At 49.7% G+C, this 57,671-nt stretch carries 52 protein-coding genes; 6 read left to right on the plus strand and 46 right to left on the minus strand.

Features of this window, described 5'->3' with window-relative positions:
- Positions 1-182: 182 nt before the first annotated feature.
- From ACI1P2_RS26470 to ACI1P2_RS26480, 3 genes are all read right to left on the minus strand, one after another.
- Positions 183-944 carry an SDR family oxidoreductase gene (locus ACI1P2_RS26470; protein ID WP_355325267.1) on the minus strand — a complete coding sequence of 254 codons (762 nt, stop codon included), beginning with the start codon at positions 942-944 and terminating at the stop codon, positions 183-185.
- Positions 945-1,304: 360 nt separating this feature from the next.
- Positions 1,305-1,721, minus strand: coding sequence for a cupredoxin domain-containing protein (locus ACI1P2_RS26475; protein WP_355325270.1), 417 nt, complete (start codon positions 1,719-1,721; stop codon positions 1,305-1,307).
- A 153-nt stretch (positions 1,722-1,874) separates the two neighbouring features.
- Entirely contained in the window at positions 1,875-2,636 is a 762-nt protein-coding gene (locus ACI1P2_RS26480) for a YheC/YheD family protein (protein ID WP_355325273.1), read from the minus strand.
- 194 nt (positions 2,637-2,830) lie between these two features.
- Here ACI1P2_RS26480 and ACI1P2_RS26485 point away from each other — a divergent pair, with 194 nt between their 5' ends.
- The gene (locus ACI1P2_RS26485; protein WP_355325276.1) at positions 2,831-3,742 is read left to right on the plus strand and encodes a DUF6492 family protein; all 912 of its coding nucleotides are present in this window, start codon (positions 2,831-2,833) and stop codon (positions 3,740-3,742) included.
- Positions 3,743-3,828: 86 nt separating this feature from the next.
- On the opposite strand, the gene ACI1P2_RS26490 is transcribed toward ACI1P2_RS26485, so the two are convergent.
- The 5 genes from ACI1P2_RS26490 to ACI1P2_RS26510 form a co-directional block, all read right to left on the minus strand.
- Complete coding sequence (locus ACI1P2_RS26490) at positions 3,829-4,632, minus strand: ABC transporter ATP-binding protein (protein WP_355325279.1); 804 nt, start codon at positions 4,630-4,632, stop codon at positions 3,829-3,831.
- A complete protein-coding gene (locus tag ACI1P2_RS26495) occupies positions 4,619-5,629 on the minus strand; it encodes an ABC transporter ATP-binding protein (protein WP_355325282.1) in 1,011 nt (336 codons plus the stop codon). Before ACI1P2_RS26495 ends, ACI1P2_RS26490 begins: the two co-directional genes overlap by 14 nt.
- 5 nt (positions 5,630-5,634) lie before the next feature.
- Positions 5,635-6,471 carry an ABC transporter permease gene (locus ACI1P2_RS26500; RefSeq protein ID WP_355325285.1) on the minus strand — a complete coding sequence of 279 codons (837 nt, stop codon included), beginning with the start codon at positions 6,469-6,471 and terminating at the stop codon, positions 5,635-5,637.
- Position 6,472: 1 nt separating this feature from the next.
- Positions 6,473-7,483, minus strand: coding sequence for an ABC transporter permease (locus ACI1P2_RS26505; RefSeq protein ID WP_355325288.1), 1,011 nt, complete (start codon positions 7,481-7,483; stop codon positions 6,473-6,475).
- 107 nt (positions 7,484-7,590) lie between these two features.
- Complete coding sequence (locus ACI1P2_RS26510) at positions 7,591-9,405, minus strand: ABC transporter substrate-binding protein (RefSeq protein WP_355325291.1); 1,815 nt, start codon at positions 9,403-9,405, stop codon at positions 7,591-7,593.
- A 260-nt stretch (positions 9,406-9,665) separates the two neighbouring features.
- Here ACI1P2_RS26510 and ACI1P2_RS26515 point away from each other — a divergent pair, with 260 nt between their 5' ends.
- Positions 9,666-10,820 (plus strand): alpha-hydroxy-acid oxidizing protein, encoded by a 1,155-nt coding sequence (locus ACI1P2_RS26515; protein WP_355325294.1) that lies wholly within the window; start codon positions 9,666-9,668, stop codon positions 10,818-10,820.
- 100 nt (positions 10,821-10,920) lie between these two features.
- On the opposite strand, the gene ACI1P2_RS26520 is transcribed toward ACI1P2_RS26515, so the two are convergent.
- From ACI1P2_RS26520 to ACI1P2_RS26590, 15 genes are all read right to left on the minus strand, one after another.
- Complete coding sequence (locus tag ACI1P2_RS26520; RefSeq protein ID WP_355325297.1) at positions 10,921-11,265, minus strand: hypothetical protein; 345 nt, start codon at positions 11,263-11,265, stop codon at positions 10,921-10,923.
- A 201-nt stretch (positions 11,266-11,466) separates the two neighbouring features.
- Positions 11,467-12,615, minus strand: a complete 1,149-nt coding sequence (locus ACI1P2_RS26525; protein ID WP_355325300.1) for an NAD(P)/FAD-dependent oxidoreductase — start codon at positions 12,613-12,615, stop codon at positions 11,467-11,469.
- 29 nt (positions 12,616-12,644) lie between these two features.
- Complete coding sequence (locus tag ACI1P2_RS26530; RefSeq protein ID WP_355325302.1) at positions 12,645-13,382, minus strand: methyltransferase domain-containing protein; 738 nt, start codon at positions 13,380-13,382, stop codon at positions 12,645-12,647.
- Positions 13,369-14,526 (minus strand): type III polyketide synthase, encoded by a 1,158-nt coding sequence (locus ACI1P2_RS26535; RefSeq protein ID WP_355325305.1) that lies wholly within the window; start codon positions 14,524-14,526, stop codon positions 13,369-13,371. Before ACI1P2_RS26535 ends, ACI1P2_RS26530 begins: the two co-directional genes overlap by 14 nt.
- A 291-nt stretch (positions 14,527-14,817) precedes the next feature.
- Positions 14,818-14,925 (minus strand): YjcZ family sporulation protein, encoded by a 108-nt coding sequence (locus ACI1P2_RS26540; RefSeq protein WP_355325308.1) that lies wholly within the window; start codon positions 14,923-14,925, stop codon positions 14,818-14,820.
- A gap of 254 nt (positions 14,926-15,179) precedes the next feature.
- Positions 15,180-16,433: a glycosyltransferase family 8 protein gene (locus tag ACI1P2_RS26545; RefSeq protein WP_355325432.1), complete on the minus strand. Its 1,254-nt coding sequence runs from the start codon at positions 16,431-16,433 to the stop codon at positions 15,180-15,182.
- A gap of 119 nt (positions 16,434-16,552) precedes the next feature.
- Entirely contained in the window at positions 16,553-17,593 is a 1,041-nt protein-coding gene (locus ACI1P2_RS26550) for a sugar phosphate nucleotidyltransferase (protein ID WP_355325311.1), read from the minus strand.
- Between the two features lie 204 nt (positions 17,594-17,797).
- The gene (locus ACI1P2_RS26555) at positions 17,798-18,742 is read right to left on the minus strand and encodes a phosphotransferase family protein (protein WP_355325314.1); all 945 of its coding nucleotides are present in this window, start codon (positions 18,740-18,742) and stop codon (positions 17,798-17,800) included.
- A 64-nt stretch (positions 18,743-18,806) separates the two neighbouring features.
- On the minus strand, positions 18,807-18,923 hold the full coding sequence (locus tag ACI1P2_RS26560; RefSeq protein WP_355325316.1) for a PLP-dependent transferase: 117 nt from the start codon (positions 18,921-18,923) through the stop codon (positions 18,807-18,809).
- A 15-nt stretch (positions 18,924-18,938) separates the two neighbouring features.
- The gene (locus tag ACI1P2_RS26565; protein ID WP_355325320.1) at positions 18,939-19,742 is read right to left on the minus strand and encodes a polysaccharide deacetylase family protein; all 804 of its coding nucleotides are present in this window, start codon (positions 19,740-19,742) and stop codon (positions 18,939-18,941) included.
- Positions 19,726-23,127, minus strand: coding sequence for a hypothetical protein (locus ACI1P2_RS26570; RefSeq protein ID WP_355325323.1), 3,402 nt, complete (start codon positions 23,125-23,127; stop codon positions 19,726-19,728). The genes ACI1P2_RS26565 and ACI1P2_RS26570 overlap by 17 nt, the downstream gene beginning before the upstream one ends.
- A 15-nt stretch (positions 23,128-23,142) precedes the next feature.
- On the minus strand, positions 23,143-24,648 hold the full coding sequence (locus ACI1P2_RS26575) for an extracellular solute-binding protein (RefSeq protein WP_355325326.1): 1,506 nt from the start codon (positions 24,646-24,648) through the stop codon (positions 23,143-23,145).
- 35 nt (positions 24,649-24,683) lie between these two features.
- A complete protein-coding gene (locus ACI1P2_RS26580; protein WP_355325329.1) occupies positions 24,684-25,568 on the minus strand; it encodes a carbohydrate ABC transporter permease in 885 nt (294 codons plus the stop codon).
- Positions 25,569-25,587: 19 nt separating this feature from the next.
- Entirely contained in the window at positions 25,588-26,520 is a 933-nt protein-coding gene (locus ACI1P2_RS26585) for an ABC transporter permease (RefSeq protein ID WP_355325435.1), read from the minus strand.
- Between the two features lie 299 nt (positions 26,521-26,819).
- Positions 26,820-29,177, minus strand: coding sequence for an AraC family transcriptional regulator (locus ACI1P2_RS26590; RefSeq protein WP_408976358.1), 2,358 nt, complete (start codon positions 29,175-29,177; stop codon positions 26,820-26,822).
- A 266-nt stretch (positions 29,178-29,443) separates the two neighbouring features.
- Between ACI1P2_RS26590 and ACI1P2_RS26595 the strand changes: the two genes are divergently transcribed.
- Positions 29,444-30,316: a GNAT family N-acetyltransferase gene (locus ACI1P2_RS26595; protein ID WP_355325335.1), complete on the plus strand. Its 873-nt coding sequence runs from the start codon at positions 29,444-29,446 to the stop codon at positions 30,314-30,316.
- Positions 30,317-30,453: 137 nt separating this feature from the next.
- Here ACI1P2_RS26595 and ACI1P2_RS26600 read toward each other — a convergent pair whose 3' ends face one another.
- The 3 genes from ACI1P2_RS26600 to ACI1P2_RS26610 form a co-directional block, all read right to left on the minus strand.
- Positions 30,454-31,626, minus strand: coding sequence for an aminotransferase-like domain-containing protein (locus ACI1P2_RS26600; protein WP_355325338.1), 1,173 nt, complete (start codon positions 31,624-31,626; stop codon positions 30,454-30,456).
- A gap of 220 nt (positions 31,627-31,846) precedes the next feature.
- On the minus strand, positions 31,847-32,896 hold the full coding sequence (locus ACI1P2_RS26605) for an NAD(P)/FAD-dependent oxidoreductase (protein ID WP_355325341.1): 1,050 nt from the start codon (positions 32,894-32,896) through the stop codon (positions 31,847-31,849).
- 217 nt (positions 32,897-33,113) lie between these two features.
- A complete protein-coding gene (locus ACI1P2_RS26610; RefSeq protein WP_408976359.1) occupies positions 33,114-33,896 on the minus strand; it encodes a ThuA domain-containing protein in 783 nt (260 codons plus the stop codon).
- Positions 33,897-34,022: 126 nt separating this feature from the next.
- Here ACI1P2_RS26610 and ACI1P2_RS26615 point away from each other — a divergent pair, with 126 nt between their 5' ends.
- Positions 34,023-35,681 (plus strand): GMC oxidoreductase, encoded by a 1,659-nt coding sequence (locus ACI1P2_RS26615; RefSeq protein ID WP_355325347.1) that lies wholly within the window; start codon positions 34,023-34,025, stop codon positions 35,679-35,681.
- Positions 35,682-35,707: 26 nt separating this feature from the next.
- Here the strand turns inward: ACI1P2_RS26615 and ACI1P2_RS26620 are convergent, their stop codons facing one another.
- The 14 genes from ACI1P2_RS26620 to ACI1P2_RS26685 all read right to left on the minus strand — a co-directional run bounded on the left by ACI1P2_RS26620 (position 35,708) and on the right by ACI1P2_RS26685 (position 50,862).
- A complete protein-coding gene (locus ACI1P2_RS26620) occupies positions 35,708-36,799 on the minus strand; it encodes a GerAB/ArcD/ProY family transporter (protein WP_355325350.1) in 1,092 nt (363 codons plus the stop codon).
- A 32-nt stretch (positions 36,800-36,831) separates the two neighbouring features.
- Complete coding sequence (locus tag ACI1P2_RS26625; RefSeq protein WP_355325353.1) at positions 36,832-37,080, minus strand: hypothetical protein; 249 nt, start codon at positions 37,078-37,080, stop codon at positions 36,832-36,834.
- Positions 37,081-37,097: 17 nt separating this feature from the next.
- Positions 37,098-38,234 (minus strand): Ger(x)C family spore germination protein, encoded by a 1,137-nt coding sequence (locus ACI1P2_RS26630; RefSeq protein WP_355325356.1) that lies wholly within the window; start codon positions 38,232-38,234, stop codon positions 37,098-37,100.
- 34 nt (positions 38,235-38,268) lie between these two features.
- Positions 38,269-39,780 (minus strand): spore germination protein, encoded by a 1,512-nt coding sequence (locus tag ACI1P2_RS26635; RefSeq protein WP_355325359.1) that lies wholly within the window; start codon positions 39,778-39,780, stop codon positions 38,269-38,271.
- 182 nt (positions 39,781-39,962) lie between these two features.
- Positions 39,963-40,763 (minus strand): hypothetical protein, encoded by an 801-nt coding sequence (locus ACI1P2_RS26640; protein WP_355325362.1) that lies wholly within the window; start codon positions 40,761-40,763, stop codon positions 39,963-39,965.
- Between the two features lie 43 nt (positions 40,764-40,806).
- Complete coding sequence (locus ACI1P2_RS26645; RefSeq protein WP_355325365.1) at positions 40,807-40,983, minus strand: hypothetical protein; 177 nt, start codon at positions 40,981-40,983, stop codon at positions 40,807-40,809.
- 421 nt (positions 40,984-41,404) lie between these two features.
- On the minus strand, positions 41,405-41,782 hold the full coding sequence (locus ACI1P2_RS26650; protein WP_355325368.1) for a hypothetical protein: 378 nt from the start codon (positions 41,780-41,782) through the stop codon (positions 41,405-41,407).
- A 38-nt stretch (positions 41,783-41,820) separates the two neighbouring features.
- Positions 41,821-44,019 carry a DEAD/DEAH box helicase gene (locus ACI1P2_RS26655; protein ID WP_355325371.1) on the minus strand — a complete coding sequence of 733 codons (2,199 nt, stop codon included), beginning with the start codon at positions 44,017-44,019 and terminating at the stop codon, positions 41,821-41,823.
- Entirely contained in the window at positions 44,016-45,338 is a 1,323-nt protein-coding gene (locus tag ACI1P2_RS26660; RefSeq protein WP_355325374.1) for an ATP-binding protein, read from the minus strand. Before ACI1P2_RS26660 ends, ACI1P2_RS26655 begins: the two co-directional genes overlap by 4 nt.
- Positions 45,325-46,929: a TerB N-terminal domain-containing protein gene (locus ACI1P2_RS26665; RefSeq protein ID WP_355325377.1), complete on the minus strand. Its 1,605-nt coding sequence runs from the start codon at positions 46,927-46,929 to the stop codon at positions 45,325-45,327. Before ACI1P2_RS26665 ends, ACI1P2_RS26660 begins: the two co-directional genes overlap by 14 nt.
- A 263-nt stretch (positions 46,930-47,192) precedes the next feature.
- Complete coding sequence (locus tag ACI1P2_RS26670; RefSeq protein WP_355325380.1) at positions 47,193-47,972, minus strand: ABC transporter ATP-binding protein; 780 nt, start codon at positions 47,970-47,972, stop codon at positions 47,193-47,195.
- Positions 47,973-48,034: 62 nt separating this feature from the next.
- Positions 48,035-48,739, minus strand: a complete 705-nt coding sequence (locus ACI1P2_RS26675) for a FadR/GntR family transcriptional regulator (protein WP_355325383.1) — start codon at positions 48,737-48,739, stop codon at positions 48,035-48,037.
- A 111-nt stretch (positions 48,740-48,850) separates the two neighbouring features.
- A complete protein-coding gene (locus tag ACI1P2_RS26680) occupies positions 48,851-50,179 on the minus strand; it encodes a sensor histidine kinase (RefSeq protein WP_355325386.1) in 1,329 nt (442 codons plus the stop codon).
- Positions 50,176-50,862, minus strand: a complete 687-nt coding sequence (locus tag ACI1P2_RS26685) for a response regulator transcription factor (protein WP_355325388.1) — start codon at positions 50,860-50,862, stop codon at positions 50,176-50,178. Before ACI1P2_RS26685 ends, ACI1P2_RS26680 begins: the two co-directional genes overlap by 4 nt.
- Before the next feature lie 183 nt (positions 50,863-51,045).
- Here ACI1P2_RS26685 and ACI1P2_RS26690 point away from each other — a divergent pair, with 183 nt between their 5' ends.
- Complete coding sequence (locus ACI1P2_RS26690) at positions 51,046-51,591, plus strand: DUF2269 family protein (RefSeq protein ID WP_355325391.1); 546 nt, start codon at positions 51,046-51,048, stop codon at positions 51,589-51,591.
- A gap of 58 nt (positions 51,592-51,649) precedes the next feature.
- Here ACI1P2_RS26690 and ACI1P2_RS26695 read toward each other — a convergent pair whose 3' ends face one another.
- Positions 51,650-52,186, minus strand: coding sequence for a methylated-DNA--[protein]-cysteine S-methyltransferase (locus ACI1P2_RS26695; RefSeq protein WP_355325394.1), 537 nt, complete (start codon positions 52,184-52,186; stop codon positions 51,650-51,652).
- Positions 52,186-52,779: a bifunctional transcriptional activator/DNA repair enzyme AdaA gene (locus ACI1P2_RS26700; RefSeq protein WP_355325397.1), complete on the minus strand. Its 594-nt coding sequence runs from the start codon at positions 52,777-52,779 to the stop codon at positions 52,186-52,188. The genes ACI1P2_RS26695 and ACI1P2_RS26700 overlap by 1 nt, the downstream gene beginning before the upstream one ends.
- Positions 52,780-52,943: 164 nt before the next feature.
- Between ACI1P2_RS26700 and ACI1P2_RS26705 the strand changes: the two genes are divergently transcribed.
- Positions 52,944-53,708: an SDR family oxidoreductase gene (locus ACI1P2_RS26705; RefSeq protein WP_355325400.1), complete on the plus strand. Its 765-nt coding sequence runs from the start codon at positions 52,944-52,946 to the stop codon at positions 53,706-53,708.
- 250 nt (positions 53,709-53,958) lie between these two features.
- Here ACI1P2_RS26705 and ACI1P2_RS26710 read toward each other — a convergent pair whose 3' ends face one another.
- The 4 genes from ACI1P2_RS26710 to ACI1P2_RS26725 form a co-directional block, all read right to left on the minus strand.
- Entirely contained in the window at positions 53,959-54,831 is an 873-nt protein-coding gene (locus ACI1P2_RS26710) for a YheC/YheD family protein (protein ID WP_355325403.1), read from the minus strand.
- A 7-nt stretch (positions 54,832-54,838) separates the two neighbouring features.
- On the minus strand, positions 54,839-55,564 hold the full coding sequence (locus ACI1P2_RS26715; RefSeq protein WP_355325406.1) for a succinylglutamate desuccinylase/aspartoacylase domain-containing protein: 726 nt from the start codon (positions 55,562-55,564) through the stop codon (positions 54,839-54,841).
- Positions 55,565-55,777: 213 nt separating this feature from the next.
- Entirely contained in the window at positions 55,778-56,719 is a 942-nt protein-coding gene (locus ACI1P2_RS26720) for a hypothetical protein (RefSeq protein ID WP_355325409.1), read from the minus strand.
- Positions 56,720-56,731: 12 nt separating this feature from the next.
- Positions 56,732-57,580 (minus strand): AraC family transcriptional regulator, encoded by an 849-nt coding sequence (locus ACI1P2_RS26725; protein WP_355325412.1) that lies wholly within the window; start codon positions 57,578-57,580, stop codon positions 56,732-56,734.
- Positions 57,581-57,671: the final 91 nt, after the last annotated feature.

Consider the following 57,671-nt stretch of genomic DNA (forward strand, 5'->3'; position numbering starts at 1 on the left):
CTATTGGTGGCTTGGCTTTAGCCTTTCCAAGCAGGATTTCCACCTGCTAAACTTCACAACCTAAGCTTGGTCGCACCGAAAGTTGAGTTCTATAACCATAAAAAAAGGCTGTGAGCAGCGAGCTGCTTACAGCCTTTGGATTTTAATCCACTATTGGTTATATGAACCGACGAAGCAGCAGATTAGAAGCCTGCCGTCCAACCGGCGTCAGCGGCGATCACTGCGCCGTTGACAAAGCTCGATTCGTCTGAGGCCAGAAACAGAGCCACTTGTGCGATTTCCTCCGCTTGTCCTATGCGAGGAATAACACCTTGGGTAACTTTCGTCCGGGAAGCGCCAAACTCATTCCAGTTACTCATCGTTGAAGAAATGTTCGTAGCCGTCGCCCCTGGTGCGATGGCATTGCAGCGAATGCCTTTTTGCGCGTACATGAAAGCCGTATTTTTCGTAATGCCGACCACTGCATGCTTGGAAGCGGTGTAAGCAACCCCCGCATGCGCACCGCTGAATCCGCCTGTCGATGCCGTATTCACGATAACACCTGTTCCTTTTTCCAGGAAGATGGGAATCGCTTTGCGAATCGCGCGCATAACCCCTTTTGTATTGACATCAAAAATAAAATCCCATTTCTCGTCATCCACATCTCCTGCAGGTGCCATATTATCCATGACACCGGCATTGTTAACCAAAATATCGAGAGTACCGAATTCATGAACGGCCGTATCAATCATGGTATGAATATCGTTCAAATCGGCAACATTGGTTTTTACCGCGATAGCCGTACCGCCATTTGCTTTAATTCCTGCTGCAACGGCTTCCGCGCCTTCGATATTCAGGTCTGAAACGACGACACTTGCTCCTTCTTGTGCAAATAACTCCGCAATCGCTTTACCCATACCGGATGCTGCCCCTGTAACCACCGCTGCTTTGCCTTCCAATCTCATGGCTAATTCCTCCCGATATTTAATGAACAACTGTTCATTATGAGTATACCTCTTCTTTCAATCCCATGTCAATTTTCGCTCGGTATGAAGCACAAAAGACCGATGAACAGAGCATTTCACCCTAGTTCTCGGTCTTTTTACTTAAATCGTCATCGCAGTGAATTGGCGACTTCCGATTTTTTTGTTTATGTTGGCATATACACAATGCAGCGGAAAGGACGAAGCAATTCCGGAAAAGCGATAGCGCTCGCCTTTGCCCCCGAATTTCATCCGCTTAAAACTACGATTAAGAAATTCGGGGGCAACAGCGATTGTAGGAATGCTTCGTTCTTGGAGCGTCTCAGAACAGCACAAGAGGCGTCATTTTACCGTGATCGTGCCATAGGTCATATACATACCGCAGTTAAAATTGTAGGTTCCCGGCTTTAAGTTGGTATCCACTGTATAATAATTATCGTCATTTTCCAAATAAACGATCATATCCAGGTCCTGCGAGACTATACTTCTGATGTGCGTCAAGTTTGTCATTTTCTTAAAGTCGATCTTCGTGGGCACGCCTTGTTTTACTTCAATATGAGCAGGGGTGAAGCTGTCATTCTCTACTTTAACGGTCACAATATCATAATTGGCCAAGTCTTCTTGCTGTGAAACCTGCTGCTTGGCCAGTGCAGGAGGCATGCTGCTGATGTTTAAATAAATAAGCAAGCCTGCTGCAACGATCAATACAGCCAGTCCAAGAACCAGAAGCGGCCACCATTTCGCAATGTATTTGGTCATTATTCAACATCCTATCCAACTCAAATTTTCTGAAGCTTTCTTCATTACCTTACATGAAATAGGCTCCCAACAAAATAGCTCTTTGGAGCTACAATAAAAAACATTCTCACAAGAACAACCGTCCTGGAGATCATCCGGGGCGGTTGCTGCTTGTTATTTCGGATTTCCAACAGCATGACGGTAATAGCGGATGACCTTGCGGTACATGGTCTTATCCTTGAGTTGGTTGAAAATATACGGGTCCGGCTTGACATTAACCTCAATGATCCACGGTTTCAGACTGCGGTCCACTCCGATATCGACACCGATGTGCTTCAGATAAGGAGTTTTCTGCTTCATGTGACGGGCGATACGTAGACCAAGCTCATTCATTTCGCGAATCAGTTCATCTCTGCGGCTTGCGGAAGCATGGGATTCCAGCAGCGTGTGCACATTCATCGGTTTGCCGCCATTGTGGTAATTGGTCACAATCCTTTTGGGATGGCCCAGCCGTCCGATAATCCCTGTAGCCTCCCAGGTTTGGCTCGGACTTAACTGCACCATGACACGGATATCAAAGCGTCTGTTGTTATGCTTGAGCAGATGGATGCCTTTCTGAATCAGATAGCTTCTTTTCCCGACAAGACGCGCCAGAGCCGTATAAAATGCCTCAAAACTGCTGAATGTCACACGTTTTTCGTTCATCTGATAAGCATACTTCTGCTGCTCCTCCAGCTCTGCCCGGATCACGCCCATTCCATATGTGCCGCGCTCCGGTTTAATGTACACCATCCTGTAGCTGCTGATCATGCTCCTCAGATTGTCTTTGTTAAATTTCTGCGTATCCGGAATAAACGGTTTAATAGAACTGTGGTCAAGCAGCATCTTTGTTTTGAACCATTTGCTCCGCAATGGCTGAGGCTTATCCTTTCCCACGGTGCACCTCTCCCGTCTGCATAGAGTTCACCCCGTTTTATCGAGGCAATGCATCATATGCATTCACGGTATCCTAAACCTGAGCAATGGCCCTACTAAAGGGGAAAATGAAATATTTGCACCAGCCCTGACCAAACCTCTCCTGTATACATATCATGAACAAGATGTCATCCTTTGTGCAAGGAGTTGAGCATATGCCGGCATTACGCGGAATATGGTTAAAAAGCACGCCCATGATTGATGTTCTTATACCTGCTATCGAAAAAGATTTAGGGACCCTTCCCTATGTTATCGATAACGTTCGCCGTTTTGTACAGCATCCGATCGGGCGCATTTATATTGTTTCACCGTCCAGCAGCAAAATCAAGCAGCTCTGTTCAAGAAAAAACTGTGTTTTTATTGACGAAACAACCGTGCTTCCGATCACCAAAAAAGATATAAACTACCAGTCATCCCGCTGGAACCGGTCAGGCTGGCTGTATCAGCAGCTTCTTAAGATGAACGCGGATCATTACGTTAAAGCATCGCACTTTTTGGTGCTGGATGCGGACACGGTCCTGATTAAGCCCCATTCTTTTTTTGAAGATGGGAAAACGGTATTTTATTGCCGCGACTGGAGCCAGCCGGAATATTTCAACACATACCGCAAGCTGCTGGGCATGAAAGCCCCGCGCCCTCGCTCCTTTGTCACCCATTACATGATGTTCGAGAAATCGAAGCTCACTGCCCTTAAAAAGAAGATCGAGGCGATCCACCATATTCCTTGGTACAAGGCGATTATCCGCAGCATCGATAAGAAGAAGCAGTTCGGCTTTTCGGAATATGAGACCTACGCCAACCATTTGTATACGTTGAATTCCGGCAGTATGCTGCTCAGGAGCGCCAAGAATAAAAGCCTGAATATGAACGCCGCTGATTTAACGGAAGAAGAAATGCTGAAGCTGGCACGGGAGTACCGTTCTATCTCCTTTCACAAGCGGAAAATCTACAGCAAACCTCCGGGTGAGGGAGAAGCTGCAATGAATGCCAAAGCTGTGCTCCGTCGCCGGAGAATGCGTTCCAAAGCTCCAAAACAGCTTCTATCTCGACATCATTATACACCATAGAGACTATGGGGTGAGCTAGCTTAACTTCAGCACAAAAAAGCGGACGCAAGCATCCGCTTTTTTGCATGGTATTGCCCTTTACTCCATTATGAGCTCAAATTCCACTCTGAATGAATTTTAGGCACATCGGATATAAGCTGCTGCGTATACTTGTGCTGCGGGTTTAAAATGATATCCTCCGCATGGCCTCTTTCCACAATCTTTCCTTTTTCCATAATATAGATCGTATCGCTGACGTAATAAGCAAGCCCGACATCATGGGTAATGAAAATAATCGTCATATTGTTCTCGTCTCGCAGCTTGAGCAGCATATCCAAAATGGTGGATCTGGAGCAGGCATCCACCATGGAGGTCGGCTCATCCGCGATCAGCAGCTTGGGATGAAGCATGAAAATGCGGGCGATCATCAGGCGCTGCATCTGTCCGCCGGACAGCTCAAACGGATATTTGTTATACAGCTCCTCGAACTTCAAATTGACGAAAGAGCAGGCTTCCTTCATTTTTTGAAACTGCTCTTCCTTTGACAGCTTCAGCCCTCTTAGTTTGATGCAGTCCAGCAGCAGCCTCTCCACTCTGTAGAACAGGTTGAAGGACGAAAAAGGGTCCTGAAAAATCGCCTGTATATCCTTCCAATAACTCTTCCGGTCAGCATGCCGTGTGAGCTGTCTCGGTTTGCCCCGATATTCGATACTCCCCCCTGTTTCCTTCAGCAGGCCCATAATCATTTTGGCCAGAGTCGTTTTGCCGCTGCCGCTTTCGCCGACAATGGAAATGATCTCTCCCTCATGAAAGGTAAAATCCACCTCGTCCACAGCCGTTGTTTTTTGCTTGCCGTATCCAAAGACCTTCGTAATATGCGATCCGCTGATTAATACGTCATTCCGGCTCATTGGCGTACCACTCCTTTAACGTACCGGGCTCGAAAATGCAGCGGTAGATTCGATCACCCTCCAGCCTGCTCTCAACCTTGCCTTGCCTGCATTCATCATGTACATACGGACAGCGCTCGGCAAACCTGCAGCCTGCGGGCACATTTTTCAAATTGGGCGGTGTGCCCGGAATTGCTGCCAGCTTATGCTCTTTCATGCCTTCCTCGGGGACAATGATAGAGCCCATCAGCCTCTTCGTGTACGGATGAATCGGATCGAAGATCATTTGCTGAGCCGTCCCCCGCTCGACAATTTCCCCCGCATACATCACCATGATGTCATCCGTCACATGATAGAGCAGCGGCAGCTCGTGGGTGATGAACACCAGCGATTGAATAAAGCCTTTCTCCAGCAGATCCTTCATTAATTTGATGACCGCTTTCTGGCTCGTCACATCCAACGCGGAAGTCGGCTCATCCGCTATGAGCACCTTCGGATTTAAAATGGTGGAGATCGCAATCACCGTGCGCTGCTTCATGCCTCCGGACAGTTCATTCGGATAGGAGTTCAGCACCTTCGTTGACAGATTGAGTGTCTCAAAGCGTTCGGCGGCCAGCTCCCATACCTGCTGTTTGCTCAGCTCAGGGCGATGCTCTTTCATGATATCTTCAATGAAGCGGATGATGCGCAAAGTCGGATTGAGCGCATTCATTGCCGCCTGCGGAATATAGGCAATTTCTCTGCCGGACACCTGCTTGCGCAGCTGCTCCTTGTTCAGCTTCATGATGTCTGTACCGTTGATCACGATGGAGCCGCCGCCGAAATGCAGGGGCGGAAAGTAAAAGCCCATCAGGCTTAACGCCAGCGTCGATTTGCCGCAGCCGGATTCCCCGGCAATGCCGAGCGTTTTGCCCGCCTCCAGCGTAAAGCTTACGCCATCCACCGCGTAGACATGCTCTTTGAGCCGCGTCCGGTAATAGGTTTTTAGGTCCTTGACTTCCAGGATGGTCGTTGTCATGCGGGTCAGCTCCTTATTTTCGGGTTGAAAATTTCATCCATACCGGTATTCATCAAATAGAGGGAGAACGTAATGAATGCAATTGCGATCGCGGCCGGAATGAATGCCCACCATGCTCCCGCAACCGGCGCTTCAAATACCAGCGCCCAGTTCATGATGATGCCGAGCGAAATCGTATTATAGGGTCCGAGTCCCAGCATGGAGATGGATGCCTCCGAAAGGATGCCTGAAGCCGTTTGCAGCACAAAGGCCATGACCACATACGAAGCTATATATGGAAGAATCTCGAAGATAATGATGCGCGGTGTGCTGTGCCCGGATATTTTGGCGATATTGACGTGATCCCGGTTCCTCAGTGATGTCGTCTGGGCGCGCACAGCCCTGGCCGTCCACGGCCAGCTTGTGATGCCGATAATTATGGCCGTGACAAGCGAGCTGCGTGAATCGATACTCACGGAGATCAGAATTAGAATGATGAACGAAGGAATAACGATAAAAATGTTGGTCAATGCGGTCAGCAGATTGTCGACCATACCGCCGATATACCCGGAAGTCAGCCCGATGACCAGCCCGATGGCCGTAGCGAATACACCGGCGATCAATCCGACCTGGATGGATGTCCGGATCCCATAGATTAACTCCAAAAACAGATCCCTGCCGAAATTGTCCGATCCCAGCAGCAGCTCGGAATCCGGCGGCTGAAAGGCCATCGCAATCATCTCCAGCGGATCGTTCCGGTTGATGAGCGGATAGATGGTCACCACACCGATCATCACCAGGAACATGATGGCCCCGAGCATGAACTTCGGCGATTTCACCAGTATGCGAAAGGATTGGTTCATGTCAGTGATCCTCCATCTGCGCAGACTTGATTCTCGGGTCGATGAAGCCATAGATAATGTCGATGGTGAAATTGGCCAACAGCACGGATAGCGCAATCAGCAGTGTACAGCCGGAGATCAACGGATAATCGAGCTGCCGGATGGCCGTAAACAGCCAGGTGCCGATACCCGGATAGCTGAATACGATTTCACAAATAAGCGAGCCTCCCACCATCGTTCCGATCGACAGGGCAAGACCTGTAATCTGCGGCAGCATGGCATTGCGAAATACGTATTTGGCAATTTTGGAATCCCGGATCCCGAGCAGCTTGCTGTACAGGACATAGTCGGAATTCAGCTCGTAAATGGACATCTCTCTCATGCCGATGGCCTGCCCGCCGATCGTCACCAGCACAATGGACAGGAAAGGCAGGGTGTGGTGCCGGATCACTGAGCCGATAAATTCCAGGCTGAGCTGTGGCACCATCTGGTAATCATAACCGCCGTGCAGCGGAAACCAGCCCAGCGTAAGCGCGAACACGTAGAGCATAATGATCGCCAAGGTAAAAAACGGAATGGAGTTCACGAACAGCGCCACAGGGAAAATCACCTTGTCAAAAACGCCCTTCTTGTAAGCGGCAACGGCCCCCAGAATGTTGCCCAGCAGCCAGCCGGTCAAAATGGCGGGCAGCTGCAGCCCGATAGTCCATGGTACGGCTGAAGCAAGAATGTCCGTTACCTGCTTCGGATACAATCCGAATGACGTACCGAGATTGCCGGTAAACAGATTTTTGATATAGATAAAAAACTGGATATAGAGAGGCTGATCAACGCCGAATTCAGCCATAAACGTCTCGTACACCCGCTTGATCGTATCGCTGTCGGTCATGCCCTGCGTCATCTCCGATACAATCATGCTGACCGGGTTGCCCTCAATCATTCTTGGCAGAAAAAAGTTCAGGCTGACGGCAATGATCAATGTCAGCAGATACCACAGCGCTTTGCGGAAAATATATTTGCCATAAGCGTTCATTCGGTTCACCTCCGTGATGACGTATAAGACCAGTTAGCGGTGTTCCGGTCCATGAGGCCTTTCAGACAGGCTGCCCGTTCGCCGCTTCTGAAAGGCCTCTCATCCGGTTAATTGTGAATTTCGTACAATGCTCGCACTCCCGCTCCATCCATGGCAATCTGTGGCGGAATATTGCTGCCGTCCCCTTCCGCCGGGAACCCTTTCCATACCGATTCATTGACTGTATGGAACACCCAAGGACGGTACATCAGCGGAATGGACGGAATATCCTTCAGCCAAATGGTTGTCAGTTCAGTGTAAAGCGCTTTCAATTCTGCTTCATCCGAAACGGTCGGAATTTTCTCAATAATCTCGTCTGCCCGCTCGTTTTTGTATCTGCCCCAATTCCAGAACGCCATTTCGCCCATTGGAGCCACACCTTTCGAGTACATGATCGTCATCGCCCGGTTCCAGGGCTGGCTTGGGCTGACACTGCCGGCAGGCGTGTTCATGATAATATCGAATTTGCCTGTCTGCAGATCATTCGTCCACACGGGGGATTCAGGGAACTTGGTACGGATTTCAATGCCCACAGCCTTGGCGTTCTGTGCGACGATCTCCAGGGCAGCGTTCCAGTCGGACCATCCGTAAGGGCACTCAATCTCGTATGGCCCAAGTCTGGTTCCGTTCAATACGCGAATGCCGTCATTTCCCTTCTTCGCCCCGATCTGATCCAGCAGCGCGTTCGCCCCTGCGACATCTGTCTGCCATTGCAGCGCTTTAATGGCCGCTTGATCCACATACTTGGCTTCCGCCTCCGTATTCAGCGTCAAGGAAGGCTGCATCGGCTCCGAGTATCCGCTCATGGCCAGCTCTGCTATCTTCTTATAATCGATGCTCATCGCAATCGCTCTTCTTACGTCCGGATTGTCCAGCCCTTTCTTCGTCGTATTGAAGAAGATCGACGGCATGGAGCCAGGCACATAATACGGCGCGTCCTTCAAATAGGTCTTGACCGGGGCTCCGCCCTTCCACATGTTCTGCACCTGAGGGATAAACTGCTGGGATACGTCCACCTGGCCGCTTTTGAACGCAAGATCGCCAGCCGCATTATCCTTGTAGATCACATGGGTAATGTATTTCGGAGCCGGCAGTTTGCCAAATAAAGACTTACCCCAGTAGTTGTCATCGCGGGCAACTGTGATTTTCTGGTCATTATAAAAGTGCATTTTATACGGCCCGGTGCCAACCGGATCGGCATTAACCTCCTGCCGTATAGCCGACAAGTTGTTGCCCGTCTTCTTCTCAACTTCTTCCCAGATATGCTTCGGCAGCATCGGAATCAGCTCGATACTGTCCAGTACTGTGAGCTTGTTCGGGTTCTCCGGGTTTAATTTGATTTCCACCGCGTTCGGACCATCGGCAGTGACCGAAGCAATATAGGCCCAGAAAGAGCTCCAGTTGATGTCGTATTTCTTGCCCAACTCGTACGTATACACGACATCGTCCGAAGTGAATGGCTTCCCGTCATTCCATTTGGCATCCTTGTTCAGCTCGATACGCAGGGTGGTGTCGTCCTTCCACTCGTATTTCGTCCCGAGCAGCGGCTCCAGTTCCCCGTTCAGTTGATTGATCATGAACAGCGTTTCGTAAATAAGCTCCCTGGAGTTGCCGTAGTTTACCGGAAAAGCAGGATTTCCGCTAAGCAAATTGAAATTCGTGGGCGGGCCCCACTGGATTCCATTCACATATAACGTCTCATTGCGCGGAGTTTCCTTAACATCACTTGAACCCTCTCCACCACTGCCAGGCTGTGCGGCTTCCGGTTTGTTGCCGGTATTGGATGCAGCCGGCGGCTGTACGCTCTCACAGCCTGTAATGACAACCGTTAAAGCCACCAGCACTGTGAACATCAGCCTGAAATTCAGTTTTTTACGCTTCATCAGATCCCCTCCATTTGTGACCATTCCTGCTGAAAGCAAGCCTGCTTGTATAAGAAAAGCACCACTATTTGCAAGCGCTTTCTTTATCGGCATTCTATGTGAGCTAAGCTATATTGATCACTAAAATAACCCGGAAAACGGAAAATTTTTTAACAAATCATGCCCATACGTCTATTATTGGAACGGCTTGCGAATAAATCGGGTGGCATCACGGGATAATCAATCATATACATATCCACTGCAAATAAAGGAGTTAAGCCGTGAAGAGCGATCAAATTCAAATGCGGTTCTATGAAAATACAGAGGATGTATCCATGCAGCTTCCCGTTTCCTTTCATGAGTGGGAGGAAAGAGCCCGTCAGCTGCTTGCCCCCGGACCCTTCGGTTATGTATTCGGAGGTGCCGGAGCAGGGGATACCATGCTTGCCAATCATGAAGCATTCCGTTCCTACCGGATTCGTCCGCGCATTTGCACCGACATTACCACACGCGATACGACAGTGGAGCTGTTTGGCAAAAAATTCGACGTTCCATTCCTGCTTGCCCCCATCGGCGTGAATTCGATTCTCCATAAGGAAGGCGAGCTGATTCCGGCACGGGTGTGTGCGGAGCTGGGGGTCCCCTATGTTCTCAGCAATGTTTCGAGCCAGCCCATGGAAAAGGTGGCGGAGGTCATGGGAAATGCAGAGCGCTGGTTCCAGCTGTACCCGCCCAAGGAGCCGCGGCTTATGGAGAGTTTTCTGGATCGTGCTGAAAAGGCTGGCTTTAGCGCCATCGTCGTGACGGTGGATTCCACGATGCTGGGCTGGCGGGAATACGACCTGCGGAACGCATATTTGCCGTTCCTTGAGGGCCATGGTATGGGCAATTATTTTACAGACCCCGTCTTCCTGGACATGCTGGATAAACCGCCTGCTGACGATCTTCAGTCTGCCGTGTATAAAGCACTTGAGGAAGGCAACAATACCGCATTTACATGGGACAAGTTTTCGGAGGTACGCAAGAGAACGAAGCTGAAGCTGCTGTTAAAAGGGGTTACACATCCGGAGGATGCCAAGCATGCGATCAAGCTGGGGGCTGACGGCATCATCGTGTCGAATCATGGAGGACGTCAGCTGGATGGAGCTATCGGTACGCTTGAGGCTTTGCCGGATGTCGTGCAGGCCGTACGCGGACAAGTGCCGGTTTTGCTGGATAGCGGCATCCGGCGCGGAGCAGATATTCTGAAAGCCATAGCACTGGGTGCATCCGCCGTGCTGGTGGGCCGGCCTTACGCCTATGCCCTCGCCGTCGCCGGCGATAAAGGCATAAAATCCGTAATCGAGAACCTGCTGGCGGAAACGGATATCCAGCTTGCAATCTCGGGCCGCTGCGGGATCCGCGATGTTGATGCCAGTCTGATTATAAAGATGTAACCATGGATTGAAGCACAATAATGCTCTCCTTTCAGGCAGCAGGATTTACTTGCAACTGTTCGCTTCAAGGAGAGCTTCCTTTTACGGTCAAGCCTTTGTACTATTTTCTTTTGCTGTTGGAGGCGGTTACGAGTTCCTCGGATTCTGATAGAGCCCCTAACAAATCCATAAGCATGGTGAGGGATTGCTCTCCAACGTGCTTGATTAGCCTTATTTCTTTCTCGCTTGCACTTGCTATATCCCCAACGGTATAATAACCGTTCCTGCGCAAAATGCTGATTAACCGATTGATCATCATTTCATTGCCGATATCCATGTCGGATAATTCCATTAGACAGCCAATATCTCTGGCAAGGACTCTCGTACTGAGGGAAAATTTATCTTTCAGCACATCTGAATGGAGTTTATTCATCCGCAGCGGGTGATCATCATCGTTAACTATCATCGTCAGATTTTCCTCCTGGTTTTTGGATAATCCCGGGACGCATGGATTCCCGTTAAAGGAATTCCAGAACTTGTAAGCCATTTATATGTTATTTCGTCATATTTCTGCTTTTTCTGCATGGTTCTTATGGTACATTTGTTTACAATTGGAAAATGCGTAAAATACCGCGGCTTCGCGGTTTTTTTGCATGCAAACATGGGATTAACGCAACATACCCTTCTCGGATAACCTTGTTGCTTTCACCAAATAGGATGATAGTCCTGGAACTAAGCGGGTTAGGACAGGATAGAATCGGTTCGTTTTGGCAAAGGCTAGACGCTGAATTGTATTCGCTCTTCCGAGCAGCTGTGAGAACTCATGATTGGCTTCATTGGTGTACTGATCCTGCCAGTCCCTGCAGCTTATTTGTCCCTTTAAATATCGATCCGTCCAGCAGGAACACAGCAATGAAGACCTTAATGCAATCGACATTCCGTCTCCGCTTAGCGGTGGAATCACGAGCATGGCGTCGCCAATATGCGGAAATTGAGACCACGGCTCAGGGACGTCCGATAAACGGACGGGCGCAATCGAGACTTGCGTTCCCGGAACGGGAGCTCCTGGCGCAAGCCTTGCGGCCAGTTTGGCATTGGTCATGGCTGCGGCCTGCAAAATATCCGGTACAGACCTGCCTCCCCCTTTTACTCTATCCAGGGCCAGCAGCGCGGCAACATTGGCAGTGCCGTTCTCCACCGGGGAAATTCCGACATAACCTCCATCGCAAAAATAAAGCTCAACCCGTGTGGACAGAGGAATCCCGTTGTAATGTGACTTTACGCCAACGTATACGGTCCCATCCCGGAGTTTGTCAGAGGGTGTCATGCCTCGCAGCTTTTTGGTGCCGTATGCACCGATCACCGCTTTCGCCTGATAAACTGCCCGTTTATTTCCCTGCCTCGTTTCAACTTCATATCCATGACCGTTCTGCGGGTGGATGGCGGTCACCGTTGCTTTGGTGACAATTTCAGCTCCTGCCGTCAATGCTTTCTCATGCAGGAGACTGTCCAGCTTATAGCGGCTGATCCCATAAGCCTGCCCCGGCAGCGGGGCTTCAATCTCACCGCCGTGAGGCATGATGATGACGGCCTTGTCCATAACGCTGGGGCGTACCTCTTGCTCAAGCAGCTGAACTCCCAGGTATTCCAGCATCTCCCTCGTTTCAGGAGACATAAATTCGCCGCAGGTTTTATGCCTCGGGAAGTTCTGCCGATCAAGCAGAAGCGTCCGATGCCCTTGCCCGGCAAGCAGCAGCGCACAGCTGCTGCCTGCGATTCCCGCCCCTATGACAATAGCATCCACCTGCTTCTTCATGTAAAAGCACCTGCCTAATCCTGTTATATTTACAGCGTTGCGCTTGGCTGCTCTACCTGAGCTGGAATGACAACCGAATAGCGGAATAAAGGCTTCCACTCATAAGTCATCGTTTCATGGCTCAGCTGCCGCTGTAATTCCTCCCAATCCCTGACCGTGAATCCCTTGGCCACCGACAAAGGCCCGTCATGCCGGATATATCGGTTGCGGGAAATGATGCGGGTCGTCATCCACACTGCCGTATAGGCTATAGGATGCCGGTGAATGTCGTTTATAACGACACCGTATTTGGACGCACGCAGCATACGGGATACGATATCCACGAGCTGCTGTCCGTCAAAATGGTGAATGAACTGGCAGCCTGTCACGATGTCCGCCGAGCGCTCCGGCAGCCCCAGGACATCTGCACGCTGCACCCTAACCCGCGGCTCATTCCGAAATAAACGCCTTGCCTCCTGGCACGCTTCCTCGGTCATGTCGACAAGCGTGATTTCAAGTTGTATCCCCTTCCGGTCGGCCCATTCCAGCAGCTTGCGGTTGACGTCGCCCGATCCTGCGCCTGCATCCAGAATGCGCAGGAAAGCGGGAGTACCGGCCGCTTTCCACAGCCGTTCCACCCCCGCCAGCGTTGGTCCTGGTGCCGCGAATATTTTGTTCAGCCGCCTAAGATGCTGCAAAGCTTCGCTCAACTCTTCTCCTCCCTTGGAGAAGTCATCCATCAGCTCATCTTCCCGTGCCCTCGCCGACAAAGATCTAAAGAAGGACATGATGCCGCTCTTTGGCCGATAGCGAATACGACGGCACATAAGTAAAGCGCATAAGCTCGGCTGTCAATCCCGGCCCGAACGCCATGGCCACTCCCGCAGCGGATTCCCGCCCGTGGGCTTTCATATCCGTACACATTGCGTTCAGTACGAACATAATGGTGGCTGAGGAGAGATTGCCGGCCGTTCTTAATATCTCCCTGCTGTAATGGGTCTGTTCCTCCCTTAGATTCATGATATCCTGCACGGCGTCTACAATGCCCCTTCCGCCCGGGTGGATGGCCCACAGCTCGGGAAGCTTGTTCCCCTGCAGCAGCACTTGCAGCTCTTCCCCCAGATGGGCTGCGAGCAGCTTCGGAATACGGGGCGACAAGTAAAGGTCAAAGCCTGTATTGCCAAGCTCCCATATCATCTCCTCCGTTGAATCCGGGAGCAGCACGGAATAGCCTGAGCCCAATGTGAGATAATGCTTCTGACGTGGACCCGGATGGCCGATCACGCAGGAGGAAGCCCCGTCCCCGAAAAATGAGGCAGCAAACAGTGCTTCCCGCTCCTTAACCGGCTGTAAATGAAGAGTGCATAACTCCACACATACGACCAGCACTTTGGCTTCCGGAGCCCCTTGAACGACATCCCGTGCCATCTGAATCGCTTTTAAGCCCGCGGCGCATCCCTGGAAAATAAGCGGCAGCCTGTTGACACGTGGAGATAATCCCATACTGCGGATCAGCATCACATCCAAACCGGGCTGATATTGGCCTGTACAGCTGACGGTAATGAGATGCGTGATGTCCTCCGGCGCAATACCGGCTTCCTGAAGGGCCTCCCCCGCAGCCTTTTTTCCCAGAGCAAGCGCCTCCCGCTTGTATGTATTCATTCGTTCCGCGGTAGAAGGAATATCCAATGCTTCGCTGGAAGATAGATAACGGCATTCTTCAATAGATGCCAGATAATTGGGTTCACAGGTGTAGCGTGCCTCCACACCGCAGGATTTGAATATTCTTCTTGCAAAACGCGCCAAATCCGAGCGTTCGCGCAGGGATGAGGCGATAACTTCCGCAATCTGGGACTGGACCAGGGAGTGATCCGGCAGTGCCGTCCCCATTCCCAGGATCGCTATATCGGATTTGCTGACCGTTGGACTCATATCCCAACCTCCTGTGTACATTCGGAATCGATCATGATTACCCGCAGCAGGGCAACTGGAGTCCTGAATGCTGAACTTTACTGAGATTAGGATAACCCACATATGGAAGCTGTATCCAAATCAAAACTCTGCCGTATAAACAAGTTTGGATATGTAAAACTAGTGCTGTATTTCACATGAAAGCCAGGAAAACTGCGTCTGGGTATACCCGCCCATCACGTGATCGGGGACATACCCAGACGCAATAATCCTAATCCTTCTAAGACCTTAAAAAGAGCAGTCTTTCTCCTTTTAGATCAGGAAGGATCTGGTGATAATCACCAGAAGAATGAACAAAACCAAAATAGCGCCTGTGGAAGTCCACAGTCCTCCTCCGCAAGATCCAGCAAAAGCACTCATCTTATTTCCTCCTTTGTGTAATGGTATATTTCAGTGTATGTTTGAACGTATTTTTAGAGAGGGCGTTTCGGCAATAAAAACTGCTTTAGGCGGCATAATCAGGCCTCTACACGTAAACTGGCGTCAATGTAATTGCCTTCGATGGGACAGAAATCAATGCCGTTCAGAAAGGCACTGGTCAGCATGTTTCGGGAATGTCCATAAACAGTGATCCGCCCGGCCTGAACGAGCTGGACGGATCGATGAAGGGGGCATTATGAGCTGCGCTTTAGATAGCGTGTGCTTTTTTTCAGAGGGGCCTTTCTAATCACATAAACGATCTTTTTCCGAACAACCGGCACTTTCCGCACAGCATATTGCAGCGTTTTTCTTCTCGACAACGGCTGACGATTCGACAACGACTGGCGAGTGACCCGTCTTGCTCTTCTTAAGGAGCGATATCTAACTCGGGTTCCCCTTTTCTTCCGCAGTCTTGGTCTTAACCGCAGCCTTAACGATCTGCGGCGTTTCCGCTTGACAGGGGTCGCGGGAGTTTGCGGCAGGATCGTGGTCGGAACTGCAGGAAGCGGATCCGTATTCTTAGGTGCCGGAGTTTCCGGATGCCGAGCTTCCGCGTGTTGGGATTCCACATGCTGTACTTCCGGAGCTGGCGGCACAGGCGTGTCAACCGGAGGCTGCGAAGCTGCGGCTTCTACTTGCGGTTCAGCCGCGGGCGCTGGCGCTGGTGTAAATGCTCCAGCCCAAGGCGTCATGGCAAGGAATGAATTATAGAGCGGTGCAGCGGGTGATTGGTCATTCCACCACTTGTTGTCTTCTCCGGCGAAATGCACGATTTTGTTTTCCGGATCAAGGCCTTCGTGAGCGAATGTATTAAAGCGCTGATCCAATTGCAAATAGTTGGAGGCATACAAGGAGTTCAATACGTCTTGGTCAGGCATAGTCGTCGTTGGATAATTGCGCAGGAAATTGAGCATTTCCTCATACCATCCCGGTTTATTGCGGATATTATCCAAATGAAACAGAATGACGCCTGAGTTAAAATATACCGCCCCGTTTAGCCCCATGGAAGCAAAATATTCATCCAGGTTTTGCCCCTGATCCAATATTGCGCCCAGATAATGTCCCCCAAGGTCAGTACTCCACAACTCGTTAATATCCGTATTGACCCAAATGTCGCAGTCCAAATAAATGACTTTTTCGGCCGGAATAATGTTTGGCAGCAATAAACGGTACATACTGGCCACGGTCCAGTGGTCAATCTTATGAACCTGGGCCGAGGCCTGAACCATATCCTCTGGAACGGACACAAAATAAAAATAGATGTTGTGATTAAACCCCTCAGTGAGTTGAGTAAGCTTAAATTTGTTTTCTTCAGTTAAGGTTTCATCATACAAAATGTGTACATTGACCGTTTGCTGGGTGTTGGAAAAAATGGATGCAAGGACAACACCAGCATGCTGCGCATATTTCCCGCTCCGGTCATTAAGCGTTAATACCAGTTCAACCATTCTCAAGGATCACCTACCCCTTAAAGTATCATTTGGCATAGTTGCCTGTTGTATTGACTACTTTAAGTGTATGTTTGCCCTTGTGACCGGATTGGACTAATTCCCTAGTGGATCTCGATTTATTTTAAATCCTTCTGCGACGAGGGATTGATTCTGGTCACCGATGCTCGGTCACCCAGAATGTGACGAGCTGGCAAATCCTGAATTTCTTGTTCGGCAAGCTGAACATTTGAGCCAAAGACACTTCCTTCTGCGTGGATATTAAACAAGTGAACCTGATCCGTTAAAATACTATTGCTAAGAATACACTCTTCGACGACGCTGTTCGGGCCAATATATACATGAGGGCCGATGACGCTATTTGCTACACGTGCGGTCGGATCCACCTGAACCGGGGGAATCCATTTTACGGAGGTACTCATGCCTGTCGGGTTCTCGAAGTTCATGGGATCATGGTCCATTTTGTAACGATTGGCCTCAAGCCACCGCTCATGCGTTCCGATATCAAAAAAGGGTGCTGACGTGATGCTGTATGCGACATGCCCGCCTTCTGAAATTAACGCCTGGATGGCATCCGTGATTTCGTATTCTCCACGCGCAGAAGGAGTAAGACTCTCAATGGCAGGCCATATGGCAGCAGTAAAAGCATATACCCCGACAATTGCCAAATCGGACTTGGGGTGCTGGGGTTTCTCCTCCAGCATAACGATTTGTCCATTTTCAATGACGGCAACCCCGAATTGCCGGGGGTCCTTGACATGCTGCAGCAAAATTGAAGCAACTGCGCCGGCTCCATCCAGAGATTGAATGAGCGGTTCGACTTCTCCCTCATATAAATTATCGCCAAGCATCAACAAAAATGGGGAATCCGCCATAAAAGCCTGCGCGCTTCTGACAGCATCCGCGAGCCCCCTCGCCTCATCCTGCAGCAGATAAGTTAATGAAGCGTTCCAGCGTGCTCCATCTCCAATCGTTTCCCGGATCTCGTTTTGCGAAGGACTTACTACGATGCCGATCTCTGTAATTCCGGCCGCCACAAGCTTTTTAATAATGGAGACAAGAATATATTCACCGTTAACAGGAAGCATACACTTCGGTTTGGTATATGTCGAAGGCTGAAGTCTTGTCCCTTTCCCGGCACACAGGATTAATCCTTTCATACGTAGCATCCCCCTATTCTTAAAATCTTCCTTTCTAGTTACATATTATGCAAAAGATATGATTAGGGTTGGGTATATACTAAGCAGCAAAGACCCTATTAATCTATGATGTTAGGTATTCCCCTTCCTTCATTAAATAAAACGTATTAAAAAAAGGTCAGCCAGATCATTCTGGCTAACCTTTTAAATACGCGCTCTTAAGCCTCAGGACTGATGCTGGAACTGGCTGTACCATTTCGGGACCAGCAGCCCGAAGCCTTCGTGATCCTCCATGACCTTGTGAATCTTGGCCATCATGAGCTCCAGCTCCTCCGGTTTCACTTTTAGAATCCAGACAACCGATGAGATCAGCGTCATGGCGAGATACAGTGAATACAGCCGCCAGAATTGCTGGTCTGGTTCTCTGCCTTCATGATAGCCGTACAGTTCCCCAACAGAAAATGGAACGCTGGCTTCAGCGCTGAACATCCCAACCTTCACAAACTCATGGACAGGGTCTCCCCAGTCGTAACTGTTGAAATCGATGACGCCCGAGAACCTGCCATTCTTAACGAGAAGATTGCCAACATGAAAATCGTCATGCTGGAACAGACTTGGTCTATCCTGCATGATGTGCAGATTTTCATCAATAAAGGAAAGCAGCCTTTCCTCATCCCTGATCGAGATTCCACACTTGTTATACTCTGTCCGGTAACGGTGATGCTTCGCAGCCATTCTTTCATGCCAGGGTGTGAGTTTGTCAGGGCAGCGAATCTGATTGATTTTTCGCAGCTCGAGACCCGCCTCCATACCGATATGAAATTGTTGTTCTGGAGTCAGAAGCGGCAGTTCCTCTGATGCGTCGTTCCCTTCAATAAACGAGATGATCATATAACCCATGCCATGATCAGACAGAACACCCATTTCAACTGGTCTGGAGCATCTTACCCCCAGTTCCTCCATCCATGTGAGGCTTCTGAATTCCAGCCGCTTGTTATTTTCCCGCTCGATGCCGAAGGTTCTTAATATGTAGCAAGGGCATCCGCTGCCGTCATACACCACATATTTATCGTCGCTGGAGTATCCCTTATGGATTTTTTCAAGTCTTGAGCTGCTGTGAAGAATTGGAATCCGGCTCCGAAACAGTTCTAAACGGCTAACATCATTCATACCATCTCCCCCCAATAACTTAATGTTACTCAAATTTAACTGCGTAAATGCATCATTGACTCATTTAACGTTCAATCGTTTCCAACGCTTGCCTCAAGTCATGGATAATATCATCACAATCCTCTAACCCAACCGAAATTCGAACATTAGATAAGGATAGAAAGCTTTTAACTCGCTCCATCGTCCATCGCGCACATTACAAAAATGTAGTTTCCCCCGCCCTGATCTGAACCGGCTCCCCGTCTGCCGAGAACCATAGCGTAAAGGCGGTCGGATTATACACAAAGCTGCAATCACCGGCAAAAACAAGCTGCCGCAGCGCTTTTAAGTAAGACACGACCTCCATATTGGTAGCATACCAGATGTCGGAACGCCCTCCAAGCAGCCCGCAGAATCGCTCCATCATCCCCCAATTGCCGTCATTATCGAACTCATAGCTGTGCCCCCAGACATACAGAAGAAACATCGCGTTTGTCTTGGACAGCTGGATAAACCGTTCTCCCTTATCCAGCAAATCCCCGTTGTGATGGCATGTCGGATGCCACTGCAAAAAGTTGTCAGGCAGGCTGAATTGGCCATGGGATGCAATGGTGCGGGCATACTCAATCCCGAATACCGGCAACTTCGCGCTGAGCGTGCTGTTATAATAACCGTTGGGGTAGGCCATTCCGCGTACCGGAGAGCCAGTCAGCGCTTCCAGCGCGATCCGGTCTCCCAAAATTTCCGGCGCCAGCTCCTCGTCCGGTACGAAAGTCAGCGAGGGATGTGTCACCGTATGTACGGCAATTTCATGGCCTTTGTACAGCCCGGCAGCTTCCTCTGCAGAAATCCTGTCTTCCCTGCCCATCAAGCCCGAATTCAGATTAAAGGTTCCCTTGATGCCATGTTCGTTAAATATCCGTACCACTCTCCGGTCGGCACTCTTGCCATCGTCATAGCTCATCGTGAGCGCTTTTCGCAAACCTCCAGGATAAAGATCCAGCTTAATTTGTCTCTTCATGATCCTGCTCCTTTCCTTCTTTTCGTGCTGTCTGCAGCTCATCAACGGGACAGACTCGATGCAGCGTCTTGTCAAAGCGGTTGCCTTCGAGAACGCCAATCAGCGTATTCGTAATGTACACCTCGACTTCGTTGCCCTGCCGGGACAATATCTCACTCGAACCATGCCAGCGGTAAGGAGACCACGGACGCACGCCGAGTGAAGAACCGTTTACACGTATTTCTGCCGTATCTTCAATATTCCAATGATCAAACTCCATCGAAAAGCCGGATTCCGTACGGGATACACCGGAATGTCCCCTAGTCTGGTTCCCTGCCCCTTGCAGCACAGCCTCTTCGGACTTCCGCAGCTTGCGACGAAAACGGAATGTGCCGGCATAATGCGGATAACCGGGGTATGGCCCTGCCTGCAGGACGGGTACTTCAGAAGACGGGGCCATAAGCACGGGCACGCCATCCGTCCCCCAATGGACACCAAAGTTCCCCCGAATATACAGCGGATCAAGCAGCCCATCCCAGTCCCTAGTCACAGCCACCTTCAAATTCAGCACATTTCGTCCCAGGCGCAGCAGATGACCGATTTCGCAGGCGATATTGTCGTGATCGGTAATTTCGTTCCTGTGAAAATGTCCGGGAAGCAGCTCTTGCCCATTCATGGTGATGCTCCACTCTCCCGCTATTGCAGTACGGTCCATAAACAGCAGCGCATCCGGCAGCTCATACTGAAGATCAAATGATGTCTCATATACACAATGAAACGGATAGGCCAGCCCCGCTTTTTTCGGGACACCGAACTCCTGCCGGAAAACAAAGGGAAGACCTCCATCCTGGGCCAATGGCGCTACCTGTTCAATAAAGGTTTTGCAGGCTACCTTATAGGCATCAACTACAGTTGTACCGTCATCACGCAGCACCTTCAGTAAAAAATCTCCCAGCCGCAGATTGTTGGGCTGGAGCGCTTCTATTGTCCAAGGGCCTTCCGCCGACATTTGCAAGGCAATGCTCTCAGCTTCATTCATCTTATTCGTTCCCGAACTGCTAGAGAAATCCAGAACGGAGAAATCAGCGGCTGACCCGGGTGCAAAAAGAAATGCCTGCGACTCATATCCATCAAAATGCAGCCTCAGCACGGCCGGTAAACTGCCAGTATCAGGCAAAGAATGCACTTCCCCCGTTTCCAGGTCAAGGCGCGCGCATCGCAAAGTCTTGCCGCTTGGTTCCGTACCCCCGTCTGACTCCGCAGCTCCGCTAGTGAATAAACGCTCCGGCCATAGCCTCAGTTCTCCTTCCGCCGCCTGCCCTTCCTGATTGCTGATAAATACAGCGACCATTTGATCGATAAGACGTGTATGCACCAAAAAAGATCTGCAGGGCTGATCCGGAATCCAGCGGACTGCCGCCGGATAAATCTGTTCCAAAAGCGCGGTTACAGTGCCGGGCATATCTGCTGAGCTGTATGGCACAAAATAAACGCTGTCCCTGCCCTTCAGCCAGGGTGTGTCTCCGGCATACGGCTTTTCTTCCCAGTAATAAGCCTCCGGCCGCTCATGCAGACCGAACAGTTCCATACATTCTTCAGCAGCGGGAGAGTGCTCCTGAATCGGGACATGCGGCAGCAGACCGGCGGCAATGACCGTGCCTCCCTGCTCCGCAAAGCGTTTCACCTGCTTCCAGGCTGCACCCTCGATATTCAGCTGTGGCGGCATGAGCAGGACATCGTATTGGGCTGTCCCCAGCTCGATCCGCCCGTCAGTAATGCGGGCTTTCTGCAGCATTTCAGGGTCCAGATGATCGTAATCCATTCCTTCCAGCAGCAGACAGGTGCTCAGCGCCGTCCAATCGTTTTTTAACCGCTCCAGCCTGCTTGCTTCTTCTTGATCCCTCCCTCCATAACCGAACCTGTGCAGCGGATTGCCCATCAGCGACCACAGCGAGGTGACAGGATCGAGAATCGCAATCCGGATATGAGCTTCGCCCATGCCCATCAGATAAGCCAGCCTGCCCGCATAATCACCAAGCTGGCGAAAATACGGCCAGTACGGATTTTGCAGAAACTGCGATGGGGGTGCATCATGCTTCCTCAAGCCGCCGATCGTGTAGAAGAACGCGTGAAAATTGAAAAAGTTGGTGCCCAAAGCCGCAAGCCGGTCCAGCATCCATTTGGCGTCCTGCAGGGTCATTGACCAGCCTACACTGTGAAAGCATTCGATCAGGCTGCGTTCGCGGGACATCTGCCTGGCCAAGGAGCTGACCATTTTTGGATTGGTGCGGAAGGATACTGCGTCTTTCTCCAGTATCTGTCGCAGCGGCACACCCGTCTTCTCATGCGCTGAATCCCCGCCCGGAACGTGGCTGAACAACTGCCCGGCCATGCGGAAAGACGGCACCTCTGCGGCGTACTGCAGTCCTGCATCATGACACCATCTGCCAATCGTGCGATGATACGATTCACGCAGCATCAGGTGCAGAGTCTGAAAATATTGATAACGGATAGCCGCAGCATCCGGAAAATCCCCGTACAGCAGTGCGGGCAGCAGCGGCGGCAGCTCACGCCCGCATTCCTTGCGGTAGCGTTCCGGCAAACGGGCTGACCAGGGCAGCGAACCCAGCGGGGCGATTTCATCCGTGAACATGCCCTTCACCGTCGCCCCAAATTCCTCCCCAAGTGTAGCTGCATAACGTTCATGCGTAAGGGTAATAAACGTGGCAACCGCCTCCTCATGGCACGGATCGGACAGGTTGCCGTAATATTTGAAGTTATGGAGCTCCTCCTCCAGGAACACGATGATTTCCCACAAGCCGGGCGGGGCTTGCCAATCCAGCCGAAATGCGGTGTCATAGGTAAAAAAACGCTTGCGGTTATAGGAGGTCAGCCCCGTCTCCTGATACAGCTGGTGGGGCTGTACACTGCCGATCCGCTCACGCAGATCGGCAGCAGCCGTCCAATCCCTGCTTCCATCTGTCCGGATGGGCACCGCACTTGCGTACAGAACGCGCGCCCATGGCAGTTCCATACGTATCCTCTCGCCGCCGTGAACACGGGCGGTACGGTGAACCAGCAGCCGCTGCACCGCTTCCGGCAGCTCCAGCGTCACCTCCCCGCCGGCCATGCCGCTCGGATACGGAAATTCATCATAGAGCCATACCTGCAGTCCGGCGGACTTGGCAGCCTCCACTGCTGTCTTCACTTTGGCGAACCAGTCCTCCGACAAATACGGAATGTCCAGCCCCTGCCGGGCGCAAATCATAAAGCCGCCTATGCCCTTATCCGCCATCTCCTGAATCTGGCGGATGATTTCGCTGTCCTCCATCCTGCCGTTCCAGAACCAGAACGGATGAATTCTCCATTCCGGTCCCGGGTTATGGAATTCCGTGCCGCTCCACATCGCTTTTCCCTCCTCTTATTTGCCAAGTTCCGCGTACAGCTTGTTAATTTCCGCGATATATTCGTCCCCGCCGCTGCTGCGCCACAGCTTGATGGCTTCCTCGAATCCTTTGTCATCGATCTGTCCGACAATATATTTGGTACGGGCATCATTGATGATATTGTCCATCTGCGCTCCTTTGCGGGCATACACGTCGGAGACGAGCGGCTCTGCCGGGTTCGGCACTACGATATCCAGATTCGCCTTCTGCACCTCTGCCGTTTTGGCCCGCACCGGTGTCGGCTTGACAACCTTGAAGCGGTCCTCGGGCAGGAACATGAGCATCTGATTCAGTCCCTGCACATCCTTGAGTTTCACTTTATCCGTTGTCGGAATGACATAGTCCCCTTCAAGGGTATACTGCTCGCCCTCGATGCCGTTGCTCAGCAGCACCTGCATCTCTGCATCATTCAGCTTATCCAGGAAAGTGAGTACCTCCTTCAGCTTCTCTTCCGTTGGCACCGTGCTCTTGGAGATTGCGATCATACCGTTATAACCCGATGTAGGCATAACTCCGAGCCCTTGGGGTCCTTCAACGGTTCCCATCACATCAATCACTTCCAGGCCGGGCGCCTTGGCCTGAATTTTCTCATCAATCCGTTGACCCGCATCGGCCACATCCACCATGACTCCACCTTTATTGTTAATCATTTCGTCGGGCATTTTCAATGCATCCATGACAGCAAAATCCTTGTTGACCAGCCCTTCACTGTACAGCTTGCGGAAAAACTTAAGCGCTTCCATATATTCTGGCGTCAGATGCGCAGGCTGCAGCTTGCCGCTGCCATCTTCGCCCCATTTATTCGGAGCTCCGAACCAGATCGACATGTTATCCCATACCCCGTTGTATTTACTGGCGACCAATCCATAGGTATCGTCCTTGCCATTCCCGTCCGGGTCATTCTTCGTAAAGGCTACCAGCATCTTGTAGAAATCATCAATTGTTTTGGGCTCCTTCAATCCTGCCTTGGCGAGCCAGTCTTTCCTGTACACAATGCCATTGCGCCCAAGCGGCCTTGCGCGGTAAATGCCGTATACCTTCCCGTCAATGGAAGTGTTGTTCATCACGATTTCGTTCATTTGGCTCAAATTCGGGTAATCCTTCAGGTAGGGCGTCAGCTCCCAGAAGGCGCCGTTGCGGGCAGCGTTGATGAAGCTTGGGGATTTGCTCAGCACCACCATCAGTTCAGGCATTTTACCCGAAGCAAGCGTAATATTGAACTTATCCTCATACGAGCTGCTTGGAACCCACTCTACATGAACCTTTTTGCCTGTGTACTCGTTCAATTTCTGTATGACAGGACCGTTGTCATCCGGCACATCCGTTTCAAAGGCCGGCAGCATCACCGTAATATCGTTAACATCTGCGCCTTCCTCCACCGGTGCTCCAGTTCCGCCGCATGCCGCCAGCATACCTGCCAATAGCGCGGAAGCTAGCACTGCCGGGAAAGTCTTTTTCCAAGAAAACATAATATTCGCCATTGCCTAAACCCCTTTCAACTCATTTAAGAAAAACGTTAACCTTTAACCGAGCCGAGCAGAACACCCTTTGCAAAATATTTCTGCAGGAACGGATACACGATCAGAATCGGCACCGTGCCGACGACGATAACCGCCATCTTGATGGACTGCTCAGGCGGCTGCACGAAATTCGGATCAAGTGCCCCGATGTCTCCCACCGTTCCCTGGGACAGCAGTACAATTTGGCGCAGCAGCACCTGAAGCGGCCATTTCGTGCTGTCTGAAATATAAAGCAATGCCTGAAAAAAGTTGTTCCAGTGCCCCACCGCGTAAAAAAGCGCAAACGTCGCAATGACCGGTTTGGACAAAGGAAGCACAATGCGCCACAGTACGCCAATATCGTTGCAGCCGTCAATGCGGGCGGCTTCTTCCAGCCCAGGCGGCAGCTCCTGGAAAAAGTTTTTGATGACAATCAGATTGAACGCGCTGATCGCTCCGGGCAAAATGAGAGACCAATACGTATCCAGCAAGCCGAGCTCTTTGATCACCAGATAGGTCGGAATCATGCCTCCGCTGAACAGCATAGAGAAGATGACCAGATTCATGATCAAATTTCTTCCGCCAAGATCGGTACGTGACAGCGGATAAGCCATCGTCATGGTGAACAGCAAATTGACAAGCGTTCCCACCACAGTTACATATACCGTGACGCCAATGCTCCGGAAAATGGATGATGACGAGAAAATGTACTCATAAGCTCCTAATGAAAAATCATGCGGGATGAGAAAGAAACCGCGCGCCGTCAGCTCCGCTTCTGTCGCAAAGGAGCTGCCGATGATATAAATGAACGGCAGCACAGTGGCGATGCCGAGCAAGCCCAGCAGCAAATAGTTAAACACATCGAACACACGCCCCGCGGGCGTATTAAAGCGTTCATGCATGCTTCAAGACCTCCTTCCATCAGTAGATTCCGGAATGACCGAATTTTTTTGCAATTTTGTTGCTGGCAAGCACGAGGATGATGCCAACCACGGATTTGAACAGCCCGACCGCTGTACTGTAGCTGAACGAGCCTTGGGTGATGCCCAGCTGGTACACATAAGTATCAAACACATCCGCGACTTCACGGTTCAGCGAGTTCGTCATCAGGAAGATTTGCTCAAAGCCTGTATCGAGAAACGAGCCGAGCCGCAAAATGAGCAAAATAATGATCGTGCTGCGGATGGCGGGCAGCGTAATATGCCAGATGCGCCGGAAGCGGCCGGCGCCGTCCACGATGGCTGCTTCATACTGCTCCATATCCACGCCAGCCAGCGCGGCCAGAAAGATAATTGTGCCCCAGCCCATCTCCTTCCAGATCATCTGTACGATAATGAGGGGCCTGAACCAGTCCGGGTCTGACAGCACATCGATTTGCCGGCCTGTAAAAGCGGAAATCAGCTCATACAAGATACCGCCTTGAGGGGTAAGAAAAATATAAGTGATGCTTGCAATAATGACCATCGAAATAAAATGAGGCACATAGATGAGGGTCTGCACCGTTCTTTTGAAGATGGCCCATCTCAGCTCATTCAACAGCACGGCGACAATAATGGGTGCCGGGAAAAAAAACACCAGATTATACACGGCGAGCAAAAACGTATTGCGCATCAGCCGCACAAAATCGGGACTTGAGAAAAAAGTGGTGAAGTTGTCCAGCCCGACCCATTCGCTTCTGGCCATACCGAGAAACGGCTGATAGTTTTGAAAAGAAATCAGCACACCCCACATCGGAAGATATTTAAAGATAAGAAAATACAGCAATCCCGGAAGCAGCAGCACATACAGCCATTTATTCCTTTTCCATTGCCTCACCATGCGCGACATTACTCCGTCGACAGCCGTATGCCGCATACCGGGGCCATTCATGTCCTTCTGCAGACCTGCTTCTGCTTTTGTACGCATCCCTGAGCTCCTTTCCACCGTAGACTAATGTAAACGTTTGCAAAATTATGGTTTAAGCTTATTCACAACATCTGTTTTCGGCAACGTCACTTTTTTGCATGGAGTCCATGTCAGGAGGAAAAGGCTGATACAAGGGCTTATTCCAGAATTGTTTCGTACAAAATTGCGCGGGAATTTCACTTTTTTGCCAGTCAGCTTAAACCAGTCTGCAAAAAAGGAACAAGAAAAGGAGCCTTACGGCCCCCGCATCAATCTGTAAAAGAGTCACGATATTGCCCGGGAGTAACCCCCTCCACCTTTTTGAAAATCCGGTTGAAATAGCTGTGCTGATATCCGACCTGGTCTGCGATCTGCTGCACCTTCTGATCCGTGTCGCGCAGCAGCCGTTTGGCTGCTTCCATTCTGACCGAGGTCAGATAGTCGATAAAATTAACACCCATCGTCTGTTTAAAGGCTTTGCTTAGCGTATAAGGACTGACCCCCGCAAGCTCGGCGCAGCTCTCCAGCGAAACCTCCGTCATATAATGCTGGTCGATATAGGTCATCGTCCGTTCAACGATCTTCTGCAAGGATGATTCATCATGCTCCTGCATAACCCGGATCAATGGCTCTAGTACTTCATCAAGCATCCAATTCCGCATTTGTCCAGGCTCTCTGATCGCGGATAATATTTCAAACATATTTCGTGAGCCATAGAGCTTATACGGCGGGTTGCCAGACTGCAGCAGCATGTGCTGAATGCTGGCGAGCAGCTGCAGCATGGCCTGCTTGACCGAATATTCCGTACGTTTGCCCTGCATAATTTCATGCATGAATTTGTCCAGTAAGACTACAGCCGCTTCACGTCTGCCCATCCGCGCGGATTGAAGCAGCTCTCTTTCTACAACGAACGGATAAATGAACGGCTCATGCTGTCCTCGCCCGGTGTGCTCCATATCAAGAAATTGGTTCCGGTCCTCCAGACTGCGCAGCAGTGCCGCCTGCTCCATCTCCATGAAGACATTCGGCAGTTCATCAATACGCTGTACCGGTTTGCTTGCAATCAGAATTACATTCATTTTTATAATCCGGTCAATGATATCGGCCAGCTCATCCGCCCATATAAGCAAAGAGCCTTTCACGTCTTCTCCCTGCGGCCCAAGCACAAGCAGCGCTGTGGACAGATTATGAAAGTTCAATACATGAAATTGTTCAAATCGTGCCTCTGCATGCTCCTCGATAATATTTGCGGCAGCAAAGGTAACCAGCCCTTCGTCATCGCTCTGAAATCGTTCCGCCATTCGGCCATGCCCGCTCAGATGCACGGTCAGCAGCAGAAGCTGCCTGCTATCCACCTCCCAGCCAAGCCGGTTCATACGCTCCCGTAAATCCTGCTCAGAGTAGAAATATAACTGTCCCTGAAGCAGCTGATGCAGAAAGCTTCCCCTGATCTGCGGCAGCTGTTCCCTCAGTCTCTCACTGACCATGCTGCTTTCGGAGGACAGGCTATGCCATTCCGCCTCCAGCAGCTCGAATTCATCCGCTCCTTCACAAGAGAGGCCTGCCTTTCTGCTGCTCAGCAGCTTGATCATTCGCTCCACAGGCGAATAAATCCGTCTGGACGCGAACCATGATGATATCAGCGCCAATACTAGCCCGCCAGCGCTGATGCCGAGCAAAATCTGCGAGACCAGGCGGACAGGAGCCGTAATCTCAGTCATGGGTGATGCCGAAATATACGTCCATTCGCTTTGCATCCGGCTCAGCTTGCCGTAAGAGACGGAGTATGTCGTATCTTCGTGCTTGAAAATGAAGGAGCCTGCACCCGCATTCCTCCCGGCCACCTCCGCTTTGATGGCCCTGCTCAGCGCGTCATGCCCATCCATATCTTCTGCTGAAGCCGCTTCTGCCAACGTGCCGCCTGCTGCGTCCGTCAACAAGGTGATACCTGCATCGTAAGGAGTTAGCGTCTTTAGAAGATTAACCATGCGTTCCCCGTTAAGAGCAACAATCAAGGCCCCAAACGGTTCGGTGCTGTCACCGGGGATCTTGTGCAGCACAGCCAGCCCCTTCTCCCCCGGTTCCCAAGGAATTCTGTCAGTCCAATACATGTCGTTGCCATCTGATATGTATTTGTGATACGAGGCAATCAATGCGGAATCCTGCAGCTCAGAGTAATTGATATCAAATAATATGGGCCTTGGCTGATCCAAGTACAGCCTGACACTATCGATCAGGGGATGCGAGCCCTGGAGCATGAGCAAGGTGGTGACTAGTTCACGCGTTTGTTGAAATTCATACACAAAATCAAGAGACCGAAGCGGCTCGCCAAAACGTGGTTCAAACGCCCAATGCGACAGGCTAAGTTCAAGATAGGACAGCTGATCGTCGATATTTTTAGCTCTTGCCTCAATCTGCCTGGCATGCAGCCGGCTCATTTCATTTTCCATATGGCCCACAACGAGAAAATACATAATACCGCCCGTAAGCAGCCCCGGAATGCTTGCTATGGCAATGAGGGTCATCAGGCTTTTGCGGTAAAACCTTCCCCTTTGGCTGCTCTTTAACAAACGTTTACCTGACAGCCAAGTTAAGTAACCGTTTTCAATTAATGATATGCCCTTCATTTTCAATCGGATCACCAGCCGTTCGCTCGGAAGTGGGTATACAAACTGATAAAATTAGCATACCAAAATTCGCAGCACCGCGTGCAGGTCTCGGGCCTCAAAATATTTTACTGCCTGACTTTGAAGCCCAAGTAGGATAAAATGTTGCTTAGATAATTAAGGGAGGGCGTTATCATGGCAACTATGAATGAAGGGACAGACTTTGGAAGGACAGCGCCTGCTCGTCCGTAAACTGCGTGTTTCCTTCCTCCTGATGAGGGCGTAATTTGAACGATTACCTAATAGTTAAAATGATTGACTTCTCGGCTGTTCAGATTGAACAAATTCGTATGCTGGAACAGCTGTGTAAAAAATTTGATGGCTCAAACCTGAGGGTTGGCGTAGAAAGTCTGAAAGCAGTCGGAGGAGATTACGCATTCTTATGTCATCGCAGGGATCAGCTTATCGGTTTTATCAGTTGGTATACATCTGATGAAATTGAGGCCAATATCAATGGTATGGTTCATCCGGAATACCGACGCAGAGGCATTTTTCGCAAGTTATTGGCAAGAGTCGTCACTGAGTTGAAAGCCAGGGGTATCCAAAAATGCCGGTTTAGAATCCCTGCGGATTCCCGGCCTGGCATTGCCTGTATCCGGCACTTTAGGGCCGACTTTTCGTCCTCAGAGTTCACCATGAATCTGAGCCGTTTGCCGGGGAACGAACCGCATCGTACCGACCTGACTGTAAGACAGGCGGAAGCCCGGGATTTCGAGTTTATGGTCCAATGCTCATCACAAGCCTTTGGCGATTCCGAAACCTGGACACGAAATTATTTATTACACACAAATGAGCCTGAGCGTGTTACTTATATCGCTTTGCACAAACTCTCACCGATCGGGATGATCAGAGTGAATCATATTTCTGCGGATACTGCTGTCATTCATGATTTTTGTGTGCATCCCTCATGCCAGGGCAAAGGTTATGGGCGCATAATTCTCGCTTATATAGTCAGCATACTGCTCGTCAAGAACTGCAGCCAGATTCGCCTCAGTGTAGTCACCGATAACAGACGTGCTTTAAACCTCTACCAGTCTGCAGGGTTTGAAGTTTCGGCTGAATCTCATTACTACACAGCTCACGTTGTTAACTTAAGCTAGGTGTAAGAAAATACCTTTTTTGATGTGAAAGAGCGAGTATTCGGTGTTCCTTATTCCCACCAATACCCGCTCTTTTTTCCTTCTTCTTCACCTTATTCCAAAATAGAAATCACTGAGATTTGCTTTCTGTACCCAAGTCAGACCGTGCTCAGGATTTCGATTCCCTTCATGATCTGCTCATCCGAAGGAGTCGAGAAGTTGATGCGGAACGAATTGCACGGCTCATTTTCCTGTACGAGGAAGGCTGTTCCCGGAACCACGGCCACTCCCTTTGCCGCCGCTTTTTTACAGTACTCCAGCATCGGTACCGATTCAGGCAAGCTGCACCACAGGAACAGTCCCCCATCCGGATTTATATAGGTGATACTGTCACCCATTAATTTTTCCAGGTGCTCCGTCATCAGCGAGCATTTTCTCCGGTAAATGTCCCGGATGCTTTCGATATGGCCCTGGTAGTCGTATTCAGTCATAAATTTGTGGGCCAGGATCTGGGGAAGCATGGCGGTATGCACATCCTCTCCCTGTTTGGCCACAACCATTTTCTGCATAACCTCTTCAGGAGCCAAGACAAATCCGACACGCAGGCCGGGAGAAAGAACCTTGGAGAAGGAACCAACGTAAATAACCAGACCTTCGTCATCCATTGACTTGATGGTTGGCACATCAGTACCTTTGAACCTCAGCTCGCCGTATGGATTATCCTCCAGAATCATGACCCCGTATTTCTTGGCAAGCGCATAGATCGCCTTGCGCTTTTCCAGGCTTGTCGTAATGCCGGTCGGATTTTGAAAGCTCGGAATGAGGTAAATGAGCTTTACATTTTTCTCTGTTTTAAGCGCCTGCTCCAGCTTTTCGATATGTATGCCGTCGCTCTCCATCGGAACACCGACAAGTCTTGCCCCCGAAGCCCGGAAAGAGTTCAGCGAGCCGATAAAGCTGGGACTTTCACAAATGATCGCGTCACCTTCGTTGCACAGTACCTTACAGGCCAGTTCAATCCCCTGCTGCGCACCGGAGACGATGAAAAGCTCATCCTCTGACAGTCCCATATCAAAGCGTTCTTGCAACTGTCCCTTCAGCGTTTCACGCAGCGGTCCATAACCTTCCGTCACCCCATACTGCAGAGCTGCCACGGGATTTTGTGTAAGAATCTCTTGCGTAAAGGAGCTGATCACCTCTACCGGAAACGTTTCTGCCGCCGGGTTGCCTGCGGAGAAAGGAATGACATTCTGACCCGAGCTCGCCTTCAAAATTTCGCGAATAATCGAGGGTTGAAGCGATGCAATGCGGTTTGAAAATACATAGTCCATTTTTCTTTTCTACCTCCTGAAATGACATAGAGCGCTCGGGCATCTAGATCTGATTATATAAGAAAAACGTCTATCGTTGTACATCCTAAGAAGCCAGACCGCGTTTAGCAGAAGTTTTTCTTGCGATATCAGGAAGCTCAAGCTTCGGCGTTATGTCCTTCTGATATCTAACAGAAAAAGCCCGTCGAAACGGGCTTTCTCCTGCAATGTATTCATTCTGCTATTTGATCATTTGCTTGATAAGTTCACGGTTGCGCTCTTTGAACATCTCATTGTGTGACGATACCATCGCGCTTTTATGCGCTTCCGGATCGATAAACCGCTTCGCGCTGTTTACCGCATTGGCCGCATCCTGGAAGGCTCCGGCAATGAGATGCAGTTTTCCTTCATAGCTTAAAATATCTCCCGCCGCATACAGCCCCGGTATGGAACACTGGCTGTTTGCCGTTCCCTCAATATAGTAGTTGTCCACCAGATTGATACCCAGCGGACTGTTCTCCAGCAGCGAAATATCCCGTTCATATCCGTGGTTAATAATAACCTCATCCACAGACAGCAACTGAACCTCGCCGGTTTCAGTGTTGGTCAGTTCCACGCGCTCGATGATCTCATGATTATCGGAAGCAATCAGCCTGGTAATCTGTGTATGGAAAAAGCAGGTTGCCGAGCTACCCAGCAGCAGATCCACCTGCGCCTCGTGCCCGCTTAGCGCCTCTTTGCGGTAAGCCAGGTACACTTTCTTCGCAACAGGCTGCAGCTCGTTGGCCCAATCCACAGCGGAATTGCCTCCGCCGGATACGATGACCGTTTTGCCCTTGAAATATTGCAAGGATTTGACCGTATAATTCAGATTGGACACTTCGAAGCGCTCTGCCCCCTCGATTTGCAGCTTTTGCGGGTTCAGGATTCCGCCCCCGACGGCCACAATGACCGTCTTGGACAGATGCACGCCTGAGGTCGAAGTATGCAGCTCGAACAATCCCTCTTCATTGCGGGCAATGGATTCTACCTTCTCGTTCAGCAGCACTTCCGGATTAAACGTTAATCCCTGCTGCACCAGCTGCTCGATCAGCTTCGCCCCGGGTACCGGTGTCAGGCCGCCGACGTCCCAGATCATTTTCTCCGGATACACATGCAGCTTACCGCCCAGTTTGGGCTGGTATTCAATAATCTTGGTCTTCATACCCCGTAATCCGCTGTAGAACGCGGAATATAAACCTGCAGGCCCACCGCCTATTATCGTTACGTCGAATATATCATTTCTGCTCATAGTTCCCCTCACCAGCTCCAGGTATTATAAAATTTCTATGTAAATGATTATCATTATCAATACATAATAGTATACGTTGTCTTTGCTCATTTTACAATCTAAACTGCATTTCAAAATGAAACTTCCGGCCATTACCGGCCATTACTCTTAATATCAAATACACAAAAGCCATGCCGACCACCCGTCGGCACAGCTTTTTTGATTTGAACGCAAAGCCTTACGCGTGTCCCATCGGAGGCAGGTCAGTCATCGGCTCCAGCGGCGGCAACTCTCCATAAGTAGGCTGAGCACCATGCGGAGTAGCGGCCCAGAAAACGGCATTGGCAATTACCCGCAGCACTTGCGGATGATAGTAGGTCGGATATGTCTCATGACCGGGACGGAAATAAAATATCTTCCCGCGACCGCGCTGATATGCGCATCCGCTGCGGAACAGCTCCCCTCCCTGGAACCAACTGACAAAGACGAGCTGATCCGGCACCGGAATGTCGAAAAACTCTCCGTACATTTCTTCCTCTTCTATTTCGATATATTCGCCGATTCCATGAGTTATCGGATGAGCGGGATCCACGACCCACAGCCGCTCTCTTTCGCCGTCCTCCCGCCATTTCAGGTCACAGGTGGTCCCCATGAGCCGCTGAAAAATTTTCGAGCGGTGTCCGGCATGCAGTACGATAAGCCCCATTCCTTGCAGCACCCTCATCTGTATCCGAGTTACGATCTCATCGGAAACCTGGTCATGAGCCAGATGCCCCCACCAGATCAGGACATCGGTTTGATTGAGCACTTCGTTGCTAAGCCCATGCTCAGGCTGCTCTAACGTAGCGACTCGTAATGTAAAGCCGTAGGGGCCAATGCCGGCGGCAAGAACTTCATGGATACCTCTTGGATAATAACGCGCTACCAGAGGATTTATTTTTTCATGAACATATTCGTTCCATATGGTGACACGGATTGGAACAATTCGATGGGTCACTCCTTGTGATGTCTGCATATTCATTGATGTTATTCTCCTTTCCTGCTCACGAGGGACAATTGTGGCTGCTATTAAAATGGTATTAAGCAGGGCTAGGAATCATACGTATAAAATGGCGAATACTCTCACCTAGAAGGAGTTGCAATAGTTGTGAGGATCTATGTAGCAGACGAAAGAGATACACTGTACCGTCTGTCGAGTCATTACCAAATCAGCATCGATCAGTTGATGTCCGCCAATCCGCATATTGATCGTCCTGATCGTACGATCACCGGTATGCAGGTTCGGATTCCATCTCCCCGTGCTTTTTCTGTCCCCCGGGCGATCGCTCCCTTCTGCCCGATTGCACCGGAAGAGTCGTTAATTCGCAACTGGATCCCTCTAACTACCGCTGCGGAAATGGCCGCGACCGAGTACGACGTACTAATTGTCGGCTCCGGAATGGGGGGCAGCTCGGCTTTATGGCGTTTATGCGAGCAATGGGGCCGGAATGGCAAGCGAATCGGGATGGTAGAGCGGGGACCGCAGTTTCTGCCGACCCATATTATGAACGTGCCAACGATGGACGGACTCAATTTCCGATTATTCCGCCCCTCGCAAATTACGGATTGGATTGGCAACCGTCTTCCGCAATTTAACGGACTAAGGCTGATCAACGCATTAGGTGGCAGAGGCACTTTATGGGGGGGCATCACTCCACGGGTTCCTGATTTTGATATTGCAAAGAACTGGCCAATCTCCCCTTCGGATATGATAATGTATTACAACATTGCCGAAGAGCTTCTGAGTGTCACACGGGAGTATACGAGAAATTCTTTGATGACACAGGTGCTCCTGGAACGGCTGCGGCGAAACGGGTTTCCTCATGCGGATGATCTCCCCATGGCGGCTGATCTGAGTCCAACCCTGCTGGGCAAGGTCAATTCCAATGTTTTTTCCAGCAGCATGACTATGATTGCGAAAGCTTTGAACTACCGTCCCTTTGATCTGGCGGTCGAAACTTACTGTGCCGAAGTCCTGACTGAAGGAGGAAGAGCGTCAGGCATTCGAGTCGTCACATCAGACAGAAAGTCACATGTAATTAAAGCGAAAACGGTTATCCTGTCCGCCAGCGCGATGCAGACACCGCGCATTTTACTCAATTCCGGCATACCGGGAAGCGCTATAGGCAGATATCTGGTCAACCATTCCTATTTGGTTGTAACGGCTACTCTCAATACCTCCAGCTTCCCTGATCCGCTGGGATCACTCGGCATTTTGATTCCCGGGACCGAGGATCGTCCTTACCAGCTCCAAATACAAGGGCCTGAGCAGTATTTTGACTATCATTATCTTACCAGGCCGGATAAACATGTTTGGACAATCAGTGATTTCTATATATCCGGTGTCGTGGAGCCGAGGGTTGAAAACCGGGTCTTCATTGATCCAGGCCGGCGGGATGCTTACGGCATGCCGGAGCCACAGGTCAGCTTCTCTTACAGCGCCAAGGATGAAGAAATTATTGGGCAGATGTATGACGCCGCCATTCAATCCTGTAACGCGATGCAGCTGCAGCTGCAGATGACGGATGGTGTCCCTTCCATCTGTATGATGGCGCCGGGAGCCGATAACCATGAAGCCGGCACCTGTCGAATGGGCGAAGACCCGAACACCTCGGCCACGAACCAGTTCGGACAAATCCATGGCATGCCGGGCCTCTATGTGGCCGACGCCAGCGTGCTTCCTTCCATGTGGGCTAATAATCCGTCACTTTCGATCGCCGCCTTGGCTATCCGCACCGCGGATCATATCGTGAAGAATCAGCCGTAACTTTTTATGCGACATAACAGCGTGGTTCACTTCTGTTTTCGGATTGCCGCCATGAATGTAAGAATGAGCAGCGGCAGCGTGAAGGAAAAAAAGTTCCATACCGGGTGAATCACGGATACAAAAGTGGACCATTCCGTCGTGCCGTTAAAGATAAGCAGCGAATTCAGAAAGCCGATCAGCGCCAGGGGCAGGATCAATATGGTCCGGTCCTTGATGCTGAACAGCTCGCACAGAAAGGCATTTAATATGTAAAGGACAATTGCGGCTTTCATATAGGAGTCGGCTATAAGCGACATCCCGATCACCGACTCGATCCGCTGAATAATCTCCTGGAACTCGATCAGCCGGGCAAGGGCAAATAAACTATACATGGTATCCCCTGTCAGCGGACCTAAGGTCATAATGGCACATAATATTGAAATGCACAGCAAAATAATATTCAGTCCGAGGGACAGGAACATATACCTTCCTGTCTTTTTCCGCTGATCGGCACGAACATACGGAAGCAACATCACGAATACAATCGCCTCCATGTAAGGAAAACCGGACGCGGTATATACACCGTGCAGCACCGGCTTCATCCCTTTGGGCAGCATCGGGAGCAAATAGTCCGGATGATAAAGGGGGATGGCCAGCAGCAGTACCACAATCGTACAAAGAATTACCATGGTAATAATCAATGTGAACATCCTTACCATGGTTTCTATGCCTGCACGGGCAGTCAATGCGGCCACCATGAAAAGCAGGAGGTTAAACACATACAGCGGTGTTTCCCTTAACATGGAGGTGACCATAAACAGCCCGGCATCCAATACAATGGCTGATTGCATATAGTGCAGAAAGAAAACAGCCATAATTCCGAATACATAGGTAAAAAACGGCCCAACCAGCTTCCTGCTGTAAGCCACATAACTCAGATCAGGGTATTTGCGGTAAATATACAGCATGCAGGCCAGCAATCCCGCTCCAATCGTACCCGCAATCAAGAGGGACAGCCAGGCGCCATTACCCGCTCGGGAGACAAGCGGGCCCGGGACATTAATGATTGAGGATCCTGTCATAAATACAAAAAACAGGATACTCAACTGTCCCGGGCTTATCGTCTGTTCTTTCTCCATACTTCTTCCCCTTTCGTTGAATGGGAATCCGTTTATGACATTTTCACACTCAGAAAAGAATCAATTTCCTTTGCCAGCACCTTAATAAAGCCGGGGATGAAATCATAAGTATCCGGCCAATCCTTATTTAATATAAAATCAAGCGACAGATAGGTGGATACGACCAGAAGGATCACGTACAGGAGCCGATCTCTTGAAGCTGTTTCCGTTTTTCGGTGAAGCAGCTCATACACCAAAATTGCAGCGTAAACCAAAACCAAAACCAATATCCGTTCCTTCATATAATAGCCCCTTAATTCTATAAGATCGGTATTGAATTGCTTGCCCCGGGGGTAGTCAGTCTGACCTTAACATTCACCTGAAGCGGCAGCTTGGAGAATTGGTAGTCCCAATTCTCCTTCAAGACAGCCCAGGTTTGAGGATATTTGCGATAAATTTGGTTGGCGATTCCGATGGCTTCAATCTGATTCTTCTGCAGTTCATGATAGCTTGCCAGCATCGTTTGCCGAATTTGCCTTTCCGCTGCTTTCACCAGCTTTTTCTCATCTTCCGGTGTACGCACATAACTGCACTTTAATTCCGATATCGCGGCATCCACATCCGTGTAGGCTGTTACGCCGGATGGTTTGCCCTCCATCCATGAGATCTTTAATTTTGTCTTCAGCTTTAACACTTCCAATGTTTCCGTCTGGCGCTTCTTTCCAGGGCAGGAGAAGCTGATAATGCCTGACTCGAATTCATTCCGGAGCATGGCCAGCCCTTGTGTCTTTTTTGGGGAAAGAACGCCCACCATTTTTCCCATCTTAGTCAGTGCGAGGCCGGCATTCGAAAATACTTCTTGCTTTGGAGTTACATCGTATAAATAGGAAACAAAGCCGTCCAAATGTGCATTTCGTGCCTGAATCCCCAACTGCAGCAGTGTGGTGACTAATGTTTTGCCTGAAACGCTGTGAGAAATCCTGTTTGCCCGCAGCAGCTCCTGGCTTGTAGACTTTTCGACCTGCGGGCGCAGCATGAGCACGTCGTCTGCCCGGCCTCCTGCAATCATGACTTGTACATCACCCCGGGTTTCATGATCACGATAGAAAAAGTCGAGCAGCTTGCCAATATCCTGCGAGCGGGCCAGCTTTTCGCTTACAATAATAATTCGCATGTGGCTCCACTGGGATTTTCTCCCCAGATGAATGGGAATATCGCGGACCGCTTCCATAACGGTTTTGTTTTTGGCCTTGATGTTAATGGTCGACTGATCCGCAGATAGCGCTTCCCCTCTGGGACGATAGATCTGGGTGGTCAATTCAATCTGGTTATCCTTATCCTCATCCAGAGCGACACCGAGCACAAACCCCATCTCCACCAGTTCATGCTTGCTCCAGCAGCCGGATGTAAGCATCAGTGCCCCGGACAGGAGGAGGAGCAGCCCATATCTGTACATTCTCTCACCCTATCTCCTTTTAAACTTTATCTTGTTACCGCCCCTGCCGGTTGAACTGGCGTGCTCTAAGACTCCGCTGCAGCACCCTTATCGGAGCACGAATAAACACATCCTTCAGGAGCGAAAATCTTAGGGGAGCCAGTGGCGAAAGATAAGGCTGACCAAGCGAACGCAGCTTGGTCAGATGAAGCAGGATCAGTATAAGCATAATCATCACTCCGAATCCGCCAAGCAATGCTGCGGAGATCATGAGCGGAAACTGCAGAATCCGCAGCGCGATAGCGACACTGTATTGTGGAATGGCGAAGGAGGCGATGCCTGTAAGGGCCACTACGATGACCATAATCGGCGATGCAATGCCCGCGCTGATGGCAGCATCACCAATAATGAGGGCTCCCACAATACTGACCGCGGAGCCGACGGGTCTCGGGAGGCGAACGCCAGCTTCGCGCAGCATCTCGAAGAAAAACTCCATAAGCAATGCTTCAAAGAAAGCCGGAAGCGGAATCCCTTCACGCGAATCGATAACGGCAAGAAGAAGCACGGTAGGGATCAGCTCCGTATGATACGTTGTTAAAGCGATATAAATGCTCGGCAGTGTTAATGCCAAAATAAAAGCAAACACCCTCAGGAAACGAATCAGGGACGAAATAAGCGTCCGCTGATAGTAATCTTCACTGGATTGAAAGAAATCTGTAAACAATCCTGGACATAACAGGACACCGCTGCTTCCCTGCACCAGTACTGCGATTTTCCCGTCAAGCAAGGCCGCGGTTATCACATCGGGGCGTTCCGTATACTGGTGCTGCGGGAAAGGCGAATAGGTCGAGTCCTCCAAAATCTGCTCAATATAAGAGGTTTCCAGCACTTCCGTTTGCTTGACCGCTTCAAACCTTCTCTCAAATTCATTCAACAGTTCGCTGTCCACCACATCGCTGAGGTAGGCATAGACGATATCCGTGTTCGTTTTGCCGCCGCCGTTTACTTTAACCATTCTAAAGCTCGGTGTTTTAAGACGAATCCGCAAAAGCCCCATGTTCTTTTCCAGACTCTCTACAGTGCTCTCCCGCGGCCCCTGCACAACCGATTCGTTGACAGGTTCCGTGACCTGCCTCGTTTCCACCGAAAATGCATTATAGCTTAACGCTTTATCCCACTGATCCAGGAAAATGACCATATGCCCGTCGATGATATCCTTCACGGCCTGATCGATATGGTCAAGCAGGACCGCCTTTTTTTGCGAGACCCCATCGTGCTCGAAAAATCTCGCCAGATCCTCAAGCGTGCTGTCCATCCCCGGACCGACCTGGTGATCGACAAGATCCTGAAGCGTATGTTTCATGTAATTTTCTGAATTTTGCATTAGAGTTTCAAAATAGAAGGTCACAGCTCTGTAACCAAGCTTCGGGCCGTACGACCACTCCCGCATCATAAAATCGGTGCTTTCGCTGAAAATAGATCGAATCTTGCTCACATTTTCATCGAGCTGCTTTGAAATCGGCTCCTTTGGTCCAAAGGAGTCTTCCGCAACCAAATTCGCTTTCATTCATATCACCTGATGTCATATTTTCTATTTGCTGGTTTACCTAGTTTGGTTGGTTAAGCTGATATTATGCACAAAAAAAGACCTTCCGCATGGAAAGTCTTTTAAAACATACTGCAATATGAAAAATTATCCTCCGCTCAACCCATGGCCTAATGTAGATGCAACCTAACCCGTTGTAACAACTACAAAAGCTGACTCACCTTTCTCGTCAGCTGTTTGAATTTCTTTTTAGCATCCTCATTCGCCCATTCCCGATCCATTTCAAGTAATGTCAAACAGTTAACCATATTCCGTACACTGTTGATATCAACAGATAAACGCAAACCTTCAAGTATGAGATTTATTGCATTATCATGGCCCCTTTTGAATCGATATACGCCTAAGTCGCTATAAAATTGAGGGATTTTTTCCTTCACTATAGAATTGTCATATGGACCGTATCTCCCCTCTATCTCAATAGACGGAATATACGCCGAAAAGCGCTCCAATATGTGATCAATATCTAAATCAAAGCGGTTAGCCGCTTTGACCATATATCCCAACGCGTAAAAGATTTCATCTGGCCGTGAAGCAACAAAATCCGCGTAATCCTCTAACGCCGCTGCTTCGCCAGATAATACCCGGTACAAATATCTATTAGCAGCTGCCCATTCAGCAAATTGATGAATGTGCCGACGTGCTTCTTCGTCGTCCTCACGAATCCATAACTCTCCTTGTTCGTACTTCGAAACATAACTTAAAGCCCCTTCGTAATCCTGGAATTCTTCACAGACGGTGGAACGAATAAGCCAACCATACAAAATATAAAAATAGAATGGCTTTTTCGGTTTACGTTCAGTTGCAGGCCGTTCATATTGGATCGTAGCGATTCGCAGCATTTCCACTGCAAGTTCATCTACTTTTTTCCACTTATGAGCGGTTCCCATAACATGAATCAGGTCTTTCAATGCTTCGAGCTGATCCGCTTCATCTAAACGACTCACATACCCTTCAAAGATAATAGCCGATCTTAAATTAGCATCTAAATCATTCCCTAACGAGATCGAACAGCCGATAACGGCAAATGGCCAATCGTTCCGAATGCTGGAATCTTTCCGCTTCGCTCACCTGGGTATAAATGATCGCCGCAGCTTGTCTTAGATCAGAAACGAACAAGGATTCCGCCAGCTCAAACAAAACGGATGTGTATGACAGATCATCCAATAAATAGGCTTCGTGCCCTGAAGCATCCGGCTCAACGTACCAGCATTCACATTAGAAATAAGTGAAAATTGTGTGAAATTTAAATTATGTTTCTGCATGTATGTACTGAGTGTTTCACGAATTATATTGTCTGACTTCAAACCAGACTCACCCCCTATAGCACACAAACAAAAACCAAAATTTGGCGTTAGTTTTTAGATAATAGTATACCTCAAATTGAACAGCGGTCAACAGCATATATACAACAAATTCGGACACTATTAGCCCATCTCTTCTTGTCTGGAACCTGGAAAGGGTCCAATCAATGAGTTGACGAATAACTGCTTGCTTGTTCCTTTTAGTTTGCTTCGGGTAGTGATAAAAAAGTATTAGACCGAGGTTCCTTATATATCTAGGAAATCCCGGTCCCCCATTACCCTATTTAGTTAGGTAAGTTTTTATTGGAAAGATCGTCAATCACTTGAACAGCTAGTTCCAACGCTTTAATTCTTCTTTCTAGAAGCGTTCTTTGAGGATTTCCTGCCTTTAACTTAGCATAACTGTTCTCAATTGATGGGAATAAGCCAGTAAGAACATTACGAGCTTCTGCTACATCTTCCTGCGTGTAATGATGTGGTCTTTGATTCCAAGCGTTTTCTAACATGGCTAAGCCGATGTAAATAGCCTTGAGTCGTTTCTTTACTAAGGTAGTATTTGCACCTTTTTGAGTCATCTGAGCTAAGGCATTTTCAAGTTTACCGATTGTCGATTGCATGGATTTTATTGATTCCAATTTATCTTCATTTGATACGCTTTCCATGCTAATGCCCTCCCCCCCTGTGTAGACTGACACCAACGTCAGTCTATCTTGAAATACAGATTAAGGCTTTCCCTCAATCCCTGCAAATCCAGTCCATCCACGGCAAATGCCTCACGAACGAGCTCCGGGGCGACAAACTCATCATATTTTCCAAGATAAGGTGCCTCATCCGGCTTAAGCAATTCGAGCGGATTCAGATCTCGCTTGCATTCTGCAACAATGCCGTCCATTAATGTTGCCTCATCCGTCTGCCCTGCCACCACAAAATAATAAGGCTCCATCGGCACAACCGAACGCAGCGCGTGGGTGTCTGCGAGACTGTGCTTCAACATTCTTTCCAGGGTGCGGAACGGCTTGCTTCCCGTCCAGGGCAGGATAAAATAGGAGTCTCCGCCGGCCGGCAGCACTGTTTTCTCCAGCAGGCCGCTTTCTCTGGCTAACCTTCTGGCCCTTTCCAGACGGTTCACCGCCCGCGGCGACAGATAGGAATACAGCGTATTCTCGGCAAGGACCTCTCTCATTTTCCGTACGACAAGAGTATGAACATCGCCGCCCGCTCCAAGCCAAAGCGTGTCTACCTTGCCTTTGGCCGCTTTTACATACACAGCCTTGTGCTTGGTATCCACCTCAACCACCTTCCACAGCTTGCCTGCCAGCGAGAAGCAGTATCCCGGCGGCGGTACGGTTGTAATGGAACCGATCTCCTCCGAACCGTTATAGACGGCATGCTCCTCGTCATCTTTGAACACAGCGTAGAAACGGTAATGGTTCACGATTTTCTCACCAGTTAGCCCGATCAGGAGTGTCCCTTCATCCGTCCGCTGAATATGATCCGTCTGCAGCAGATAGTGCAGGAACAATTTGTACTGCTCGGGTTCGATAAAACGGAATGAGGGCAGCGTCAACACGGCTTTGGCCAATTCGGCCGGCTCGGCCTCCCCCATACTTTTCAGCACGCTCATCGTCTGATGATACAGAAGACCGACCGGCAGCTTCTGAATGGACAGCGGCTCAACCCATTTGTGACGGACATACAGCTCGATGACGGCAATGGCGCGCAGCAGCGTCCACGGCATGCGGGCAGGCAGCTGAGCCTCTTCGTCCTCCTCTTCCGGACAGACGAAGAGCATTTCCGAGGGCTGCTCCTCTCTTCTGCCGGAACGGCCCAGCCTCTGCACAAAACTGGATGTGCTGTAGGGGGCCCCGAGCTGCACGACTCGTTCCAGCTCCCCCAGGTCGATGCCTAGCTCCAGGGTAAGCGTAGCTGCGGCAACGGCTGGTCCATTCCCGCTGCGCAGAGCAGCCTCCGCTTCTTCCCGCAGCATTGCGGAGATGCTGCCGTGATGGACATGGAAAATGTCCGGCTGCTGCCGCTTGGCCGCGATGCGCCGCAGCTCCAGAATCGTCAGCTCGGCATCCGTGCGGCTGTTGGTAAAAACGAGCGACTTCTTCAAATGAGTGCTGTCATAAATGAAATCATAATAAGCCTGCTGCGCCAATTGCAGCTGCTCGGCCTGCTCTTCGTCACGGGCGTCCGGGAAGGAGAAATGCTCCACTCGCAGCTTCAGCCGCTTCTTCCCGTTTGAAGCCGCAACTTCCACCGGCAGCAGGCTGCCCGCTCCCAGCCAGTCCGCGGCTGCGCTATAATCGCTGAGTGTGGCGGATAACCCGATTCTGCGCGGCTGGCAGGACGCCATGCGTTCCACGCGCGTTATCTGGCTAAGCACCTGAATTCCCCGGTCGGCTCCCATAAATGCGTGCACTTCATCAATGATGATATAGCGCAGATCATGAAAAAGCGCCGGGATCGCATTGGGGCGGTTCATCAGCAGCCCTTCCAGCGACTCAGGCGTAATTTGCAGCACACCGGACGGCTTGTTCATCAGCTTGGTCTTCTCGGCCTGCGGCACGTCGCCATGCCAATGCCAGGCCGGAATACCTGCCTCCCGCAGCAGATCGTTCAGCCGTTCAAACTGATCGTTAATGAGCGCCTTCAGCGGACCAATGTACAAAATACCCACCGAAGCGGATGGCCTTTCATGCAATTCGGTCAGCGCTGGAAAAAAGGCGGCCTCCGTCTTGCCTGACGCAGTCCCCGCCGCGAGCAGCATATGATGAGGTGTATCCAGCAGAATGCGGCATGCTTCCAGTTGGGCATCGCGCAGCTTGTCCCATTTTCTTTTATAAATAAACTCCTGAATAAACGGCGCCAGCCTGGAGAAATATTGGCCGCTCATAGCTCAAAATCCGCCAGGAAATCATCGGCCTCAGCAGCTGTGGAACTGCCCGAAGCCGGTGCCCCCCGTTCCGCCAGCAAATCATCGAAAGACGCTTCCGGATGCTGGTGAAGCGTATGGAGCAAATCCATGAAATCACGGATGACCTCACGTGGAGTGAGCAGTTCGTCCGCCCCCAGCCTGCCCGTCGCCTCCTCCATGAACCGGATCAGCTGTCCATCCTCCAAAGCAGCGGTATAGCCAAAATGAAGCGCATGAATCCGGGTCAGCTTTTGCAGCAAGATGAGAATTTCTTCATGGGACAGCATCTCCAGCCGGATGATCGGCCCCGTATAATTGCGGTAACCAGCAGCCGAATATCTGCCGTTGATCAGCCGGGTCCGCAACGCGTCATAGCTGAATAAACCACGCCGCTCATCCTCCACAAACTGCGGAGTGCCGCCTGCGAAAATCCCCAGGTATTCCGCCTGTCCCTGCATGGTGTCATTAAACATGGTGAGCAGCTTCTCATAATTGTTTTGGCGGGACACGCTGTTGGTTATTTTGTATAAATTGACACCTTCATCGATGAAGAGCAGCAGCCCTTTGTAACCGATGCGGGCCATAAACTCCGACCACAGCTTCATGTAATCGTACCAGGAGTCGTCATCGATGATCACTCCAACTCCCAGCTCGCTGCGGGCTTCCGTTTTGGTGCCATACTCGCCGCGGAGCCAGCGCAGTGCAGCCTGTGTTGTGTCATCGTCCCCGTGTTTGTACCCGTTCCAGTAAGCAGCCATCACCTTGGCGAAATCAAAACCGTGCACCATTGCGTGCATATCATTCGTGACCTTGTAAATTCGCTGTTCAACTTCTATACTCAGCGCCGGATCGTCCGGGCGCAGCCCCTGCTCCTGCATTACCGCCTGCTGTATCGTAGAGAACCATCTCTGCAGCACGGCCTCCAGCGCGCCCCCGTCGGGACGTGTACGGGTGGACAGATTGGACATCAGCTCCCGGTAGGTAGCCAGCCCCTGCCCCTTGGTGCCCACAAGCCTGCGCTCGGGCGACAAATCGGCATCCGCCACCACAAAGTCGCGGTCCATCGCATAATTGCGAATCGTCTGCAGCAGGAAGCTTTTTCCGCTGCCGTAGCGTCCCGTGATCAGCCTGAAAGCCGCTCCCCCTTCAGCAATGCTGTCCATATCCCGCAGAATGGCCTCCACCTCGGGCTTGCGTCCGACGGCGATATGCTCAAGCCCGACACGCGGCACGACCCCTGCTGTCAATGAATTGACAAGAGCCGTTGTTAGTCTCTTCGGTATTTTAAGTTGATTCATCAAACTGCTCCCCCATGATTTCTCGTACCAAATCTATATGCTCGTCCATCACTGTAAAATCCTCGATCAGCAAATCGCCGATCGTTTCCATGGCAGCGTCATTAATCTCATCAATCAGCAGCTCCGGCATGGAGCCGTACTGCGCCGCCAGCGATGCCAGCTCCTTCACGACGGGTTCCCCGGACAACAGAAGAGATAACACCTGCAGATGGACAGGCTGCAGTCTTGCCTTTATTTCCTGCCAATCCTCAGCAGAAACAGCGGCCGTATTCTCCGTTTCCATGATGCCGGATGAAGAAGACTCTATGCTTGGTGAAGGCACAATACTCGGCGAACGCTCCATGCTTGATGAAGCCTCTACACTGGATGAAAGCTCCGTCCAAGCCTGCCGCTCTGCCAGATCAGCGTGAACTGTTTCCGCTTCTTCTCCGCCTTCATTTTCCTCTTCATATTCAACGGTGAGCAAACGCTGCACCACTTCAGTATCCTCCTGCAGGGAAGCCAACCGGTCCGTGTCGATGCGGATTTCCCTGCTCATCCGCCGGGCCTGCAGCTGTTCCTTCTCAAGAAAACGTTCTATTAAAGCCTGTGTTTCCGGCAGCAGCACAATTTCTTTCAGCCTGCCTCTGAAGCCCGCCATTTCCCTGAGCTTGTTCTCCGTGCAGCGGATCAACTGTGTTACATACTGTCGAAAGGGCTTGTATTCCCTGTAGGGTATAAATTTGAGTGGAATCGTACGGCCATGGAAGGAAGGATCGTACACTGCCCGATGGAAAAGGTACCTGTTGACCGTTTTGCTTCTGCCCGGATCAAATGCATCCTTGAGGCGGCGGCCTTGGGTTCTGCCCATGTAAGCATCTACCAGTGTGATGACCTGTGGGATATGCTTGTCTAACGCTTCTTTTCCACCCGACCTGTAGAAAGCGCTGCGCCGCATATTGTACTCCGACAGCCCCAGCACGATTTCCAGGGGCAATACCGGCTTCTCTTCCTCCAGCAGTCTGGTCAGCACCAGATCAAACAGTTCACCGCGCATCGCCGCAGGACTGGAGATGATGAGCTCTTCGAAAGGTATGGGCAGGTGATGAACCAGCACAAAATCTGTCAGCCAGTCCGCCATATATTCAAGCAGCCCGGGATACCTGTCTGCGTAGGCCTCCCTCAGCTCAAGCAGCAGTTGAAATCCCTCTTCAGGCTCTTTCCAGCCGATGCCGTGAATAAGCTCATAAATATAAATGAAAATATAGGACAAATCCGTCTCCGGATACCTCTTCCTGCGCACCTCGCTGCGCCAGTAGAAATACCATTCAGTTTGCGGGCCATTCATTTGCGAATAGGTCGGCCAATAGCTCATGAATGGCTGAAAAGGCACACGGCTCCCCTCTCTGTCCGCCCATTGTCTGGCCTGATGCACAAAATTCGCTTCTCGCGTCGCAGGATACCCGTGTTCTTTTTCCAGTAAATCGAAGTCCTCAAGTGAAGCCTGACTGCGGACCGGAGGCGCTGCCTTCGGCGTCCGTGAGATTTCCGGCTCCTCTTCATCAATGAACAATTCCGCAAAGCCGATGTCCTGTGAACTCTTATTATCCATTCTGATCCCTCATAGCGATTTCCGCTTTGTTAAGCGTTCGAGTAGGTTCCATTATACCATTTTAGAGGCCGGAAAAATCGTTTTTCACAAAAAAACAGGAACATGCATTCCCTGATTCACAGCTGTTACTGAAAATGCTTATTGCAACGAACTGGACCACTGTGTAACGCTTGGGGAAAAACGAAGGAAGCCCATCACCTGTGACCGGAAGTTGTAATATTCCAAGCTGCAGTGTGATGGGCTTTATATTGGATTTTTTAGCTTTAAGGGATAGAAATCCATGCTCTATTATTAAGTCTCTGTACTTGAATCTGCGTCTCGAAGAAAGAGGACAGCGTGTTATTCGTAAGAACCTCTGTGCTCGGACCTTGCCGGAACACTTCCCCTCTACGGATCATCAGGGTTTGATTAAAGACAGGCATGATTTCTTCAATATGGTGTGTCACGTAAAGTATCGTAGGTGAATCCGCCTGCTCGGCGATTTGCTGAATGCTGGCCAACAGAGATTCCCTGGACAGGAAATCCAGACCATTGGTTGCTTCATCTAAAATAAGAATTTTTGGCGATGCCATCAAGGCGCGGGCAATCAATATTTTTTGCTTTTCACCCTGCGAGCAGGTTTGATAGGAGCGGTCAAACAAATGGCCGCAGCCCAGTTGGTTCATCAGGGACCGGGCCTGCTCCACCTCCTGCTCCGTTATTTTTTCATATAAACCGATTGAGGCGTGCTTTCCGCTGATCACGATATTTTGCGTTTTGTCATTACTGTGCAGCTTTTCCTGCAGCGAGGAACTGACCCAGCCGATCTGTTTGCGCATTTCCCGCACATCGACCGAGCCGTATAATTCCCCAAGGACTGAAACCTTGCCCAGCGTTGGCCATATGTATCCATTGATCAGATTAAGAATCGTTGTTTTGCCTGAGCCATTCAGGCCCAAGAGTGCCCAATGCTCACCTTTGCTAACGGTCCAATTGATATTTTTCAAAATTTCACTCTGATCTCTGCGGTAAAAAACCTGCTCAAGCCGGATCACTGTTTCCATGGATATATCCCCTCTTCCTCTCCATATAGCGTCTTATCATCTGACGATTATTTCGAAATAAACTAACGAAGCAATGCCTGGAGCTCTTTTTTCACTCCCTCCAGATGAGCTAATGTACAGGCTACGGCCTCATCCGCATTCCGGTCACGTATGGCTTCATACAAATTGATATGCTGCTCAGTATAATAGTTGGTAATTTGCGGGTCCGCCGAGTGCTTGTCGATCGTTTGACGCAATACTGCGGTAAACGTGCGGTATAAATCGACCGTTACCGCGTTTTTCGTGGCGGCTGCAACAGCCAGGTGAAAGGATACATCTGCATCAAAGTATAACTCCATATCCCCTGAGGCCAAATATTTGTTGCGCAGCATCAAACATTCCTGAATATGCTCCAGGTCACGGTCATCCCGTCGTTCAGCAGCAAGCCTGGAAATCTCCACCTCCAGCATTAAGCGAACTTCATACACATCCATGATTTCAGCCCTGCGTAATCGTAAATCCAATGGCTCTTGCGAACTTGAAGCACTGATCACGAATGTGCCGTGTCCTTGCCTCTTCTCCAGCAAACCGGCATGAACGAGCACGCGTACAGCTTCCCGGATCGTTGAACGACCCACGCCAAACAGCGCCATCAGCTCCGGCTCGGTCGGAATTTTGGTTCCGACGGCTAATTCACCCAGCGAGATCTTCTTTTGCAGCTGTTCTACAACATCATTTACAATCTGTTTTTTCTGAACCGTTTGAAAAGAAACCCCATCCAAATTCATCAGATGATCTCCTCTTATAATAGTTTAAGGTATTTTACCAGTACTTTTGTACGTTTGTAAACAAAAAAAGGGCTTCACTCTCGAAGAGAGGCCCTTTATACTCATTAAGCTTTAATAAGGCAGCCGAATGACAAAACGGGTCCCCTCATTCAGCTGACTTTCAACTTCAATAGTCCCGTTGTGGGCAAGGATAAACTGCTTGGCAATGGACAGGCCGAGGCCGGTTCCCCCGCCATCTCTTGTCCGCGCCTCATCTGTCCGGTAAAATCGGTCAAATAAATGCGGCAGGTGTTCAGGCGAAACACCGACTCCGTTGTCCTGCACAATCATGGTCAGGAAAGAATCGTCTTCATTTAAAAGCTGGAAAGAAATCGTCCCTTGCTTTGGCGTATACCGGATTGCATTGGTTAACAGGTTAACCAAAACCTGTTTGATACGGTTCGGGTCCACATGGATCGTTGTCCGGGAAGTCCGCGTTTCCAGCTTAAGGCTGATTTCCTTTTCCTCAGCGACAGGTTCCATGGCGAGAAAAAGCGACTGCACCAGCTCCGCCATTTCCACCGGTATTTTTTTCAATTTTAATTCGCCAGCTTCCGCCAATGACAAGGTCCTTAAATCTTCCACCAATTGATTCAGCCGAATGAGCTCATCCTGAAGCGGGAGTAATGTCTCGGGGGGAACCCAGTCCCCTTGCTGCTGCAGAGCATCCAGCTTGCCTCCGATAATGGTAAGAGGGGTTCTCAGCTCATGAGCTACATCCGCATTCAGATTTCGGCGCGCCTGCTCCGCCTGTTCCAATTTGCCCGACATTTCGTTAAAGGCATTGGCAATCTTTCCATATTCATCATTTGTGTTGATCGTGGCCTGTACACCGAATTCCCCCTTCCCCAGCCGTTCGATTGCAGGCAGAAGCTTTCGCAGCGGAGAGGCCAGCCAGCGTGACAATTGATAGGCAATGACAAGAGAAATAAGGATGAAAAAACCGCCGCTAACCGCCTGGATGATAACCACCGATATCGGGATTCCAATCATGATTTTGTTCAAATTTGCGACCTCTTGATCATAATAAAAAAATTGGCCGATGGCTTCGTGATTTAAGAGCAGCTGTTTTCTCAGTCCCAGGCGGGCGACCAGGACATGATTCGCATCACCTTCGCTATAAATGATATTGTGATTGCGGTCCATGACAAGAAGGCTTCGCCCCTTCTGTTCGTTCCCCTTTAACAAATCCATTTCTGCAAGATGAGCCCACGTGCCATTGTTGCTTTGATAATAAGCTGTTAATCGGTCAGCCAGAGTTGCGATTTCATCCCCTCTTGTCTGGTTTATGCCTGACAAAAGGGCATTCCTGACAATGAAATGAGTAAGCGTGATAAAAACGAAACTGATTCCAATGATCACTGCAGCCATCGTGAAGAAAATTTTCCGGTGAAAGCTCATGGCTGCTCTGCAAATCGATATCCGAATCCATAAACCGTCTGGATATACCGGGGATTCGAAATATCGTCCTCAATTTTTTTTCTTAACCGGCTGACATGGGCATCCACTGTTCGTTCAACGTTTATTAAATCATCATCAAGCGCGGCCTTTAACAGCTGCAAGCGGCTGTACACAATCCCCGGCTTGACGGCCAGCGTATATAACAGCTTGAACTCCGTAGGTGTCATGCTGATTTCAACCTCATGTCTCCAGACTCGATACTGGGAAGCGGAAATTAACAAATCCCCCCTGACGAGATGATCCTCAGCAGGAATCCGGTCATCCATCCTGCGCAAAACGGAGCGAATGCGGGCCAGCAGTTCTCTTAAAGAAAACGGTTTTGTGATATAATCGTCCGCACCGACTTCAAGGCCGAGAATTTTATCCATTTCATCGGACTTTGCCGTCACCATAATAATGCCTATCCGGCTGTTCTTCCTTAGTTCGCGGCATACATCCAGCCCGTTCATGTTCGGCATCATCCAATCCAGCACCGCCAAAGCCGGACTTGCCTCTTTTACTTTCGCCAGCGCCTCTGCGCCCGTCCGGGCCGTCACTACATTGAAGCCCTCGCTTTGCAGAAATGAGCTCATAAACTCAAGCACCTTTTCCTCATCATCTGCCAATAATATCGTTTCCGCCATTCCCCTTCCCTCCTTTGTCTTTCCTCTCGTAGATAGTATATCCCAAGAGATTGCACGATTTATTTTTATTATCAGAATCGCAAAGGTTCGTCATAAGTTCACAACATTTATTTGTTACGGTTAATGGGAACTCAGCTCCTGATCAGAGCTTGGACACTTTTTTTAGCAGACGGAGGGGAATTTATGGCTTATCGGCTAAGTCAAAAGAAAAAAAGCTTGCTGGTCGCTGTGCACGTTATAGCTGCTGCCGCGTGGATCGGCGGAACTTTGGGGATGCTGCTGCTTGGTTTGTATCTGCAAAAATCCTCTAATGGGGAGCAGCTTATGTATACCTTGGCCAACATGGAGGTGATTGATGAAAATCTGCTTAAATATCCCGCATTGCTGACCCTGCTTACAGGCATCCTGTTATCCGTATGGACTCAATGGGGACTGATCAAGCATTACTGGGTTGTTATTAAACTGGTCTTGACGGTCCTTACGATTTTAATAGGAATCTTTTTCCTGAACGATTGGACAGCGTCACTTACGGAGATGGCAGAGCATTTGAGCATTTCACCTTTGCAGAATAGCGATTTTCAGCATACCTGGTTATCTGTCATGATCACAGGGGGCTTTAATCTGATGTGTTTGCTGTTTATGGTTTTTATCACTTATTACAAGCCGTTCGGCAAGATTAAGAAAAAGACGGCTGTGCGCAATCCCCCGAAGAAAAGCGATCCTGCATAAAAAGAAAAAGAGCGAGTGCTGGTGGGAAATTCTAACCCCCAATACTCGCTCTTTTGAATTAAAAATGGTTCACAGACGGGACCGCACTTTCCAGCGTTAAAAGCTCTTTTTTCATATCAAGTCCGCCGCGATACCCCGTCAATGTTCCGTTTTTCCCGATGACCCGGTGACACGGGACAAAGATCAGGGCCGGATTCGCCCCAATCGCTGCCGCCACGGCGCGGACCGCGCTTGCTTTGCCGAGCTGTGTGGCGATCTCGGAATAGGTTCTGGTTTCTCCATAGGGAATGTGACCAAGCGCGTCCCATACCGCTTTTTGAAAAAGGGTGCCCTGAAGATGCAAAGGCAGCGAAAAACTGCTGCGTTTCCCCTCCAAATACTCTATCAGCGCATCGGAGTAGATTTGCAGTTTACTGTCATCCCTCACCAGCCTGCTGCCAGGGAAGTGTGATTTCAACCAATCCGCCATTTCATGGAACGGGCCATTCCCGGAGCCGACAAAAGCAAGCCCCTTGTCCGATGCGGCCAAATGAATGCTCTGATTTTCATAGGTTAGTAAAGTCCAGTAAATCTCGGCATCTGATTGTATGTTCATTATACCAAGCCCCCGCTTTGTTTTATCTCATAATCACGCCGATAATCGTTCGGTGTCTGCCCCATCATTCTCTTGAACAGGGTGATGAAATAGGGAGTATTGGAGAAGCCGACTATGCCCGCTATTTCAGATACGGCTTTATCTGTATGAAGCAAAATGGACATGGCCTCGCCAATTCTTTTCCGCTGAATGTACTCAACAGGCGTAATGCCTGTAATGCGTTTGAAAGTCCGCTGCAGGTGATATGGGCTCCCGTGGCAAATGCCGGCCAATGTGTCCAGCGTAATGGTTTCACGATAATTTTGATCGATGTATTGTGTCATCTGGTCCACCCACTCCTGGTCAGGCAGCCGCTCGCCCGTTGGTTTGCAGCGCTTGCATGGCCTCAAGCCGGCGGCCAGGGCCTGACTCGCATCGCTAAAAATCCGGACATGCGCTTTCCTGGGCGCTCTTGATCTGCAGGAAGGTCTGCAGAAAATCCCTGTCGTCTTGACTCCATAAATAAACTGATGATCATAATCCGTATTATTTTGGATAATCGCTTGCCAGCGTTCATCCGTCAGCAGCTGGTCTTCTTCAATTGAATGGATCATGGATATCCCCCCACAACCCTAGTATAACCTCAACCCCTCCCTTGTGTCTCAACTTCAAAATAGAATAGCAAGATTACGAAATCATCAATTAGAGCGCAACATCCCGTAATTCGAAATATGGTAAAACTGGCTTGCAAGAAAAAAACTCACCAGGAGATGATGAAATGAATAAACTGAGAAACAAAGTTGCGTTAGTAACGGGAGCAAGCCGCGGTATCGGCAGGGCAATCGCCCGCAGGCTTGGGGAGGAAGGAGCGACAGTTGCCGTACACTACTTTTCCAATCAAGCTGATGCTAAAGAAACGGTAGCAGAAATTGAGCGCAGCGGCGGCTCCGGATTCACCGTTCAAGCAAATCTTGGCTCGACTGAAGGAATACGTGTGCTGTACTCTGAACTGGACCGGGAGCTTTCGGAGCGATTCGGCAATACCGGCATGGATATTCTCGTAAATAATGCAGGACTGGCTCATGTCGCTGCCATTGAAGATACAAAAGAGCATTCATTTGATCAATTGATGGCATTAAATGTGAAGGCACCGTTTTTCATCATTCAGGAGGCCCTGTCCCGCCTCCGGAATGAAGGACGCATTATTCAGCTTTCATCTGCGGTTACACGAATATCTTTACCCATGATTCCGGCGTACAGCATGACCAAGGGTGCCATCAACTCCTTGACGCTCTCGCTTGCCAATCAGCTTGGCCCACGTGGCATCACCATCAATGCCATAGCCCCCGGATACGTTGCCACCGATATGAACGCAGGCATGCTGCAAGACCCGGATGGCCGACAGGCCGGTGCCGATTTTTCAATTCTCGGACGCTGGGGTGAACCGGAGGATATCGCGGATATCGCTGCGTTTCTCGCATCCTCGGACAGCCGCTGGATCACCGGACAGATTATCGATGCAAGCGGCGGCTCCCATCTTTAAGAGGTAGTTCAAAAAGTCATCTTTTGATCACGAAGCAAGTCAGGAAGCGGACTCGACATCGAATCTTGAATTCAGCCGGGCCTTCCGGTGCTCACGTACACCAAACGTACGCTCCGCTCCTCAGTCCCTAGCTTCATCCAACCTTCTTGGTGCTGAAAACCTGACTTTTTGAACACGAACTTTAAGCGCTTTAAATAACCACAAGACAAAGCAAAAAAACCAACCTGGAAATGTCCAAGTTGGTCTTTTTTCATCGTTTGCCAGATTTTTTACGAAGCTTTAATCTACTGTTGGTTTTTATTTTCTTACGAAATCTGCTGCTTCTGATTTTCTTACGAAGCCTGCTGCTGCTCATCAAACCATTGAACTTTTTAAGAAATATGACCCGCTGAAACATCTTTTTATCTTTTAGCTGATCGAAAATATAAGCATCCGGGCGTGTGTTCACTTCAATAATCCAGGGCTTCATGGACGAATCCAACCCAAAATCGATACCGATTTCCGTAAACTTTGGGAAGCTTTTATGAAATTCGGTTGCTATCCGGTAACCAAGGTCTTTTAGAGATTGGATGTACTTTGCGTTCTTGTCATCGCTTAAAAAAGGACGAAGCAAGGCTTCAAGCGGCATCGGTGTTCCGCCGTTGTGGAAATTGGTTACGGCTTTCTTCGGATGAGCCAGTCTGCCGATGTAAGCTGTGACCTCCCATTGCTTCTTTTCGTTTTTTTGCACCATCACGCGGAGATCAAAGATGAGGCCTTTATATTTGAGCAAATCGATGCCTTTTTGCACAATATGCTCGCCGTTGTACTTCGTCTGCTCCAAAGAAGTGAACAGTTCCTTATACGTTGAAAAGCTTCGAGGGGAGGTCCCTGCGTGATAAGTGAATTTGCTGTTGTTATGTTTGACGACCTTAATGACCCCATTGCCGCTTGTGCCTTTGGATGGCTTAACGTAGACCACCTGGTGCTTGTTTAACATCTCCAGCAATGTATTGGAAGAATACAGACTCGTATCCGGAACATATTTACGGAGGACAGGGTTCTTAAGCAGAAACTTCGTTTTTGTCCATTTGCTGCCTAGAGTAGCAAGCTGCTGTCTCGCATTGTTTTCCTGAGCAGGCAATGTTTAATCACCTCTTCTTATTCGCTTTAGACTTCAGACGATTGTACTGGATCACGTCAATTAAACTGGCTTCTTCAAGCAGATAGTGAATAATCCTGCTTTGATAATGAATTCTTGTCGTGAGCGGCAGGCTCCAGCAGGTCTCTACGGTAACCGCTTTGGCATGAAGCAGCCGGCTTGCCGCCGTACGGCCCGTCCCTTCTTTATGTTTAAGGCGGACTGTAAAATGCTTGGTGGGGTCGGAAATGCCGTTGTTCATTTTGCTTATGATTCTTTTGAGCGCAGGTATGGTTTTGCTGCCAGGATTCGTAATGAGCGTCTGGCCCAATCGCTTGGGATTTACGCTGGAAAGGCCATTGGCTTCATGAAGGTCAATATACCAGTCAGGAAGCAGTTTTCCGGCGAGCTCAAACAGATCCTTGGATAACGGATGCTCCGCTGCAGCTCCGGCGCTTTTAGGAAAGGTCCTATTTAAATCAGGCTTGCCGCGGACGCGCTGTTTGTATGCTGCCTGGTTGAATATGGGGACAAGAATCAATGTTCCCCTTATGATCGCGAACTCTTTTTGCCGAAATTTGTTCAGCCACTGCTCGGCGGCACGGATGCTGGCAATCTCATTGCCATGAACCCCGGCCGTCATAATCACGGTTGGACCTGGATTTTTGCCCTTAATCATGTAATAGGGAGTCCTAAATTTGGTATGTGAAGCAAGTATATGTTCACTGATCTTCATAGGGAATCACCTCCCGTACCTGTTAAAATATCTTACGGTCAAGCCTGCCCGATGGACACGGACAAACTGTCCGGGGAATGTGCGGAATCATACAAAAAAGATCAAGAACAGAAGCAAGTTTCCTCTGTTCTTGACCTTTATACGCTTGATCTCTTCACCAGCTTATAGGGAATCTACACCCTAAATGGCGCAGCTCCCGGCCGAACCATCTGATTATTTATTCGCAACCTGATGCGATAGCAATTTGCTTTCGAACTCTTCTTCTATTTCACCGAAATCTCTCAGCACTGATGAGAGCTCCAACCAATTTTCTTCTACCGTAAGGGAGTGGCATAGGCCAAGAATTAAGGATTGTTTGTTCTTTAATATAGCAAGCTCCGGATTTTTTCCCTTAAAAAATCTTGCGTAATCCCCCGCTCTTCTCGCCCCCAGCTGAAAAACGAAATATTTCAGATTCGATGCCGCATCTTCCGGTATTTCTTGATTTTGCAATTTTTCACTAAAGGCTTCTATGGCTTCTTTTCCGGTTATCGCTCCAATTGTGGCGCCGATCTTCCTCGTCTCTTTATACAGATGTTGAAAAAAATCCATTGCCTTATCATAAATTTCATCCTCGCTCAGCTGGTGGATTCTCGTAAGGGAATGCCAATATTGGTAACTTCCCCGGCCATACGGAAGCTTTTCCGCCTTCCAGGCCAACCGAAGCTGTTCAAGCGGCAGCCTTACGTGCGGAAAGCCGGCCGGATCGTGGACATAGATGAAATGCTCATCCATACGATAAGCCAAAATGTAATGATCAGCGCCCATTAAAAACCGATGATTGGGGGAATACGTCAAGTACCCCATATCCAAAGGTCCGAGAATGGCTGAAGAAGTCTCAAGTACCTTTCTTAATTCGTTTAGCGGGCATTCTGCTTCCTTGTCGGAAAAGTTCTCTATAAAAGAGCAGCCTAAAATAGTCATGGCTTTCGAGATGCCGACATCCGGATCGGCCGTATTGTTATGCAGAAATAAACTGCCGCTTCTGTATAAGGTTACGCCAAGGCCAACGCCCGACAGCACCTCCAGCAAATAAGGCGGTACGTCTTCACCTGTTTCCCGAATGAACATGCTTGCCGAGTTTGCATAACAATAAGCGCCATTGCCGATATACATAGTTGTTTCCTCCTATTTCACAGGAATTAAAATTTGAATGCTGTTTGTTTTGTCATTAGCAGAGTAATTTTCATCGTAAAACTCCAGGCTGAAATTCGATACAGGTTTCAATTTCATAGCCGGAAGCTGATTTTTATAAATTTCCTCCAGCGCATACGGGATATGCTCAATGATATTGTCCAGCTCAAATGCAGCATACTTGTGTTCAGGAACATGGTGGCCCGTCCATCCATCCGGCAGCTGCTCCAGCGAGGGCACCGGAATGCCGGCGACATAATAGCTGGTGTCGTCGGCATCCAGACTCTCATAGCCATAACAAACGGCTGTTTCCGGATCGATACCGCATTTTGCGAGTTCATCATAAAAACGATTCCACAACCTGGAGATCGCATGATTGGTTAATATTTCCTCCAGGGCAATGCCTCCGATCAAAAAGGAAGGCCGCTCAATAATTCTTACTCTAAAGGTTGACTCCTGCTTTGTTAATTTGGCAAGTGTATCCGTTAAGCTTTCTTTGTACAAATTGTGATGATGACTGCCCTTTTGGCGGTAGCTTTGGGGGGACATTCCTATGTAGCTCTTGAACGCACGTGTAAAAGCCTCCTGGGAACCGTAGCCGAAGCCAAGGCTTAGCTCCAGGATCGGTGTATCGGTTTCGATGAGTGCCCTTGCAGCTAAAGTAAGCCTCCGCTTTCGGATATACTCGCTGATGCTTTCCCTGGCAATGCTCTTAAATAAGCGTGTAAAGTGAAACTTCGAAAAAACTGCCACTTTCGCAATTTCATCTAAAGTAATCTCCTTGTCCATCCGTTCTTCCATATATTCAACGGCTTTTAAGATACTTCTTTCATATAAATTCATCCTGCGCCTCCCCTGCTGCAAAGCTTTTAACGGCCCTTTATGAGCTCATTATACCTTTTTAATCATATTTACATTTGATTTGAATTGCGGT

The sequence above is a fragment of the Paenibacillus jiangxiensis genome (assembly GCF_046098255.1).
Taxonomy (GTDB): Bacteria; Bacillota; Bacilli; order Paenibacillales; family Paenibacillaceae; genus Paenibacillus; species Paenibacillus jiagnxiensis.

Coding starts and splice junctions, on each gene's coding strand:
- ACI1P2_RS26470 (WP_355325267.1), bottom strand. CDS start 944: ATGAGATTGGAAGGCAAAGCAGCGGTGGTTACAGGGGCAGCATCCGGT.
- ACI1P2_RS26475 (WP_355325270.1), bottom strand. CDS start 1,721: ATGACCAAATACATTGCGAAATGGTGGCCGCTTCTGGTTCTTGGACTG.
- ACI1P2_RS26485 (WP_355325276.1), top strand. CDS start 2,831: ATGCCGGCATTACGCGGAATATGGTTAAAAAGCACGCCCATGATTGAT.
- ACI1P2_RS26490 (WP_355325279.1), bottom strand. CDS start 4,632: ATGAGCCGGAATGACGTATTAATCAGCGGATCGCATATTACGAAGGTC.
- ACI1P2_RS26495 (WP_355325282.1), bottom strand. CDS start 5,629: ATGACAACGACCATCCTGGAAGTCAAGGACCTAAAAACCTATTACCGG.
- ACI1P2_RS26500 (WP_355325285.1), bottom strand. CDS start 6,471: ATGAACCAATCCTTTCGCATACTGGTGAAATCGCCGAAGTTCATGCTC.
- ACI1P2_RS26505 (WP_355325288.1), bottom strand. CDS start 7,483: ATGAACGCTTATGGCAAATATATTTTCCGCAAAGCGCTGTGGTATCTG.
- ACI1P2_RS26510 (WP_355325291.1), bottom strand. CDS start 9,405: ATGAAGCGTAAAAAACTGAATTTCAGGCTGATGTTCACAGTGCTGGTG.
- ACI1P2_RS26520 (WP_355325297.1), bottom strand. CDS start 11,265: ATGATAGTTAACGATGATGATCACCCGCTGCGGATGAATAAACTCCAT.
- ACI1P2_RS26525 (WP_355325300.1), bottom strand. CDS start 12,615: ATGAAGAAGCAGGTGGATGCTATTGTCATAGGGGCGGGAATCGCAGGC.
- ACI1P2_RS26530 (WP_355325302.1), bottom strand. CDS start 13,382: ATGTCCTTCTTTAGATCTTTGTCGGCGAGGGCACGGGAAGATGAGCTG.
- ACI1P2_RS26535 (WP_355325305.1), bottom strand. CDS start 14,526: ATGAGTCCAACGGTCAGCAAATCCGATATAGCGATCCTGGGAATGGGG.
- ACI1P2_RS26540 (WP_355325308.1), bottom strand. CDS start 14,925: ATGAGTGCTTTTGCTGGATCTTGCGGAGGAGGACTGTGGACTTCCACA.
- ACI1P2_RS26545 (WP_355325432.1), bottom strand. CDS start 16,433: ATGGTTGAACTGGTATTAACGCTTAATGACCGGAGCGGGAAATATGCG.
- ACI1P2_RS26550 (WP_355325311.1), bottom strand. CDS start 17,593: ATGAAAGGATTAATCCTGTGTGCCGGGAAAGGGACAAGACTTCAGCCT.
- ACI1P2_RS26555 (WP_355325314.1), bottom strand. CDS start 18,742: ATGAATGATGTTAGCCGTTTAGAACTGTTTCGGAGCCGGATTCCAATT.
- ACI1P2_RS26560 (WP_355325316.1), bottom strand. CDS start 18,923: ATGGAGCGAGTTAAAAGCTTTCTATCCTTATCTAATGTTCGAATTTCG.
- ACI1P2_RS26565 (WP_355325320.1), bottom strand. CDS start 19,742: ATGAAGAGACAAATTAAGCTGGATCTTTATCCTGGAGGTTTGCGAAAA.
- ACI1P2_RS26570 (WP_355325323.1), bottom strand. CDS start 23,127: ATGTGGAGCGGCACGGAATTCCATAACCCGGGACCGGAATGGAGAATT.
- ACI1P2_RS26575 (WP_355325326.1), bottom strand. CDS start 24,648: ATGGCGAATATTATGTTTTCTTGGAAAAAGACTTTCCCGGCAGTGCTA.
- ACI1P2_RS26580 (WP_355325329.1), bottom strand. CDS start 25,568: ATGCATGAACGCTTTAATACGCCCGCGGGGCGTGTGTTCGATGTGTTT.
- ACI1P2_RS26585 (WP_355325435.1), bottom strand. CDS start 26,520: ATGCGGCATACGGCTGTCGACGGAGTAATGTCGCGCATGGTGAGGCAA.
- ACI1P2_RS26590 (WP_408976358.1), bottom strand. CDS start 29,177: ATGAAGGGCATATCATTAATTGAAAACGGTTACTTAACTTGGCTGTCA.
- ACI1P2_RS26600 (WP_355325338.1), bottom strand. CDS start 31,626: ATGGACTATGTATTTTCAAACCGCATTGCATCGCTTCAACCCTCGATT.
- ACI1P2_RS26605 (WP_355325341.1), bottom strand. CDS start 32,896: ATGAGCAGAAATGATATATTCGACGTAACGATAATAGGCGGTGGGCCT.
- ACI1P2_RS26610 (WP_408976359.1), bottom strand. CDS start 33,896: ATGAATATGCAGACATCACAAGGAGTGACCCATCGAATTGTTCCAATC.
- ACI1P2_RS26620 (WP_355325350.1), bottom strand. CDS start 36,799: ATGGAGAAAGAACAGACGATAAGCCCGGGACAGTTGAGTATCCTGTTT.
- ACI1P2_RS26625 (WP_355325353.1), bottom strand. CDS start 37,080: ATGAAGGAACGGATATTGGTTTTGGTTTTGGTTTACGCTGCAATTTTG.
- ACI1P2_RS26630 (WP_355325356.1), bottom strand. CDS start 38,234: ATGTACAGATATGGGCTGCTCCTCCTCCTGTCCGGGGCACTGATGCTT.
- ACI1P2_RS26635 (WP_355325359.1), bottom strand. CDS start 39,780: ATGAAAGCGAATTTGGTTGCGGAAGACTCCTTTGGACCAAAGGAGCCG.
- ACI1P2_RS26650 (WP_355325368.1), bottom strand. CDS start 41,782: ATGGAAAGCGTATCAAATGAAGATAAATTGGAATCAATAAAATCCATG.
- ACI1P2_RS26655 (WP_355325371.1), bottom strand. CDS start 44,019: ATGAGCGGCCAATATTTCTCCAGGCTGGCGCCGTTTATTCAGGAGTTT.
- ACI1P2_RS26660 (WP_355325374.1), bottom strand. CDS start 45,338: ATGAATCAACTTAAAATACCGAAGAGACTAACAACGGCTCTTGTCAAT.
- ACI1P2_RS26665 (WP_355325377.1), bottom strand. CDS start 46,929: ATGGATAATAAGAGTTCACAGGACATCGGCTTTGCGGAATTGTTCATT.
- ACI1P2_RS26670 (WP_355325380.1), bottom strand. CDS start 47,972: ATGGAAACAGTGATCCGGCTTGAGCAGGTTTTTTACCGCAGAGATCAG.
- ACI1P2_RS26675 (WP_355325383.1), bottom strand. CDS start 48,739: ATGAATTTGGATGGGGTTTCTTTTCAAACGGTTCAGAAAAAACAGATT.
- ACI1P2_RS26680 (WP_355325386.1), bottom strand. CDS start 50,179: ATGAGCTTTCACCGGAAAATTTTCTTCACGATGGCTGCAGTGATCATT.
- ACI1P2_RS26685 (WP_355325388.1), bottom strand. CDS start 50,862: ATGGCGGAAACGATATTATTGGCAGATGATGAGGAAAAGGTGCTTGAG.
- ACI1P2_RS26690 (WP_355325391.1), top strand. CDS start 51,046: ATGGCTTATCGGCTAAGTCAAAAGAAAAAAAGCTTGCTGGTCGCTGTG.
- ACI1P2_RS26695 (WP_355325394.1), bottom strand. CDS start 52,186: ATGAACATACAATCAGATGCCGAGATTTACTGGACTTTACTAACCTAT.
- ACI1P2_RS26700 (WP_355325397.1), bottom strand. CDS start 52,779: ATGATCCATTCAATTGAAGAAGACCAGCTGCTGACGGATGAACGCTGG.
- ACI1P2_RS26705 (WP_355325400.1), top strand. CDS start 52,944: ATGAATAAACTGAGAAACAAAGTTGCGTTAGTAACGGGAGCAAGCCGC.
- ACI1P2_RS26715 (WP_355325406.1), bottom strand. CDS start 55,564: ATGAAGATCAGTGAACATATACTTGCTTCACATACCAAATTTAGGACT.
- ACI1P2_RS26720 (WP_355325409.1), bottom strand. CDS start 56,719: ATGTATATCGGCAATGGCGCTTATTGTTATGCAAACTCGGCAAGCATG.
- ACI1P2_RS26725 (WP_355325412.1), bottom strand. CDS start 57,580: ATGAATTTATATGAAAGAAGTATCTTAAAAGCCGTTGAATATATGGAA.